Here is a 57,671-nt window from a genome sequence, read left to right on the forward strand (position 1 = left end):
ACGTCTTTTATGTTGAATACATACAAGACGTTTTTTAATTATAATTAAGGTTATTTTGTTAAAATAATTCAACTTGATTTGTATCATTTAAATTATCTAGTATACCTAGTTTTTTTAGTTCGGAACAAATCTTAGAATTTACTTTTCCTCTCTGGCAAAGATCTTCGATAGATAAAAATTCTTGCTGATTTCGAGCATTAACTATTTGTTCTGCAACGGTATCACCTAGTCCATCAACAACAATAAATGGCGGTATTAAGGATTTGGTTTTTTCATCAACAATTCAATCTTTGGAATGAGATATTGATAAAGAAACGTTTTGAATTTTAAACCCTCGAGCATACATTTCCTTTGTTATTTCAAATGTGGTAATTAATGCTGACTCTTTTGTTGAAAGCGCATTACTTATATCGTTCTTTCTCTTTTTTAAATTCATTAGTTTTATATCAACGCTAGTATACCCTTTTGACATTGTTTCAATATCAATTGCATCTGGTCTTATTGAAAAATATGAAGCGTAAAATTGTAGAGGATAATAAAGTTTATACCAAGCAATTCTTCAGGCCATAATAACATAAGCCGTTGCATGAGCCTTAGGAAACATATATTCAATTTTTTTCAGTGAATTAATGTATCAGTCTGGAACATTATTTTTTATTAATAGTTCCTCTTGCTCTGCGGATAAGCCCTTACCCTTACGGACTTTTTCCATTATTTCAAAGGCTTTTAATGGCTCGATATTTTTTCTTATTAATTCTTGCATAATATCATCACGACAACATACACAATCTTTTAATTTAAACCCTTTTTTGACTAACTCTTCAGCATTTCCGGCCCACACATTAGTTCCGTGACTTAGACCACTTAATAAGATTAAATCATTAAATGTGCGTGGTTGCGCTTCTCTTAACATGTTTCTAACAAAACCCGTTCCAAACTCTGGCAAACCATAAGCACCTGTAGTTTCACCATCAATCATTTTTGGATCGATTTTTAGCGATTCAGTTGTATAGAATAACTTCATAACTTCTGGATCAGATTTTGGTATGTCTTTTGCATTTGTTTTTGTTAAATCTTCAAGCATTTTTATTGTTGTTGGATCATCGTGACCTAGTAAATCAAGTTTTAAAACATTATCATGAATGGATTCAAAATTAAGGTGTGTAGTTTTTCATGAACTATTAACATCATTTGCGGGATAATTAACAGGTGTAAAGTCCTCAACATCAAATTCCTTGGGAATAATAATAATTCCTCCCGGGTGTTGCCCTGTTGTTCTTTTAACCCCGGCCGATTTATTTGCTAAGAAATCAAGAAAAGTTCTTGATCACGGCGCTTCACTTAAGCGCACTTCTTCCATATATTTTCGGCAAAAACCATATGCGGTTTTTAAGGCAATTTTAGATATAGTTCCGGCCCTGAATGAATGATTTTCACCAAATAATTCCTTAACTAAATTGTGAATTTTTGGTTGATAATCACCACTGAAATTTAAATCAATGTCCGGAACTTTGTTAGCTTCAAAACCTAAAAAGGTTTCGAAAGGTATATTATGCCCATCTTTTGAGAGTTTTTTATTGCAATTTGGACAATTCTTATTAGGGAGATCCCATCCTGAATATATATTAGGATCATTATTTCATTCAAAATATTTGCATTCCAAACATAAATAATGTGGTTCAAGTGGATTAACTTCTGATATTTCTGATAGGTTAGCTACTATCGAGGAACCTACTGAGCCACGACTACCCACTTGATAACCATCTTCATTTGAACGTTTAACTAATTTATGGCTAATTCAATAAATTACTGAGTAACCATACTTAATAATAGGGTTTAACTCTTTTTCTATTCTTTCAATGATTATTGGATCAGGACTTTTTCCATATTTTTTATAAAGATTTTCATATACTAAATTACGCAATTTAGTTGGTGAATCATCAAAGGTTGGAACATATAATTTATCTTTAATAACTTGTATGTTCTCAATTTGATTAGCAATTTTTTTTGGGTTATAAATAACAATATCTTTAATTAATTTTTCATCGCCTAAAAAAGCGAACTCATCTAACATTTGTCTAGTTGTTAGATATTGCAACCTTGGTTGTGTTTTTCTTTTTAATCAATGTACCCCACCGCCAAGCGAAGGAGCGTTAATGTAAATGGCATGAATAGTTTTTTGAAAATCATAAACATATCTTGAGTCAGATGTTGCAACGCACATTTTGTTAAGCTTTTTGCATTTTTCGATTAAGTCATGATATGCGAATTTAAGATTTTCTCATGAGATAAGTTCCTCACCCTCTACTAAATACACAAAAGATGAAATCGGTGGCAATTCAATATAATCAAAGTTAACAATTTCTTTTTCTATTGATTCATTTGTACCCAGGATTATTTTGTCCCATAATTTTGAGCGATGTGTCCCCGAACCAAACAAAATATTATTGTATTTTATTTTATCCTCAATGTAAAACTTTGGACCGTCATTATAATTTTTTGTTAGTGATGAAGATAGAATATTGAATAATTCTTTAAGCCCTCTTTGGTTTTTTGCTAATACTCTTATTTCGGAAGACATTATTCTGTTTGATCATTGTGTAGCATCAACATTTAACAGCTCGGATGCACTAAAGATGTTTTTTTCAATGGCTAATCTTGTAATCATTTTTAATCAGACTTGAGCCAAAGCATGAGCATCATAATCAGCCCTATGGGCATCGCTAAATGTATAAATAACATTATGTCTCTTACATACATAATTCATTTTATGCCTTGCTTCACTTTTATCTAAAAAATATGAAACCCACAAGGAGTCAACACAAATTAGATTGCTTGTATCAAGACCTAATTGTCTAAATTTTTCCATACACATATTTATATCAAACGCAGCATTGTGCGCTACACCAATGCGCCCGTTTAAAATAGAATGGATTTTTTTAATTCCCTCTTCAGGGGATAGCCCCCCTTCTAAAAGTTGTTCATTTATTTTGGTTAGTTCTTTGATTTTTTGGCTTAGTGTCTTTTTTGTTTTGATAAAAAACTGAATTTTTTCTACTATTATGCCATTTTTAATTATTGTAGCTCCAAACTCAATAATATCGTCAAAGCGGCATGATAGTCCTGTAGTTTCGAGGTCAAAAACAACGTACTCAGCTTCTTTTAAATCAAAATCCTTAAATTTTTCATATCCTTTAAAAATTAAATTTTTCTTTGAAATTGTAGATAGTGTTGCTCCGTATATAGGTTTAATTCTTTTTTCTTTTTTTAAGGCATTATAGAAAGATGGGAAACTCTGCACATTATCTAAATCCGTAATTGCGATAAATTCATGGCCATATTTTATGGCAGCTTTTATATATTCATTAGGGGAAGAAATTCCGTCTTGAACACTCATGTGTGTTCTTGTAGCTAAATCTATTCTTTTTTCAACCTCATTATCTTCGGCTAATGAAGTTATTGGCTCTGTTTTGGTAAACGCTTGCGCACCGTATGCCATTATAACCTTAGCTTGTGTAAATTTGTCATCAGTTAGCATACCTGTTACATAAATAGTATCACCTTCATTGATAGAAGGTTTTTCTTCTGATTCGTTTTGAATAAAATTGACAGAAATAGCTTCGTTATAATCTGAAATTTTTAATGTTAAAAGGCGTTTGTTATTTTTTAACGATTTCCATTCTAAAAAATAAATTTCCCCCTTTACAATAACTCTTAGTTCTTCAAATGTTGTTAAGGCGGTAGCAATATCCATTTCAACTAATTTAGCCTTAGGTTTTGCGTAATATTTTTGACCGCTACTATTTGCTATATTTTTATCTGGATTTTTTTGCGAAAAACTTAATTCCTCTTTTTGTTGAATTGAGTAGGAGTTTATTAAATTGTTTATGGTTTTTTTCTTACTATTATTTGAATTATCAGCTAATTTATAAATAGGTTTAAGAAATTCAAATCCTATTTTTTCTAGTCCTTGAACAATTAGGTTATTATTTTGTTTGAATTTCTCATATGCAGTTTTTAATGGAATAAGAAAATCTATTTCATTGTCGGTCACTTCTATATGAGCCGAATTTATAAAACCAGAAATGTCATTCAATGATGGAAAACTTTTATCAATAACATATTTTAGATAGTCAGCAATGTTTTTTTTATCTAAAATAACATTTTGAATAATTAAATTAATGCGGCATTTTGGAAATCGAGACTCGACAGCTTTATGAAATTTCTTATATTCATTGATGTTAATATGTTGATCAAATTGTACATCAAAAACTCAGTTTTCAAATCCCTCTTTAATAGCGGGATGTACTAATAAAAGTTTAGCACCATCAAATTCATTAGATGGCTCAAATTTTACCTCTTTACATAGTTGTTTAAAATATTCATCCATCATATGAATTACCTCCAAATCTAATTAATAAATAATATTATTGAAGTCATGATTACAACAAATGAAGTTGAATCAAAACGATCCATAAAACCACCATGCCCTGGTATTAAATTTGAAAAATCCTTTATTCTATATAATCTTTTGATTAGCGAAAAAACAAGATCGCCTAGAATAGATATAAATGGTAAAAGGAATATGCCAGCTATTAATTGTTTTCAATTAGTAAAAATAGAAAATGTTTTGTTTTGTGTTATATGGCCTAAATACATTGTTATAAATACAAAAATTGATCCAAATATAAAACCTACAAAAGCGCCTTCTCATGACTTCTTTGGACTTATTTTAGGAGCCATTCCTCGTTTAATTAATTTTTTTCCAAATAAAGAACCGCCGACATAGGCCATCGTATCAGTGATAACTGGTATTATAATAATGGCGAAGACAAAATATAAATTTGCAGCATTATATATAAACAAGCTTTTAAAAGCAAGTGGGATAAATCATGTTGAAAAAATAGCAATAAAATAAGAAAAAATAAAGTCTCTTTTTATGGTTTTAGTAATGAAAAGATTTACTAGAAATATGCAAGTTATAAAGAGAATTATTAGCAATAGCTGTAATGCTCTAAATTTAGATAGACTATCATATCCAAAAAAAATTGATTTTTTTATCTGTTTTGTCACTATCAATATATTTGAACCAGTTGTTTTTGCAAGACCTATAAAATTACTATGTTCTGGTTGCGCTGAGAACCAATCCAACGGAAAAGCCCAAACTAATACTGTTAAAATAGCTATAAGAATATTTTCCCATCTTTTTAAAATGTTATGAGAAAGAACCTCATAAGTTGCTCATGCAGAAATGATAGCAAAGAAGGAGAAGCCAATAACTTTTCCTGGTATTTTTCCAAAATATGTTATAAATAAAAAAGGCAACAAAATTAATGCTAAAATCATTGCTGACTTTATTCTTAGCTTAATATTTTTCATATTTAATAATTATAGACACTAACAGTTTATTAATGATGTAAAAAAAGTTTTATATTTATATTTTTTTATAGTAGATTTTGCAATAGGGGATATTAAAGTTACAAATATATTTAATTACAAAATTAAAACACACTTTTTTAGTCCTAAAGATGAAATACAAGAAATCTATAGCAAAATTTAAATAGACTTTATCTTTAAATACTTTAAGAATTTGGATTATAGTTTTTAAGAAAGATAATTTTTTATAAATTATTTTGTAAATATCATAATTTTATTCCAATGTAGCTTATCAATAAAAATTTCAATAATTATATGTTAATTATTAAACCCCTTCTTTAAAAAATATATCGCTATACCGGACGATTATTTGAATTTTTATATGATATAATTTTTCTATGCGACAAAAAACTATCAATAAATTATTTTGTATAGATAATATATATATATATATATATTATAGTTAAGAAGTTTCCATTTTTAAAGTATTCTCCTATTATTAATAGCAAACCTTGACATTCTTAAAGAAATTTAAGAATTTTTTTGTATTTTTGATGAGTAAAACAATAAACGTTTTGGAAACTTTTTCAGGTATAGGAGCACAAAATAAAGCAATTACAAACATAAACAAATTAAGAAATAAGGATGTGTTTAAGATAGTGGCCACCGCCGATTGAGATGCACGTGCCAACATATCATATGCCACAATGCATCATAATTTACATGATAATTATCTAAAAATATTGGCAAATAATAATTTAACCACTGAGTTACAAGTGAACGAATTTTTGAAGCAGTTTTGTTTATCTCTTAACTCAAAAACACCTGCAAAGATTAAATTTAAAAGCCTTAAATTCAAAAAATATCTTGCTGCATCAATACTATTAAGTAATAATCAAGTAGATATTCGTAAGTTAGATCCAAATATATTAAAAAAACACAACATTGATTTAGTTACTTATTCTTTTCCTTGTCAAGGACTTTCAGTTGCAAATATGGGTAGAGCAAAAGGAATCAACAATGATGAATCTACTTCATCACTTGTTTGACAAATCTATCGAATTTTGTCCAATTCCTATCATAAACCAAAGTACTTAATAATGGAAAATGTTAAGAATTTATTGTCTCAAAAATTTATGACTGAGTATCAAAAATGAGTTGCGTTTCTTGATGAATTGGGTTATAAAACATTCACAACAGTAATTAATGGTTTAGATGCAGGTTCGATACAAAAAAGAGAACGTGTGTTTGCATTAAGTGTGTTAAAAAACATATATACTCCATTTAGTAATGATTTTGAGTTTCGTGATTTTATTAACAAAATAAATCAAGCAAAAAAATTAAGTCTCGAACAACGAAAAGAACGTTTTAAGAATATCTTTGATTTTAGAAGCAACACAAAAGAAAATATTGATATGTTGATTAATAACACACCTTCTCGACTAAGAATGGTTAATACACAAAAAATAATTAATGATTCTAAAAACTACATCATTAATACATTGACTACTAAACAAGATAGGATACCATGCACTGGAATTATTAAGTGCAAAAACAATAATAAAGCAAAACTTCAATATAGGTTTATAAGTCCACGTGAAGCATTTATGTTAATGGGCTTTGGAAAAGAAGATTATGACAAAATAAAACTTTTTTATGATGAAGGAATATTAACAAAAGAGTCATTACTTAAACAAGCAGGAAACTCTATTGTTGTTGAAGCAATTACGTCAGTGTTTAACGCTGTTGAAGAAATAGAAAAAATAAATGGAGATTTAAATGAGTAAAATAAGTAAGAAAGAGTGAAAAAAATTTTTTAGTAATAATGGATATATAAATTGAAAAATTGACACAAGTATTACAACATATATTGATAATTCTGTTGGTAATTGAATTCCAAATATCAATGATACAAATAAAAAAATATATATTTTTAATAGAAACAACAAAAAATACCAAGCTTTTTTAGGTGAGGAAAGACAAGGCATTTTATTCTATAGATCTAAAGATAATTTATACGCTCATTCAGTATATAGACAAATTATTGATGTTCTTTATAGTACAAGAATAGTTTCCAAAAAGAGTGATGATTATTACGTGAGCGATCAATTTATTACATTTTTAAATAGCAAAACTAGTAAAGATAATTCTTGATTAATATATCAATTCATAAGAGAAAATCTTGGTTCACTTTTAGAAGAATATATAATTAAACCTTTAGAATCTTTTGAGAACTATCAGCCCGATAGTGATGCAGATTACAAAAAAAATGAGGATTTACAAGTAACTAAATATTGGTTTAATGTTTTGCTAAGAGTTGATAAAAAGTATTTAAGCCGCTATTTTATTAAATGTTGAGACATTGAACCTAAAGGGGCTGATTTTGATAAGTTCGTATCTAATATTGTGGGTGAAGACGGTTCACAAGAAAGCAATCAAGTATTAGAAATGTTTAGAAACATCATTGATAAAATAGTAAATATTACAAATGTTGCAAATATTATGTGGGAGCTTCAAGAGATAAATGATTTAGTTGATTTTAAGATACCAAACCTTAACAGTGAATATAGTAATCCATTTTTAGATAAACTGGACAATGCAACAACAACCATTAAGGAACTTTCGGAAATATTATCTTTTAAAGATATTATTCAATCGCAAACAGAATTAAGATACCAAATACCTATATTTCAAAGATCATACTCATGAGATGAATATATCATTAATGGACTTTTTCAAAATATTTTAATTGATTCCAAAAACGCACGTCAAGGACACGATCAGACAACATTTTTGAATACTATAATTTTAATGAGTATTAATTGTAAATACAATATTATTGATGGACAACAAAGAATAGTTTCGCTATTACTAATTTATTTAATGTTATTGAGAAAAGCTATGTCTCTCAATCAGGAAGAAGCTAAGAAAATTTTATTGTCTGATAACGGGCATAACAACATTAAAATTATCAAGAAAATGCTAGAAGATTTTAAGTCTCAATGTCCTGAACACTACACTCAACTATACAATCTATTTTTTAACGCTAAAGAAGTCGACCGTTCAACAAGATTTTATGAAAATTACAATGAAATAGTGCGCAATTTCGATAAAGAAATAACAAAGGATAACATCAAATCAATATGTAAATACTTTTTGAATAATGTAAAAATTAATATTGTTTCTATACAAGAGTACAATAGAGGAGACCTAACTAAAATATTTCAAAATATAAATCAATATAGCAAGCGTCTTGGAGTTTTAGACTTATTAAGAAATTTAATTTTTCAGCACACAACAAACCGCGTAAATATTAATGAGTTTAATAAGACAGTTAATATTTATTTTAGAAAATCAAATAAATTAGATAATGATGAAGACATTAAAAAAATAGTGACATTTATTGATGCTTGACTTGTTAAGGAAGGTAAAGCAGATAAAATAGAAGAAATAAATTCAAACTACTACGATATTACAACTAGAACATTTGAAAAATTTAAAATTTTCACCTCTCATAATTCAAATGCGCGAAACATAATTTATGAATTATGAAAAGAGTTTGTATATTACGAATACGCATTTACTGGGTGCGTTGAAAAAATAGATAATATTATAGATTCTAATTTAACCGTGTTTAAACATGAATGTGTAGAGTTTAAAAATTTTGTTGATGACTTTAATAAAAAAATTAAATATATTAATTTTATTAATTTGCAAATCAATAATATAACATCGGGTGGTTCTAAATCTATTTATGTTCCTTTAATCATATCAATTCTAAACAAATTAAACTTTTTTCCAAATGTTGATTTAAATGAAGAAAATCTTATTATTTTGTCTAAAGTACTATACAAAATTGAAAAGTTTGACACATTATGGGAACTTGATTTTAAAGGACAATCTCTAGGTACATCAATAATTAATAAAACAAATAAATTGTTATTCAAAGATAATAAACCTGTAGATGTTGAATTTGCTAATCAAATTTATAAAGAACTTATTAAGATGCTATCGTTAAATGATGAAGACGATAAAAATATTAAGTTATTGCGCGAACATCTTAATAATAAATTTAATTATGAAATAACTGATGAGAATTCATCATTTAAACCAGTGTCAAATAAACTGTATAAATTAATTATTGCACGTGTATTTAGCGGTTTCAAAAATAAGCGCGAACAGCCTTTTTGATATGAAAAGTTTAGAAGTGAAGATGAACGTCAAAATGATTTAAGCTATTTAAATTTAAGTTATGAACACATATTGCCGCAAAAACCTTCACCAGAAGATCGCAAAGATTTAAAAAATATGAATATTGATTTTAATACAGACTATATGACACTAGTTTACAAGATTGGTAATGGTGATTTAATGTTTAAGCCGGATAACTCAAGATTAAGTAATGAAATGGTTAAAGATTCAAGTAAATATAATATGGTATCAAAAACAAATTTTGCATTAAACACACCAATAATGTCCTTGCTACCAGATAAAGATGGTAATTTTACTGAAATATCTTTTAGCCCAATAGTTGAAGAACCTATTAAATGTCTTGAGGATTTTAAAAATCAAAAGAAATCTATTGATGAACGTACAAATCAAATTATTGAAGCTTATATTTATATTATGTTTAGCGATAAAGCAAATAAATTAAAGTAACATTAATAGAAAATGCACTATATAAAACATTAATTGTAAATAAAACAAAAATATCTATAGTCCCTAAGGTGAAGTATCTAGATTCCTAGATATTTTCAAAGAAAAATGAGATTATAAGTATCACTATGTGCTTAAAAGTTGACAAAAAAACACCGATGAACTAATTGCTTTTTTAATTTTCTAACCGAAATTAGAAATCTTATTTATACAACAAATGTCATCGAAAATTTAAATAGAAATATTAGAAAAATATCAAGAAACAAAACTTCATTTCCTACTGATGACTCTTTAATAAAGATAGTTTATTTTGCAATCCAAAATCAGTTAGAAAAATGAAATAAAGTTGTTTTTAATTGAGGACCTGTTTTTGTGTAATAAATTTACATTTGTGTAATTGCTATTCTCAAATCTCTTACTCAAAAGTAAGCTAGAGATTAACTTACACATTTTTTACACTACCTTTAGAATTTTGCACAACGGTTTTTTATTAAAAGAGACAGTTTGTTAAAAACCGTTTGTGAATTTATTAATAATTTAGGTTTAATTATTTCTTTTTTTATTTTTTATAATTAAAAGACCCTTCCTAATAAAATTTCTTAAGAAAGGTCTAATAGATTTGCACAAAACTTTTTTAGTTTTAATGAGATGCATTAATCTTTTATTATAGTTTTGCCTTTTTGCACAAGTATATTTCTTATAAATTTACTTATTTTTTTATTCTCAGTAATTCCGATGAACTATTTTGATTTTATTAAATTGTCATTAAATCTTTTTCTTTTATTTTAGTTAGTGAATTTATGTTTTCAATTGATTTGTCTATCTCTTTTTGGATTTGGTCCAAATAATTCTTTTGTAGATCTTCTGACAGTTCTTTATCTGCTTTGATGTGTTTATTAATATCCTGGCGGATTTGTCTTATCCCCACCTTTGCTTGTTCAGCGATTTGATTTAATAACTTAGTCATTTCCATACGTTTTTCTGTTGTCATTTGCGGATAAATTAATCTTAATTGATGTCCCATATTAATAATAGTAATATTTAGTTTTTGGTCTATAAGAGTTTTTTCAACTATTTTTAGAATTGCCATATCATAAGGTTTAACTAATAATTCTAATGGTCCATTTGAACTTATTGAAGCTAATTCATCTAAATTCATTCACGATTCATAGTAATTAATTTTAATTTTATTAATCAAAGCGGGGTTTGCTTTTCCGACAGCAACTTTTAATGATTGCACTTCAAAATTGTCGATTGTTTTTTTAATATTCTTTTTTAAATCTTCTATATAAAAACTTAACTCCATAATTCCTCTATTTTTTATTAGCAATGATTGTATTTGGTATCTTATTTTCAATAGCTCTTAATAATGCTTCATTTTCATTAATATCAAAAACTATTATATCAATATTATTTTCTTTTGCCATTGATGCAGCGGTTTGATCAATAACCTTAAGGTCTTTTTCAAGCAATTCATCATAAGTTAATGTATTGAATTTAATTGCATTTTTATTGAATTTAGGGTCACTATCATACACACCATCAATATTGTTTTTACCCATTAATATTGCATCAGCTTCTATTTCGGAAGCATATAATGTTGAAGCGGTGTCTGTTGTAAAAAAAGGTCTACCAGTTCCGCCAGCAAAAATTACTACCTCGCCACTTTTTAGGTATTTTTTAGCCTTTTCATTTATATAAACCTCGCAAACCTTGGGATCTAGTGTTAATGAAGATAATACTCTAGTTTGTAATCCGTTATGTTCGAAACCTGATTGTAAGGCAAGTGCATTCATAGTCGTTGCTAGCATACCAATGTAATCAGCTCTAACTCTTTGAATACCATTTTTCGCAGCGCTTGTTCCCCTTCAAAAATTACCGCCGCCAACAACAATTGCAACCTCGACATTATTGGCAATAATAACTTTAAGTTGTTTAGCAAATTTTTCAACTAGCTCATAGTCAATAGCTAAATGTTTTTCTTTATTTGCTAATCCTTCTCCTGAAAGTTTTATTAAAACCCTTTTATATTTATAAGACATTAAATAACTCCTCTAAAAAGTTTTACTATTTTTAAAATTATATATTTTTTAAAATTAATATAACTATTTTAACTCAACAAAATAAGTACTTTTAACCCAGTTTCTTATCAAGCAATATAAGTTTTTGCCTTGCTTTTTTAACAGCATCAAATGCGCCCGGTCTTGACATTGCTAACTCATCAGCAATTTCAGCAAAAGATAAATCTTCAATTAAATGGAGATATAGGGCTTGCTTTTGTGATTGTGGTAATAATTGCCCATATTTATCAAACAATTTAATAATTTTTTCTCTTTCTTCAATATCTTCCATTATTCATTTATATCTTTCATTAAACCATAAATATATGAATCAAGATCAAATTCGGCTAAATCGTCTATCCCTTCCCCTAAGCCTATGAATTTTACGGCTAGATTAATTTCATCTTTAATTGTTAATACAATCCCTCCCTTTGAGGTTCCGTCCATTTTTGTTAAAATAATTCCAGTTAGATTTGTCGCTTCGCCAAAAGCTTTTGCTTGTGAAATACCGTTTTGGCCAGTTGTAGCATCCAAAACTAATAAACTTTCATGAGGAGCGCCTGGTATTTTGGATTGAAGTACTTTATTAATTTTAGCTAATTCATGCATAAGGTTAATTTTGTTTTGCAATCTTCCTGCAGTATCAATTATTAGAACATCATAATTATCGTTTTTAACTTTATCAATTGCGCGATAAACAACTGCCGCAGGATCTGTTTCATTGTTAAGCGGTTTTACTATATCTGCCCCAACTTTATTAGCCCATATCTCTAACTGTTCAACGGCTGCAGCTCTAAATGTATCCGCAGCAGCAATTAAAACTTTTTTTTGTTCTTGAATTAACTTGTGAGCGATTTTAGATATTGAAGTAGTTTTACCAGAGCCATTAACACCAACAACCAAAATTACATTAATTCGGTTGTCTTGAACATTAAGACTTGTATCAATAATTGAATTAGAGGCATAGAAAGTAAATAATTTGTCTGCAATAATTTCATTAATCAATTTAGGGTCTTGAATGTTTTCGTTTTTAACTTCTTTTTTACATTCATTAATTATTATTTGAACTAATTTTATTGAAATGTCTGACATAATAAGTAATTCTTCGAGTTCATCAAAGAAATTATCATCAATTTTATTATGCCTATTTTGTATTTGTTTAATGCTTTCAATGAATGAGGAATTTGATTTAGATAAACCTGCTATGTAATTTTCTAATTTATTTTTTTTGTTTAATTCTTTTGCAAGATTTTTCTTTTCCTTACTTTCTATTTTAGCTTGTTTTTTTGCAATTCTTTCCTCTTTTGTTCCAAAAAGTTTATCTTTTAGTTTTGACCAGAAACCCATAATTTCTCCTATATGTTTTGATATGATTTTATCTATATATTTTATTATAAAAATTATAATTATGTTTTTAGTAAAATTAATAGATAAACTATGAATATTAAAGCAATTGAAAACGACAAGTATTTTAAACAAAAATATAACTTCAAATATCTTTTAAGGTTATCTTTTCCCATTTTTATTCAGACATTATTTTTTGCCACAGTCACCATTGCAGGATCATTAGCTGTCAGTTTTTATAATCGTGTTTATCATGCTGATGGGTCTTACAATGGCTATTATTTTTATACTTTTGCAAAGATATTTGTTGTATATAAAATAATAACTTTCTTACCATTATTATTCCAACTTGGTGTTTTAGTTGTAGCATCCAATCTTTATGGTCAAGGAAAGCAAAAAGAAATTGCAAAACTTCTTTGATCAGCTTTTTATTTATCACTAATTTTGAATGGCGCAATATATTTAATTGTATTTTTTAGTGCTCCTAAACTTTTATCACTTTCAGGCGCTAAAAATACTTTTATTATTGGTTGAAAAAAGGAAGTTGACTATAACAATTTTATAAGTAATTTAAAGAAATCTAACTTAAAATTAGAGCAGGTTTATCAACTGGATTTAAATCATAAAATATTTGTTGGTGGATTTGCTGATGGGATCAATTATATTCCAACTAATGTTGAAGTAGAAGTTAAAAATGAACATAGTTTTGCTATAAAATTTTTAAGAATTGGTACTATTGATATTTTTATAACTTCCATTGCCTTTATAATGAATTCTTCATTGCAAGCAATAAAGAAAAATAAACTTGCTATAATTGGCGTAATTGTTGGAACAATTGTTAGAACAATTTGAATTTTTATCATTCTATTTGTAATAAAAAATGCATTCCTGGCCTCACTTGAAATTATCATAGGTTCATTAATTAATATTGTGATATCTAGTATCTTAGTGAAAAAATATGTTGTCAAGAACCATAAAATTAAGTTTAAAGAAACATGGAATAATAAATATATTAAGGAAATTCTTAAAATCGGTTTCCCGATCTCACTAGAAACAGGGATTTGATTTGTTTCGCAATATTTATTATCAAAGGCTATTCCGGACGCTAAATTAAATGATAGGTTTATTGGCCTTTGAAGGGCTTTGAATAATATCTATGATTTATTTGCTGCTTATTTGCTAGCATTAAGTTATGTTACCTCATCTGTTGTGGCAACACAAATCGGAAAAAATAAACTTGATAAGGCTAAAAAAATTGGTAATTTGGCTTATAAAACTGGTTTTATAGTTCAGCTATTATTCGGCATTTTGGGAATTATTTTAACTTATCCCTTGTTTAAAATATATTCAATAGAGACAAAATTAATAAACCAATATTGTTACATTTTAATGAGCATTTTTGCAATTAAATCATTGATGGATGTAGGGCCATTAACAACATTAAGATCTTTGTGGGGAGCCAATGATGTTTGAATGCCTAATTTAATTTCTATATTCACAATGATTGGATTACAAACTAGTTTTGTATATATTCTAATTCTTTTTGGAAGCAATAATATAAGTCAAGAAATATTTTTAATAAGTTTAAGTTCTATTGCAATAATTGATCCACTATTTAGGACTTTATTATATTTGTTACGCTGAAATACAGAAGCTTGGAAGAAATTTGCAAAAAAACTTTAAAGCAGCAAATATCTAAAATTAAATTATTGATTTTTTAAAAAAAGAATTATTATGTTATGTCATAGTATAAAATAGGCGTTAATATAATGGCAATGCACTATTTTTTTAAAAATATATAATGTGCAAATGTTATTTTTCGTGGATATTTCCTCACCTTTTTTGGGGGGGCAGCATAATATAAGCACCTTCTTTGTTATGCAATAGATAATAAAGATTAATGAATAATTTTTAAGAATTAATAGGCAAATAAAGCAAGGATATTTTTATATTGTTTCTTAATATTTAATTACGAAATCATATCGTTTAATAAAACAATCTTTAAGATTAAAATTTTAATGCTTATGATCAAATAAATCAAATATTTAATAAAGTTATCCCTAATTAATTTTGGATAGTTAGGTTTTAGCTTAAAGTCAGAATAATTAAATAGTTTTTAATCCGAAAAACAAAAAAAATAAATAAAAAAATCAGCCATTTAGCTGATCAAAAATTATTTGATTGAATAGTGAAGATCATTGTTTTCTTTAAGCGCGTTAGTTAGTTGTTTTTTAACAGTATCATTTTCAATGGTTAATTCTACGCTATGAGCATCATTATTTTTTCCAAAGAAGAAAAACATTTTTTCTGAAACACGAGTAACATTTTTTGGTAAGTTAAGCATTGTAAATTCATTTAGCGCCAATGCCGAGTCTTCAATAGTGTTAATGTTCTTTAAATTTATTTGAGTTAATTTATTTTTAGCGAGAACACCAAAACTTAGTTTTTTTAGTCTTGCCGCGGCTTCGATATTGATTGAAGTTATTTGATTGTTATAGAATGCTTTTTCATTTATTTCTGCAATTGATGATGGTAGTTCTACTTTAGTTAATCTGTTGTTTGCAAAAGCTTCATCTTCAATTTTTGTTAGGTTATTTGAAGAAATATCAAATTGAATTTCTTTTAATCCTAAATTGGCAAAAGCGCCTTTTTCAATAATTTCTAAACTGCTAGGAAGAATAATTTTTTCTATATTAATCTCATTTTTTTTAATATCAAAGATTCCTGGTGCAGCAAGAAATTCAGGAGCTGCATGCGATTGTTCATTAGTGTTTAAAAACAAACCATGTAATGAATTTCCTGAGAAGGCTCCAGCTGGAATAACCTTTAGATTAGTTTTGCTTAAATCTAGTGTTTTAGTATCTTTTTTGTAGTTTTCTCTACCAGCCGTTCCTAAAACGAAGGCTTTCGCAAAATCATTCAATGATTCGCCTCTCGAACACGAAACAACTAGGGCAGTAGAGATGCAAGGAACAGAAATACTTGTTAATGTTAATAATATTTTTTTTGCTATCTTCATAATTAACTAATTGTATCATAATTTTATATAGAAGGGATGTTTCTGATAGATAAATATGCTTAGTATATAATTTAAATTATGAAGAATTTTAAACTTGTTTCTGACTATAAGCCATCTGGCGACCAACCCCAAGCAATTAATAAATTAATTCAGGGGTTAAAAGAGGGCAAAAAACATCAAGTTTTATTAGGCGTTACAGGGTCTGGTAAAACATTCACCTTGGCCAATGTTATTCAAAATAGCAATAGACCCGCTTTAGTGATTAGTCATAATAAAACTTTAGCTAGCCAATTATATAACGAACTTAAAGAACTATTTCCCGAAAATAAAGTTGAGTACTTTGTTTCATATTTTGATTATTATCGTCCTGAATCTTATTTGCCTAAAGATAATTTGTTTATTGAAAAGTCATCTACAATTAATAAGGAAATTGAATCAATGAGAATTTCAGCTTTTAATTCATTACTCAATAGAAGGGACACTATTGTTGTCGCATCTGTTGCAGCAATTTATGGTGCTTTTAATCCACATGAGTACAAGAAATATTTACTAAATATTTATGTCGGAATGGGCATAAGCATCAAGGAAATAAAATATTCATTAGTACAAATGGGTTATCAAAATAAAAAGATCTATCCTGATATTGAATTTGGTGAATTTTCTGCATATGGTTCTGTCTTAACAATATGCCCTGGTTATAAGCATAATGGCCAAATAAGAATAGAAGTTAATGAAAATAATATAATTGAGAGCATTAAAATAATTAATTCTATAACTAAGGATGTTATTGAAATTATTAGCAGTACTACCATTTTTCCATGTACCACTTATATCATGAATAAAGATTGAATTCAAATGATATCTGCGGAGATTAAAGATGAATTATCTAGCCAGCTAGATTTTTTCAAATCGAATAACAAACTCCTTGAGTATGAAAGGCTAAATGAGCGCATTAATGCTGACATTGCTTCTATTGAAGATTTTGGTTATACAAAAGGCATGGAAAATTATTCAAGATATCTTGATCGTAGACTGCCGGGCCAAAAACCTTATACAATGTTTGATTATTTACCAAAGGATGCTGTGATTTACATCGATGAAAGTCACTTATTATTACCGCAATTGGAAGGAATGTATCTCGGTGATAAATCGAGAAAAGATACTCTTGTTGAATATGGTTACCGTTTACCATCTGCTCTTGATAATAGGCCATTAAAATATGAAGAATTTTTTGAGTATGATTTTCCTCGCATTTATATGTCTGCAACACCAAGCAAAAAAAGAGAAATTGAATATGCTAATGGTGAGGTTATTACACAGATTATTAGGCCAACTGGGCTGTTGGATCCAGAAATCGAGATTATGCTTAAAGAGAATCAACAAGCCAAAATATATGATTTACTAAAATTGCAGATTCAAAGAAACGAAAGAACATTAATATTAACCTTGACAAAAGAAAGCGCAGAAGAATTTTCGGATTTTTTAAAAGAAAAAAAATTTAAATCAGCTTACATTCATCATGAATTAGAAATTTTTGAAAGAAATGCTATTCTAGCGGGCCTTCGCATGGGAAAGTTTGACGTTGTAATAGGAATTAATTTATTGAAAGAGGGCATTGATTTACCTGAAGTTAGTTTAATTATTGTTTTGGATGCTGATTTAAACGGATTTTCAAGAGATACATCTTCGCTTATTCAAATTGTTGGTAGAGCCGCAAGAAACGACCATGGAAAAGTAGTTTTCTTTGCTGATAAAGTTTCTGAAGCAATGAAAGAAACTATAGATGATAATTTAAAAAAGAGAGAAATTCAAATAAAGTTTAACAAAGAACACAATATTATTCCAAAAACAGTTATTAAACCGATTCCCAAAATTAATGTTGATCTTATTTTAAATTCTAAATTTGGTAATGATTATAAATTAAAGGCTAAAAAGTCATACATTAATGAATTAATTAGAGAGATGCAGCTAGCTTCAAAGAAATGAGATTTTGCAAAAGCTCAGGAAATAAAGGATTTGTTATTTGAATTAGGTTATGATTTTGATAAAAAATAGCTTAAATTAAAAACAAAAATTTATAATTTTATTTTTTTAAAATTTTATAGTAAATATTGTAAATTTAAAAGAGGATAAACCTAAACTATATATCTCCTAGATGATATTTTTTATAAAGTAGTAAAATTTATATTATGAAAAATAAAAGCAAAAAGATGAAAATATTATTATCACTATGTGCATCACCACTTGTGTTGTTGCCATTGATTGCTGCAAGTTGCGGTAATAAAAATAATAATGATGTTGATCATAGCAAAAAGCCAGAAGAAAAGGAAAGCCAAGAAAAAGATAATGGAAATAATGACCAGGACTTAAAACAAAATCCTGAAAAAGAAAAAAAAGAAGAAGGAAATAAGGATACAAAGGACCCTGGCCAAGATAAGGGCAACGATAGTAAAGAACAAAATAATGGATCAAGTGATTCTTCATCTACTCCACTACCAAAGAATCCTGGTGAAACTGAGCATAATAAAGATGATGAAAAGAAAGACAAAGAACCTTTGCAACCTGATCCAAGTGGCGACAATAAGGTTAAATATGGACATTGAAATATTTTAAATTTCACGGGTGATTTAACAAAACAAGAAAAGAAAACCAAAAGAATTGCTTATCTAGCAAAACAAGAAAATTTTGATGTTTTGGGCCTAACTGAGGTTGATAATGCCGATGGTGTTAAAAATATTGTTGATGAAATGAATAAATTATCAAGTTCAAATATGTATGCATACATAGCTTCGGAGAAATTGAAAGGCGATAAATTTGGACCTAATGTTGCAGAGCATGTAGCAGTTATATATAACACAAAAGAAATGGAACCAGAAGCATTCTCAAATGGCAAAATTGGCTATAGTTATACACAAGAATTTACTATTAGTCCTAGCAGTGAAAAGGCTCAATATGCAAGACCTCCCTATGGTATAAAATTTAAATATAAATTAAAACCAGATGTTAAACTAACTTTTGTATTCGATCATTTTGACGCTCCAGGAGCTTCTAAGTCAAATAGGGCAATCGGTGAAAAAACAAATAAAGGGGTTGGAACATTCGAATATAGAGAGGGCCAACAACTAGTTAATGTATTAGATTATTTTGATTCAATAGATGGACCTCAAAGCAATATTTTCTTTGGTGGAGACACTAATATAAAACACGGAAAACAATCATTTGTTTTTAGTACACTTGAAGGAAAATATAAGTCTGTGTTTGGTGACACCGACAAATTTAGCACATCACTTGGTACAAGCAAAAGATTCTCAGAACCATATGATAAACTTTTTTATAAAACCGATTATAAACTTGAAGAATCTGGCATCTTTGATATTTATAAAACAAAAGAGGATAGCAAACTTGTTGAAGAATTAACAAAATTGGGAATTGAAATTGGTCAAGATGAAAAAATTCGAAACGGTTCTGTGCTTTCGGATCATACTTATGTGTGGGCTGAGTTCCTAATTAAATAAAGCGTAGACCGCTTTATTTTTTTTAATTTCTTATAGAAATAAAAAAAGTTGCTAAAATTATTTTAATTAAATTCTTATAAGATTTCAATGAATAATTTTGATATGGGGGAATATGAACAAAATAAATTTTTTTGCACTAGGTGGATTGGATGAAAATGGTAAAAACTCTTATGTTTTGGAGATTAATGAAAAACTTTTTATTATTAATTCAGGAACTAAGGTGCCAATAAATTCGCATAACGGGATTGATACTTTAATTTGCAATTATGATTACCTTGTAAAGAGAGAGAAAGATATTGTCGGAGTGTTTATAACCGACGTTAAAAATGAATCATTTTCTGCTATTCCTTGATTATTAATGAGAATTCCCAACCTAAAAATTTATACAAGTCCATTTAATCGTATTGTTATTATGGATAGAATTTCAAAATATAATATCAATAATCATAGTTATGATGTAAAAACAATTAGCATGCCTATTGAATTTAATGATGTAGTTGTTACTCCTTTTGATCTAGCTGGTGGATTGATTGGACAAATAGGTTTTAACTTCGAATATAAGGATGGAAATATTCTCTTTATGGCAAATTTTGTTGATGGAGACTTGGGCCCTTATGGGAAAACTGATGTTCCTAAAATTAGACAAATTATCAATAATGGAAAGAAATTGCAGTTATTAATCTTAGATTCCGGGCATTCGAATTACCCTGGAAGAAGTATAGATAAACTTTGAATTTCAAAAAAAATTGAATATAAATTCAAGGAAACCCCTAATAACAAGAGAATAGTAGTTGGTTTGTATGATGAAGATATGATAACAGCACACGAAGTTTTAGTTCTAGCCAAAAGATATAATCGTCCTGTTGTTACATATGGAAGAAATTATTCGCAATTTATTAATTTAGTATCAAAAATTAATCCAGATCTTCAATTACCAGAATTCATTGATTATCGTGTTGCTAATGAAACAAAGAATGCAGTAATTCTTGTTACTGGCGCTATTGAAAGGCTATATTTAAGATTTATTAGAATCGCATCAAATAATGACGTTTATTTAAAACTTAGATCTGATGATGCAGTAATAATAATTGCGCCTCCTGTAAATGGCCTTGAAGTTAATTACGCATTGACATTAGATGAAATAGCAAGAAACACACCAAATTTAATTGAATTAAGCTCAGATCAGTATTATTCATGTAATCCTGCTAAAGAAGATATATATAATATAATCAAAACATTAAAACCAAAATATTTTATTCCTATACAAGGACTTTATCGTTATTTAGTGGTTGCATCTCATGTAGCGCGTGATGCAGGAATGAATTTTGGCAATTGTATAATTTTGCAAAATGGTAAAGTGGCAGAATTTTTAAACAATGAGCTTATATCCCAAAAACATTCTATTAAATCTGTTGGGGATACAATTATCGACGGTTTTGGCGTTGGCGATATTTCTCAGGAAGTAATTAATGAACGCGAAAATCTTTCGAGAGACGGAGTTATTGCAATAAGCACTTTAGTTGATTATAAAACCAAACAACCAATTGGCCAACTTCATATTTCTTCTTATGGTATAATCACTAAAGACAATAAAGAAACTATTACCTTAATTGTTAATGACATGGTTTCCAAAGAATTTAAGGATAAAAAGGCTAATGATATTGATTTAAAAGAAATACAGGAAAAATTACGGAAAAGTATAAAAAGAAAAATATTTAAGGTGCTATCAAAAGAACCAATGATTGTTATAACTTTATATGAAATTTAGAGGATAATATGGCATCAGAAGCAAATATTGAAAATGATACAAAACAAGAGCAAATTCCTAAAAAAATAAAAAGAAAAAAGACATATTTTTGATCCAAAGACAAACCTTTTATTTGGACTATGATATGTTTTATAGTTGTGTTTTTTACTGTTGTATCTTTTTTAAATGTTAAGGGCTTGACGACAATACATACATACACTTTTGGAATGTTTTTTGGTTTATTTTCTCCTATTTTTTTTCTATATTTGTTTTTTTTAGCAATTAAGAATATCTTTAAAATGAAAAACACATATTCTGTTGGTGTTTTCCATTTTAGCTTATGGCGGCTTTTGTTTATTTTTATTGCGCTAATTTTATTGGGCACATCAATTTATTATGCTAAATTGAAGCCGGCACCATATAATTCTAAAAATGCTTTTTTAGCAATATTTGATAAATGATATTCTGATTTTAAGAATGAACAAAATTTATGATTGCCAAATAAATGAAATGCAGGTTTAATTAATTCATTTATATATGTGGCGATGGCTTTTCCTGGTAATAAGATTGGAATTGTTTTATCGTTTATCATTCCTATCATTATTTTGGTAATTAGCTTATGTTTCTTTTTTATTAGTGATTTAAAATTGAAGAAAATATCACTAAGAAATAAAAAGCTAAAAAGAGATATGGAAGTAAATAATCTTAATGTTAACTTAGATAAGAAAGATATTTTTTCTGAAGATAATGCCACCAGGGAGACAATACTGATTGATGATACATCAATAGTACAAAGTCAAGAAGTATACATTCTTGATGATAGTGCCTTAAGTGATTCGAGAGAGGTAACTGCTGATAGTATATGTATAATTCCAGATGAACCTGATTTTAGCACGCAGGAATTTGAAGCATCAATGTATGATGATCAGAATCGAGAAAATATTACTAATGGCTTAATTGATGAGCAAAACATTAGTACTCTAAATTCTGGTGATTTGGATATTAATCCGGCGGGCCTAAAAAAAATTGATGAGCAACAAAAAATATTGATTGATAAACAAGAAGAATCTGTTGTTTTAAAAAATGAGGAAGTTAATAAAAAAGAAAATATTTTTGATCAGGATGATCTAGGCATTGAAAAAAAGAAAGATTTTAAAATTAATAGTGCTATTAATAATAAGAAGCAATATGAAAAGCCAAAACAAAACTTTACTTTGATAAAAGATAAAGAAGATCTATTTTAAGGAATAATTAAGATATGAATGAAAGTACTTTGGAACAAAACAAATTCAAGAAAATAGACTGAAATAAAATTTTTTCCAACCAAATTAATACTTTATACGAACCATTAGCATTTAATATTAAGCCAGCTCTTGATAAAATTTTTGAGGAAGAAGTCTATAAGAATAATGAAAACGAAATTAAAATTGTTGATGAAAATATTAATAAAATAAAAGAACTAGAGCAAGAAATTATCAAGAACAAGAAGGAAAACAAAATTAATTCTAGGAAATTCGTTAATGGTTTGATAATTTTTCTTTTCTTTTTAATAATAGGTTTATTTTTTATCCCTATTTTTAATAATAATAAAAAAACTATTAAAGATTTCAAAGAATTCAAAAGTAAAAAGCTATCTATTATTCAAACAAAAATAAATGAAAATAATAGTATACTAGCAACAATTTTTAATAAGTATTCAATGTTGGAATGAAAAAATAAAGTTTTAGCACTAATGGATATTAAAAAAATATATGGAATTTTTGAAAAGGAATTTAGTCCTATTTTTAATAGAGATGACTTTTACGGTTTTAGTGCGATTGAAAAATATAAAGTTAGAAATTCTTATTTTTATGATGTTTTATATAACATTGAGGAATGACGAGATGTTGTAACGCGAGGCGTTGGATATATTACTGTTAGGACTAAGGACTCGTGAGTAGAAGAAGCTGTTTATGCCTATCATACAGAGCCTACACCATTTATAGTACCCATGCATGCCTTAAATATTCCAACAAATTATCGTCCTGATCTAAGCTTTATTGAAACTCGAGAATATTTAAACGAGAAAGAATATAATAAGCTTTTTAGAAAAGGAGAATTTTTACTCGAAAGACCGGATTTTTATCAAAATTACAATTTTAATTATGATAATCAAATTGGTTTTATAGACTATTTTAAGGTTAAAACGCAAGAAAATTTTATTAACTATGCGCAATATTTTGGTTATCCAGGACCACTATTTAGTAAGTATAAAAATAATATATTGCTTTCAAGAGTTTATAATGAGGAAAAAATCGGTTATTCCTCATTGCATAATTGGATGGGATTTTTATTTGATTTAAATAATTTGATTACTATTGGCGACATATATTCAAGAATGCTTTTAATCATTGCAAATAATTTAATACCTGTATTTAAGGCAATAACTAAGGCATACTTAAATCCAAATATTGCATCAGAAAAATATGAAAAACGGGGCGAGAGATATTTATCCGATTATGTTTATGAAGATGCTAGTGTTAGTGAGGATAAAACAGACTTTTTTAATTATTTTGATGTAATTAATAAAGCAATTACTGGAAATAAGTTTTCAATGAAAACAAAAGATAATGCTCGTGAATTATATGTTAAATATGTAGAACAAATTATTGATAGAGAATATAAGAAAGATACTGGAATAAAGCGCTCAAATGCCCTTATTTTAAAGATTAGTATTGATTCATATTGAAAAGAGCAACTTATTGATGAAGTATATAAAAGTGGGATTATTATTAAGGTGCCATTTGAAAGGTTTCATTTATTTACAGAAGAAAAATTTATTATTTGAATTCCTTCTGTTTCCTTAAACGAAGATAATGATTTTGTATCATATGGTGATCTGTTTCGAGAAAATTCAATTTCAAATTCATTTATGGATGCAGCGAAATATACAGATAAATATTTAGCCTTTAATAAGAGCTTGCATAATAATAGAAGTGATGAACTAGATGATTGCCTTTTGTTTGTTAACAGAATAAAAAAATCGCTTATTGCTAATAAAGATTATAAAATATCAATTGATAGCAACGGTACATATATTTATATAAATGAAAAAATTAGTGAAGATGAGATAAATAAAATTTTTGCTATGTTTAGATAGTATAATTATTTAATCATAAAGGAGGCAATATGCTATTTGATTCAAGAACACCTCAATCAAATGAAGGGTTTAAGCCTAATGTTGATAATTCAATCAAAATTCCACAACCAACTAAAGGTGAAAGAACGTTATTTATAATTTTATGTATTATAACAATCGGAATAATACTATTAGTTGCCATTCGCAAAAGAAATGAACTACTTGAAAGAATGAATAGAATTCAAGAGGCATCTTCTCTTATTCAAGCGGCTGAAAAGAAAAGAAGAGCAACATTGATTAAACAACTTGATGTTGTTAAAGGATATGCCGAATATGAACAATCAACTCAGAAAGAAATAATTAAACTACGTTCACAATTAGTTGACATAGAGGGAGAAAAGGACGTTGCAAAAGTATCAGATACGTTAAATTCAGTTCAAAGAGCAATTAATATTCAAATTGAACAATATCCAAATCTAAAAGCTGATAGATCATATCTTCAATTTCAAACCGAAATTGCTATTCAAGAAGATGAAATTTATGCAACTATTAGAAACTATAATGCTCAAGCAAGAAGTTTTAATGCTGAAATTTATAAATTTTGAACAAACATTGTTGCTAATAAGAACAATATTTATAACCAACCACTATTTCAAGCCAGTGAAGTAGAAAGACAAGATGTTGATACTAGCAGTTTAACAGGCGCGTTTAAATAATAAAAATATCAAAACAAATCAAACACGGTCAAAAAATCCAGGCACACTTGTGCCCGGATTTTTTAAAATTAAATTTAATCATGTGCGATAGTCAAATATAAAAGAACAGATTAGATCTTTTTAAACAAATAAGGGATTGCGCCCATGGCATTTAAAAGCAGTATTTAAAAGAAGCTAGCAGCTTTAAAATATAAAAAAATATGTAAAAAATATATATTTTAGCAAAAGGTAATTTAATATAAAAAGTGGCAAAGTCCTAAAAAAGGAACTGGTTTCAAAAAGGCCAAGAACTAAAAAATAATAACAATTTACGAAAAGTAGGAGAAGAAAAGGATTTAAATTTTGCACTTGTTGATTATGTAAAGATAGAGATATGTTAAAAATTGTAGTTACTGATGTTTTTGTATATTAGAATACTAAAAAATATATTAATAAAGTTGTGTTTATTTGCATTTTATTCCTTAAAATGAAAAGAAAAATATCACTTGTTAGGCAGAACAACATATTAATTAGAAAATTTTACATTTATTAATATTAACCATGCTTACATAAAACTATTTTTTCATGACTTTTTGATATAATTTATTTATTATAATTGCAAAGCAATTATATTGTAAGGAGAAAAAATGCCTGAGGAAAAAAAATATGTTGCTAGTGATATTCAAGTTCTTGAAGGGTTAGATCCTGTACGTGTTAGACCAGGAATGTATATTGGCTCAACCGGCTATAGAGGAATTCATCATCTCATTTGGGAAATTTTAGATAACTCGGTTGATGAGGCAATGGCTGGTTATGCTACTGAGATAAGCGTTACCTTGCATAAGGATAATTTTATTGAGATTGAGGATAATGGACGTGGCATGCCTGTCGACATCCATCCTTCAACACAAAAATCTGCTGTTGAAACAATCTTAACAGTTTTGCATGCTGGCGGAAAGTTTGACTCAAGCAACTATAAAGTTAGTGGTGGGTTACACGGTGTTGGAGCCTCTGTGGTTAATGCCTTAAGTGATTCTTTTGAAGTTTGAGTAAAAAGAGCAGGTAAATTACATTATCAAAAATATGAAAATGGCGGAAAACCCATTGATGATTTAAGAGTTATTGGTGAAGTTCCTATCGGTGAAACTGGCACAAGAATTAAATTCCATCCTGATTATACAGTTATGGATAAAATAGATTTTGATTTTAGTACTATTAGCGATCATATTAAGCAGGTGGCTTATTTGAATAAGAGCCTTATGTTTAACCTAATTGATTTAACAAAAGATACTAAAAAAACTTTTTGTTTTGATGGGGGTATTGTTGACTACGTCAAAGAACTTAATAAAGGTAAAAAGACTATAAACCCAGAAGTTATTTATGCCTTAGGCACATTTAGTGATGTTGACAAACCAACTGAGGAGCAGATTGCTAATAACAAACCGCCTAAGCAAGTTGAAATTTTAGTAGAGGTTGCTTTTCAATATAATGAAGCCTATCAATCAACAGTTATTTCATATGCTAATAATATTCAAACTACTGAGGGCGGGACACATGAAAATGGGTTCTATGATTCTATAGTAAGAATCTTTAATAAATATGCTGAGGAAAATAGATTGTTTAAGGGAAATGAAAAAATAAGCAAAGAGGATTCTAAAGAAGGACTTATTGCAGTTATTTCTATTAAGCATAGTGATCCTGTTTTTGATGGTCAAACAAAATCAAAATTTGGCTCAGCAAATGCACGTTATGCAACGAACAAAGTCGTTTCAGAGTCTTTAGAAAGATATTTAGCTGAAAATCCTAATATTGCTAAAAATATTATTAACAAATGTTTGCAATCGCAACGTGCTAGATTAGCTGCTAATGCTGCCAAGGAAGCTTCAAGAAAAAAAGATGGGTTGGAATTTAGCGGTCTTCCTGGAAAACTTGCCGACTGTTCATCTAAGAATGCGGAAATAAGAGAATTATTTATTGTCGAAGGGAATTCTGCTGGTGGCTCAGCGAAAGGCGGAAGGGATAGATCTATTCAAGCTATACTGCCTTTAAGAGGAAAGGTAATAAATGCTGAAAAAAATGATAAGGTTAAATTTTTATCAAATCAAGAAATTCAGACCATTATTCATGCTTTAGGTACTGGTATTGGACATGATTTTAATATTAATAAACTAAAATATCACAAAATTATTATTATGACTGACGCTGACGTTGATGGTGCTCATATTTCAACATTGCTATTAACCTTCTTTTATCGTTATTTAAAACCGCTGATTGAATATGGTTTTGTATATATAGCCTTACCTCCACTATATAAAATAGTTGCAGGAAAGAGAGTTGAATACGCCTACAACGATGCTCAAAAAGAAGAAATATTAAGCAAATTTGATGATAGAAAAGCTATCTCTATACAACGCTATAAAGGGCTTGGAGAAATGGATGCTGAACAGTTGTGAGAAACCACTATGAATCCTGATGCTAGAAAAATGCTTCAGGTACAAATTAATGATGTAGCTGTTTGCGACCGCGTATTTACAACACTAATGGGTGAAGAAGTTGAACCAAGACATGACTTTATTGAAGAAAATGCTAAATATGTATCTAATATTGATTTTTAAGGAATAAGAATGAAGTTAGTTAAAAATCAAGGATATACCAACACCACATATTTTGATGAAGAAAATAAACAATTCATTAAAATAAAAAAGTTTGATTCTTTCAATCATAAGACACCTAATAGTATTTTAAATTGTTTTAGTTTCGTTCCTAAAACAATATCCGAAGATGAAACCATGGTTATTAATGAATGAATTCCAGGAGATATCCTAAATCCAAATACATTAACAAATGAACAATTAAAAGAGATAGGTAATAAATTGATTACTCTTCATAATTCGAAATTAAAGTTTTATAAGGAAAATCAAATAGCTAGAAGGTTTAAGGTTTATCGCGAAACAATATCTAAGTTAGGACGTAAAATTCCAATTTTAGACAAACATTACAAAAAAATTAACTTATTTTTAAAAAATATTGATAATTCAGCTCCTGTTCATAATGATTTATGATTATTTAACTTTATCGACAATGAAAAAGGGATATTTATAACAGATTGAGAGTATGCAACAATGGGCGATGTACATTTTGATTTAGCATATTTTATTGAATCATCAAATCTTAGCAAGGAACAGGAAAAAATATTTTTGGATGCTTATGGAGATGATTTTGAACATAAATATTTACTTGCTCATAAAATTATAGTTAATGCATTAATTGTTTTATGAATAAATAAACATGCAATAAAACCATTTGATGACAAACTTTATCTAGATAGGGTTGATAAGTTAATAGTTGAATATGATAAAGAATATAAGGCAAATTTATAAAGAAGATCTATGTATTTAGAAGAAAAAAACAATCATATTATTGATAATTCGCATTTGTTTGAAATTGAAAGAATGTTTGAAATGATTAGAACTACTTTTGATGAAGAAGTTGCAAAGAGAATTTCTCATGTCCGTTTTTATCGTCATGAATTAAATAAGACATATTTTATTGCTAAGTATAATAATCTTTGAGTACAAATAAGAATACCTAAACATAAATTTGATGCTGAATGTGAGAATGAATTTATTGTTATTAAACATTTTAAGGATTATATTTTTGCTAAAGACGGAATATATATAAAAAAATGATTTCCAGGTGAAGATTTATTTCATATAAAATTTAAAAAGGTCACTATTTATTCAATATTTAATTGTGTAAAGAGTTTTCATGAGTGTAATATTGAGGTGCAAAAATTTAATTGAAATAAGTTTATTATTCAAGACAAAAAATATCATGAATTGCTTCATAAGTACAAAAATGAAGAACAGGTTTTGAGCCACAATAATATCCAAAAACATAATATTATAGTTAACAAGTATAACTTTGTTAAGTTGGTGGATATGGATAGCGTATCTCTTAACTCCCCATATTTTGATTTTGTACTACTGCACATTAACATTGGAATTGATAAAAAAATGATTATTGACTATTTTAATTTAGACAAGGATGTTTTTGATGATTACATATATTTGGTTAATACATACCGCGAGGCAGAATATAAGAGTGATTATCGTTATTTAACAATTAATAAGGATATAATTCCTGAGTCCCTAAATGTATATAAAACTAGAACCTCAATAATTAACAACAAATTTATTGTGCATAAGCACCACAATCAATTTGATAACCGTCTTAAAATTAAGACAATTGAAGATTTTTATTTTGTTCCAACTTTTATTTATGAAGATGAGAATAAAATTATTTGAAGATGGCTAACTAGAAAGGATAAATTTCAATTAACTCATAGAACTATTAAGATATTGGCTAAAATTATGAGAACCTATCACGATTCAAATGTTCAATTCCCTAACTACATATTGTATGAAAAAATAAAGTGATATTTGGATAATGTAAATAAAAAAGATTTAGTTATTGAAATTGGTAGTAATGATCTCATCTCTCAGATTGTAAACTGAATAAAAGAAATTGAGATTGATGCAAATTGTCATAATAATCTTAATTTTGAAAATATTTTATGAGATGATAATCAAGGTATTTATGTGATTGACTGATCAATTGCTTATCGCAGTTCTAGATATTTAGATATTGCATTTATGTTTGAAAATTTAAAAGTTAATAAAAATATTGAGGAACAATTTTGACGATCATATAATAAACATAAACCACTAGATTTTTATAGATATCGTATTATGGCATTATTTGTTCATTATTTGCAAAATAAGGTTTTAAATAATGATGATAAATTAGTTAGAAATATAGCTAATAGAATTAAAGAAATTTTAATTGAAGATAAGAGCTAAAACATATATAGGAGTAGTTAATGAGAAAGAATAACAAAAAAATCGAGTCTAAAGGTGATATGAATAATTCTTTATCGGCAAAACCTAAAAAGAATATTAAAAAACTATTGACAACTATTTTTATGTATTCTGGAATAATTGCATCAATTGGTGTAATTTCTGGTGTTTCGATATTTTATTCAACAAATCAGTCGAGAAGTGTAAATTACTTATATGATAGCGAACGTGATGTTAAATTCGAAAAGAGCGAAAAATCTGAAAACAACACAATTTCAACATTTGTGCTTGAAAAGGAAATACCAGCAAGCGAATTGTTTGATTTGGACAAGAAAGTTGAAATATCGAATCAAAATGGAGAATATGGAGTTCATCTTTTGACAAACTACTCGTTTTATAAGACTGGCTATAATTTAGATAGTTATTTTGATAATAAGAAATTTGTGTTTGCTTTAGATAAAAATTCCGATAAGGAAATTGCAGTGGTAAAGCTGCAAGATGAGTTTAAAAAATTTAAAGATAAAAATAAATATGACATTGATTTTAAATATTTTATTCAACAATTAACTAGTTTAAAGCTAGCTATTTCATATTATTTTACTATGAACAATAAAACATTTTTTATTGAAAATAAGAAGAATGTTACTGGTTTTGAAATAAAGACATTATTTTCTAAAATACACGAATACTTTAGAAATGTTGTGGCAAAAAAAGAAATTAAGAATGAAGACTTTATTTTCAAAATAAATGTTATCAATAAAAACGGAATAATAGATAAGGTGAAATTTTTAGTGAAATTTTCATTTGAAACAATAGAATCTAAAAGCGATTCGAAGCAAGAAAAAAAGAATTAAAAAGCAAGGCAAATATACCAAAACAATCTTAGCATGTAAACAAAAACCTCTTAATTAAGATGGTTTTTTGTTTTTCATTTCTAAAATTTTATTTTTTTATAAATGAAAATATAGTGCTTATTTTTTTATGTCTATGCTATATAAATAATAAAATGTTCATAAAAAGAATAAAAACCAAAAAATGTGTTTTTTGTTGTTTTTGCTGATTTTTATCATAAAAAAGTTTTTATCTAAGCAATATATATATATATATATATAATACTTAGTATATTATAGAGGTGATATATGGCTAAAAATTTGAATAAAAAGAGACGTAATGTATTATATACAATGGCTGGATCGGCAACATTAATGACTGCTGGGACGTGAACATATATTCTTTTGGATTCGCATTTAAAAAATCAATTGGATTTAAAACAAAACTATTTTTACTTAAAGGATATATTAAAAAAACAATCCGATTCTTTATATAATGATAGCTCTCTTAAAATTGAAGTGCAAGCATTTCTAAAAAATGCTTATTTCAATAAGTATACAAAACAAAATCAAGAAAAGATCGCTTTACTGATTAATAAGGTAATAGCAGAAAACAAAAAGGATATAGAAGAAATAAAAAATCTTGCTGATAACATAGTTTCAAAATCTCTTAAAAATATTGAAAAAAATAAAGCAGATGTAATTAATTCATTAGAACAAAAAATCTACACAAAGAAAGAAGTTGTGGACTTTATAGAATATGAAAATGAAATTATTTTGTTAATTAAAAAGGTTGTTCTAATCGATAAAAATAAAGCTAAAGAATTTTATATAGAACTAGATAAAGTAGCAAATAATGAAGATTTAGCTAGACTAAAATCTAATATTTTGTTATATCTTGCTAAACGTGGTGAGCGGGGAACGTTTGAAAAAATTAAGGAGGATTTAATTGAAGAAATAACGAAAAATTCTAATTTTAGTAGTGAAGAAAAGGCGGACTTAATTAATAAAATCAAGGATACAAAATCATTAAATTACATCGAACTTATTAAACAAAAAATAGCCACACTGGATACTCTTTCAGCCCTATCTTTCGGATTAGAAAGAAATAATTTGGTTAAAAAAGCAAAGGATTCAACGACAATTGAACAGCTTAACGATATCAATAAAAAGATTGAAAAAATATTGAATGATAAAAAGAAAAAACTTTTGGACCTTGTATCAAAATTGATTGTCACAAGAACGAAAAACTATTTTTATAACAAGCAAAATAAGGCAATAAATCAAAATGAAATTGAAGCCTTAATTAAGACCGTAGAAAATGAAATATTTTTTGAAAAAGTGTTTAATACATTTGATAGAGCAAAGAAAATTAATAAAAATGAAGCTCAATTTTTGTTATCAAGAGTATCCGATCAATATATAAAAAAAATGTATGAAGCCTTGTTAAAAAGCGATAATTTTGATCTTAAGCAAATAACTGATATTAAAGATAAATTCTTTCAGGCTTTAGAGTTTGAAAATAAAGCTGATTTTATCAAAATAATTAATAGTTCCTTGATACAGAAAATTAATGATAGTTCAATTTTATCTCCTATGATCGAAGAATTAGTTAATAAGGTAAACAATTTAGATAATAAAAATTTAGATGAAGTTATGGTTGTAGTAAACGATACAATAGCTCTTTCTATTTTGCAAGCAGAAGCTAAGGATTTGATTAAAAGACTAAATATTTCAAATTTCAAGACTGCTATAGAACAAAAATTAAATACCGAAATTCATAATCCTTCACAAATTTTTGATGTTATTAATCAAATAAATACTTATATTAAGGATTTTAAGGATCGTGTTCAACATAAGGCCGATAAAATAGAAAATTCAACAACAAGGGATAAATTTAATAGTGAATTAATTAAAGCAGAAACAGAGAATGAAATCAAAAAGATAGAAAAAGATATTGATGCATTATTAGCAAATACAGAAGATTTGAGAAAAGTTGCTTCAGAAATAGTTATGCGTCTTGCACAAAGTGACAAAAAGTCTAATTTCGAATCCATAATTGCTAATAAATCAAGCACTGAAAATGACCTACGTAACATTATAACCGAGGCCCAATCTATATTAGAAAAGGCAAAGAATGAAGCATTAATGAATGTTTCAAAATCATATAATTCTTCACAATATCATGTTTTTAAAGAGAAAATTAATGCTGAAAATACTACGCAGGATGAGTATAAAAATATCGAAATTGAAGCATTGAAATTATTTAATGATATGAAAAAGCATCTAATAAATGAACTTGGCTCATTAAGTTTTAGTATGCAATTAAGCGACTCGATAAATGATGAAATAAATGAAGCCACGAATATTTATCAGCTAAATGTTATACTAGAAAAAATCAAAGCATATTTGATTAACAATAAAATTAAAGATGTTGGCCAACGCGAAAAACAAAATGATTTAGTTAAGAAAATTAATAAAGCCTTAGATATCGCATTGGATGAAATAAAGAAAATTATTGTTGACTCAGAGCTTATTATTGCTTTGGAAGCAGGGGACGAGATTGAAATTATTAAATCTGAGATTAATAGGCTTCCTTATCCTTCTGGTAAAGATGCTCCTGCAATAAAAGAAATGATTAATGAGATAAATAATATTGAAAATGATTCTACATTAGGTCAAAATCAAAAATTAGAAAAAATTAAAAATATAGCTTCAATAATTAATAGTTTAGCTGATAAAATAAATCGCTATAAGGATGATATTAAAAAAGTAAATCCGCAAAAACAGGCACGTTTAAACAATAAACTTGATAACTCTAATTTTTTACCTCCAAATAATAATGAATTTGATGAACTTAAAAGAATAATTCAAGATGCTAAAAATGAGGATAAAAATGAGGCAATTGCCGAAATAGAAAAACTTAATTTATTGACATCTGATCAATCTAAAGAGTATAAAGAAAAAATAAATGATAGTACTTTTAAAACATATGATGAAATTCAAAAAGTAGTAATAAACGCTAAGTTGCAAAATCAAAAAAATAAATTAATTAACGAGGTCAAGAAATTTGAATATCCGCATAAGGATAAAGCCCCAGCAGTTCTTGAAATAATTTCTCAAATTGAAGCCTTACAAGATTCGCAACAAGTAACCAATTACCAATCTATAATCGAAAAAATAAAAAGAAATATTGCTATTGTTAATACAAAACTATCTAATTTGCTAGTAATTTCTAATGAAATAAAAGAAAAATTTGATGAAGCAAATACAGATGAAGAATTTGATAATTTAAATACTTTGGTTCAAAATGCACTTGATAACCAATCAAATAAATTAGCGCTTGATAATAAGGTAGAATCTCTCCCATATCCAAAAAGTGATGGCGTTTTTAACATTGGAAGCAATGATGCCCCAGCTATTTCCAAGATTAAAAGTTATTATACTGATTCGAATGGTGTTGGAATTTCTGAAAAAATTACTGAAATAGATAACAAAATTATTAATATAACAATTAACATTGAATCAAGTAAACAAGCTATTAATAAAATATCAAAAAAGAATCAATTAGAACTTTGAAACAAATTAAGAGATTCTTACACCGATCAAGAATTTAATGAATTAATTAAAAAGATTGCTAATGCACATGCTAGCGATGTGGTCGAGGCGAAGACAGAAATAACTAAGTTAACCAATTTAAGCCAAGAATTAGTTAGTGCATTTAATGCTAGAATAGAGGCTAATGACGACTATGAAAATATAAAAAAGATAGTCAATGAGGCAAGGTTAAAAGATAAAAAAGAAGAAATTAAGAAACTAATTTCAATGAGCGACTATGTTAATGATAGTAATTCAGATGTATCGATTAAAAATAATTTTAATACAACAAAAGCTCAATTCGATAATGTTATTGATCAAATAGTTATTGATGATAATTCTTATAATCAAATTAAGGAGCAAACTAAAGATTTTGTTGCCGAACTTCATAAGGTTAGAGACTTAATTGATTCTTTAAGTTTGCAAGATGTTATTGATGTAAATAATGTTAAATTTGAACTTAAAAAGTTAATTACCACAATAATTAATAAAAGTGATCTTGAAAAAGTTGAAGTCGAGATTGCTAAATATAAATTAAAAAAACAAATTTTAGAACTTGATTATTATAAGGATACTCCTCAGCCAGCCCCTGCAACTATCATATTGAATTCGAAGATTGATTTAGCTAAAAATAGTAATGAAATTGAAGTACTAGAAAATCTAATTAAATCAATTCCAGAAAAAATTAAAAAGGCAAAGGAAGCAATTGATAGTTTAGATAAAAGTCCATTAAAAAATAATATAGCGCAAAGAAAACAAGCTTTAAAGGAGGAATTAAATAGATCTGTTGATGGAAATAACTTTGATAATTTGTTGAAAAACATTAATGCAGCAAAAAATGAAAATGAGTCTCAATATCGTCAATCTCGGAAACAAAATTTAATTGAAAAAGCTAAAGGATTAGAATACCCATCAGTTAAATCAGAACAATCTGAAGCAATTACTTCAATTATTAAAAAGATTGAAGTTGATTTTAGTACTATGTCTAATGATACAAATTTATTAAATAATAAATGAGCACGAGAACTGGAAGATATTGAGAAAAATATTTTTAATTCTAAAGGAATTTTGGAAAAAATAAATCCTAAGCATTTAGATAATTTAAATATAGAATTTAATAAGGCTGATGAATCAAATAAATTTGAAATATTTAACAAAAAAATTAATCAAGCATTACAAGAAGATAAACAAGAAATAATACAAAAAATCAAAGCTTTATCTAATCTTGACAAGACAACAAAATCTTCTGAATTAATCAAAAAATTAGATAACAAATCATACAATGAAATGGTTGCGGTTTTAAATGAAGCCTACATAATTGATCTTGTTGCTAAGATTGACAAATTACCTTATCCTTTAAGTAACGCCAAAGCTAAAATTATTTTAAAATCACAACTAAGCAATATAATAAATGAAAATAGTTATTACTTAAAACTAAAGGAACTTAGCGAACTAGAAGTAGCCATTAATAACGCTAAAAATAGAATAAATTCTCTTTCTTACCCAATGGAACCTAGTTTGGCTAAGAAGAAATTAAATGATAAATTAGATGAGTCAATTAATAAGGACCAAATAAATAAATTAGCTAATAACGATTTAAAAAGCAAGATAGAAAAATATAAGGAATTAATTGAAGGCATTAAGTATCCTATTTCAGTTGAAAATCAGGCAAAATTACTTGATGAATTGAGTTCTCTAACCAATGAGCAAGAAGAAGAGGTTTTAAAACTAAATATATATAATGCAAAACGTGAAACCGCCTATAAATTAATTGATGGATTAACTGATTTAGATAATCTAGTTAAAGAAACTAAAAAACAAGAAATAACCCAAAAAATATCTGGAAATAGTTTGGATTTACAACAAGAGTTAACTGATATTAATGCAAAAATATTTGAAGCTCAAAAACAAAATTCCAAGCAAAAGATTCAAAAAATACCTTATCCTATTAATGATGTGACTTCACAGAATTCAAGAAATTTATTTAATACAAAAATTGATTCTGTTCAGAGCGAAGAGGGCTTGTATCCTATTAACAATATTTTAGATTTATTAAAAAATGAAATAACCACAATAAATAATGAGGTTTCACTGATTGTAGATGCCTTTCGGAAAGATAAAATAAATAAGTTAATTAATGGTGTTACTGACATAAAAAATCTTGAGAATATTAGATTAGAATTACTTAGAGCCAAAGCAGCTGATGTAATTGATAATTTAGTTGATTTATCTACCAAACAAAAAGAAGACTATAAAAGCGAAATAGATAAAAAAACTAATGATATTGGCATTAATTTAGTAGTTGAATCTGCAAAGTTACAAAATAAAAAAGAAGAAACATTTAAGTTAATTGATCGGGTTTCTTATCCTAAGAAAAATAATGATTTTGTTGCTAAGTCAATTAAAAAAATTAAGGATGAAGTTCAAGCTTTAAATAACAATAGTGAAGTTACAATAAAGAAGCAAGAGATACAAACATTTGATACTAAGCTCAAAGAATTGATAGAATTAGCAAAAACCATTGAATATAGCGAAAGCAATTCGCATGCACTAGTTAAAATTTTGGAAGGTTTTGATTCTGCAACCTCAGTTGCCGAATTAGAACAAATTCTTCCTAAAAGTTGACCTCAGCATATTAAAACACTCAAGAAATTGGCTGAGAAGTACTTTGGTATTAATTCTTATTTTGTAACTAACAAATTAGGTCATACATATCCTCAAAAGAGCGCAAGTGATAGCGAAGGTTTGAGTTTGCAAGAATTTTGTCAACTATTAATAACCGAATTTAAAAAACAAGCAAAGATTAAAATTGATAGTTTATTAGTAGCCGATGAAGGCAAAAAACAACAATTGCATAAGCAAATTAATGATATCTTAGTTGATGGTATAATTTTTGCTATAGATCAAGATATTTTTGAAAAACCGCATCAAATTATTAATAAAGCTATTGCTGATGATGCGATTGAATTTATTCAAAATCTTGCTTATCCACAAGATAGTAATTCCGCCCAATCAAAAGCAACAATTAAAACTCAATTAGTTGATTCGTTTAAGATAAATCAAGTTATTTTGGTCAATGAAGAAGTCACAATTTTGCATGATAAATTAAAGAAATATAAAGAGCAGGTTGATGACTTAAATAGCCTGATAAATTTGATAACAGATATTACTAAAAAAATGTTCTACAATGATTTGTTTTCAAGAGCAGATAACTTAGAAAAACTAAAGGAACTTAAAAATAAGATCAAGCGGTATGTTGAGCTACAAAGAGATATTTTATCCATTATTGATCTCGAAAAAAATGAATTTGACATTAGTTATGGTAGCAAGGCGGAAGATGTTTTAGATGTAAATCAAAACATAGTAGGTTTAAGAGAAAAATTATTAAACTACATTTTTAGCGCTAATAATCAATCTGAAATAATGCAGTTAAAATCTATTGTTAGTGAAGTAAAGGCCGCATATGATAAGTTAAAAATGTTATTTGTAAAAAGAGATACATTAATGATGTCAGTATTTTTAAAGCAAATCAAAGAGGCTATTGGCGTAGGTTCAATTAAGACCATAATGAATAATGCATCTGAAGTTAAAAATAAAATGGATGTATTTTGAAAAAAGACATCCCCTTATATCGGTTTTTATATTTTTGATCATAGAGACAAACTTTTAGAAAACGCTGCCAAGCCCGATAATGAAAGAATAATTGACGGCACAAAGTTCAAAACATTTGATGAATTCATTAAACATATAAGAACTCAAACTAATCCAAATGAATTGCAGAGCATAATTGAACAGGTGGTTCCTTTATATCATGGTGTTATTGATTATTTATTGATTGCCAAAGATAATCTAACTCAGGCTGCTCATAAGTATTATAGGGATGAAATTCTTAAAGCAACTACGAAGCAACAAATTGAGCTCCAAGTTAATGATGCTAAAATATTTAATCAAAAAGTACTTGAATCAAGAAATAAACTAGCCCAAATTGGAAAGGTTGGGAATAGAGCTAAATTAATGATGGAAATTGAAAATGCAAACAATGCAAGCAATATTCAAAATGTGTTGAATAAGATAGAACAATTTAGAAATCAATTTAGCAATGCTACTTTAAAACTTAACGAATATAAGTCACTAAATGAGAAAGAAGAAATTAAGCTTAGAGATTTTGAAACGAGATTAGATAAATTGCAAGAAGCAGATACTTCGTCGCAACTGGCAAATGAAATTGAAGTTGAAATTGCAAGAGCAAAAGCAATTGCACAAGTAAAGCAATTGATTTTTCTAAATATCAATCAACAAAATAAATATATAATCTTACTTAGACAAGCAGGAATAAATTATTTAAATTATCATAGTGAAATAACTAGGATAACAAATGAAGCTAAGCAATTTAATGAAAAAGTGAAAACTGCCAAAGACATTCTTTCTTTATTTGCTAAGGATAGTAACAAAACGACATTTAATAAAACAATTTCAAATGCTTTAGATATCCAAACAATGCAAAACATAATAGTTCAAATTAATGATTTTAAAATTAAGTATAACGAATCTAAGGAGTTAGTTGAAGCCTATAAAAATCTTAATAACAAAGATGCTACAAGGTTTGATCAATATAATAAAAAACTTGACGCTATCCAAGATGGTGATGAAGCTAACTCTTTGATAAATGAAATTAAATCTGAATTTAAGAGTAAATTAAAATTAATTATTAATAATATTCCTTATCCAAATAAGAATAGTAGTGAGGCGCAACATTCAATTAATGTATTAAGTGTAGGTGTTGATAATTTAAATACAATTGATCAATTTATAAATAAAGCAATTGAATTAAGCGAACTTAATGATGAGATTAACAAAAAGGCTCCGCAAGTTGATTTACTGCAATATAGTGAAAATAATGCATTTGCAAAACAAGCAATCAAAACTGAATTAAATAAAGCAACAACTATACTCCAAGTAAAGACTGCTTTTCCAGATGATTGAAGTCAAAAAGTTGCTTATTATAAGCAAGTGTTAGAAAAATATTTTGAAGCACAAAATAAAACGAATCTTGCAGCAAGATTTAATAGAACCCACCCTAAATCTTCTGACCATACGGTTAGTGAATTGGAAAAACAATTATTGCTAACAATGAAAGTATTAGCTAAAAATCATATCAACACTTTCAAACATTTAGGTGATTCCAAAAAAGTGTTTATAGCAAGAATCGATGCTATAAATGGCTTTCCAGACGAAAATAGGATGCAACAAGTTGCTTTAATTTATATTGAAGCAGTTAAGGCGAATTACAATAATTTCATTGATAAATTAGCTTTACCTAATGATAACCATAATCAAGCAAACTCTTTGAATTCAAAGAATAACTTAAAGAATATTTTGGTTAATAGTTTTACAAAAATAAGTACTAAAATTAATAATCATCAAGAAGTGCAAGCATTGGAAAGCAAACTAAATAATCTCAATGAATTGGTTAATAATATTAAGACTAAAATTCAAAATATTGATGTAGCATCCAAAGCATCCGTTTGAAATGAAGAATTTTCAAAAGCTGATACATCAGAAAAATTAAGATTATTACTTGCTAAAATAAATAAATTTGACCAGGTTTTAGAAAAGATTAATAGAATTACGGATTTACAATCATCTGATGTTGGAAGCGGTAATGAACTAGTTCATAGTCAACAAGTTAATGAAGAATTGTCTAAGCTTCGTGAATCTTATAAGGATAAGTTGGGTATAACAAAAGAAAATGATATTGATAAATTAAATCAATTTGTAGAAAAGGCAAATGAAGTGGTTAGATTGCTAAAAGATTCATTTAAAACCGATTTATTAGTAGAAAAAGCTTATATTAAAAAGATTGCATCTGCAGGTGATGTAACACAGCTAGAAGAAATTAGAAATGATCTTCTAGAGTACAAAAGAGAGTTGACGAGATTTTGAAGTAGTTCTGAGAATCTTGAAAAATATATAAGAGACAACAAGGGCTTACTAAGCAAAAATGTTCTTAATGGAATTAAACGATATGAAGAGTTAGTTAATGATGCAAGAACATTTAATAGTGCAGCGGAGTTAAAGAAATTTAATGATTATACAATTCCTTTATATCATGGATATATTGATTATTTAATAATTGATAAAAGCGGAATACCTAAATCAGTATTAAATATCTTTAACCAAAGAGTTCAATTAGCTCCTGATAAAAATACAATTGAAAATGTTATTATTCCTGAGCTAAGATCATATCAAAGAAAACTAAGTGATTTAAAAACAATGATTAGTAAACTAAAAAGTAATGATTCAAAATCAAAATATAACGGTATGTTAGATGATGCTGATTCCTTAACTAAATTAGAAAATATTATATCAAATGCTAGAAAAGAATTAATTGTACAAAGGGTTGAAACTAGATTAAAACAGTTAAAAACAAGCAATTCTGATCCAGAAAAAAATAAGAAGCAAATTCTTAATGCTCCTGAAGAACAATATATAAAGGAATTTAAACAAAAGATTGAAAGAGCTTCTAACGTACAACAAGAAGAACAAATTGAACGTGAATTTATTTTTAGCAGATACTATGAATCAAAGCGTCTTTACAGTGTACTCAATTCGCTTGAGTTCATAGGCGAAATTCTTATTAGCAAAGCAAAAAAATCTTTAAATCCTAAATATATTAATTTAATTAATAAATTTAAAGAAAAGGATTTTATTAAAGGATTTAAAAATAACGGCGAAACAAAGTATCAAAATAATTATACATATACAGAATCAAATAGTTCGGATAGAACACTAGCGCAATTTGCACATATGTGAGTGCAAATTAGCAACGATCAAACTGGATATTTTAATCAGCAGGACACTAATGATATATTCAGCGCCGCTACGCAATGAAGGCCAATATATAATGACAGTTATGTTAAAAATCATAAATGAAATCAATTTCCGCTAGACAATTACCATAATTTAATTGATCAGGCAATTAGTTTAGCTAAAAAAGATAAAAAACTTACAAGTATAGAGGATTTATATGCAACTGTAGATACTATTGCAGGATTTGGCTTTGCAAAATTTAAGGAAAATCCAAATAAAGATGGAATTTTTTCCGTTGCTGCTTTATTAGATAATGCAAGAACTCATCAAGAAGTTAAAGGAAATGAATACCTTGTAGCCGCCTTTGTAGGTGGAGCAACAACATACGATTATTTCCGTAGACAGAATAAAAATAGTAATTTATTGACGCATTACGATTTAGGTTGGAAAATATAAAAAAATTGATTTATGTTTTTTAAAAAAGAATAAGAATAATTCAAAATATTAATAAGTTTGTAAGTTATTTTAGTAGTGCAAGCAAATTCAAAAACTAAAAAATCAAGAAGTTTTTAGCCTTATCATTGATTTATTTTTATAGATAATCAATATATTAGTGGAGGTTAATGATAAAAATTGAGCTTTGTTATTGCTCAAAATAATTTTAAAAAATGGCATAAACAATTGTTTTAATGGAAAAAAATATTATATTTGGGTTGTGATTACCTATTTTATTGATCGGGATTGTATTTATTGCAAGATGGATATGCATAATGAGACGCTTTTATGTTGCCCTTATTTATATTACCGCTTTTTGCAATTGCTAGGATTCTTTTATTTGTGATAGAACATTACTATTGGTATAAAAAGAAATATTGGTATAAAAAAATGCTAGTGCAAAAAATGTAGAAGAAAATAATGATGTGTAGTATGAACGTGGATTTTTAAATAAGACATTATAATTTTTGCTGCTTTAAATAGTTTTTTTAGTAAAAATGTTTTTTGCAATAACTTTGATATTAATTTTTTTATAAAAAATAAACCTATACTGATATATAAAGTTTAAAAATCTAGGCAAATTAATGTCTAGATTTTTGTTATTAAAAGGAATTAATTATGAAAAAATCGAATTTTTTAAAAATCCAAAAGAATTTTACACAAGAGAAAAATTATAAAAATGCAAAAAACAAGAATTAAATTTTTAAAAAGTTTAAAAGCATAGTTTTGGTGTTTAAAAATTTTATTTTTTATATTTTCGCTATTTTTTTTTTTTTCAAAAAGCATAAAAAATAATTTAAAATTTTCGTGTATCTATCGGTAAAAACTAGATAGAAAAATCCATTAGTAAATAAAAGAATAAATTTGTAGATTCGTTTAAAAAATAAGCGTTATTTTATTTTCGAATATCAAATATTAATATAAATTGCTAATAAAAAATGAAAAGGAGAATATATATGCAAGATGGAAATGTTTCGCAAGAAGAAAGAAAAAATAGAAAAAGGAAAGCATTAGCTATTGCACTTCCGCTTATTTTTGGAACGGGCGTTGTTGTTGGCGCTTTGCTAGGCGGAATTAGGATAGGTCAATCCTATCAAATGAAGAAAGAAACTGTGCTACCAGCGAAAGAAACTAAACCTTCAATGGATAGACAAAATAGTGTGGTTTTAAAAGAAGAAGTTCCATTTCAACCAGAATTATTTAAAGATTTAAAAGATAATACTAAGGTTTTAAAAATAACAAATAAGGATGAGTTAGAATATAACGAGATCAAGGTTGTTGATAAAAATTTCATTAAACAATTAACAAATGAAAAATATATTATTAACGATCCTAGTGCTGAATTATACATTCTACTAAAATATAAGTACAAAGGCGAGGATAAACCAACCTTAAAATTTTTTGCTCTTAATTACGATGTTAAGGAACTTAATGAACAATATAATTACTTTAAGGAAAAATATAAAGATTACTACCAAAGTGACTATAGATTTAGCAAGTTTCTTAATGATAATTCAGAATTTAATGATGAAAAATTCAAAATCTCAGACGGCTATTATAAGGCAGAATACTTAAATAATATTTTTAAGAATCAAATATTGCCAATTTATCTAAAAGATGTTGAAGAAGTTAAAAAAGCGGGATTGAGACATTATTATAATACCGAAGCATTTATAGAAAGATATGAGCAAGGTGTCAGACAGCAAATCAGCCAGCACTTTTATAATCCTAATGACCCATCCCTACTTTATCCTAACGAACTTAAAAATGTTTTTGTTTTTAATGATAAATTAAAAAAAGTTCTAGAAAAGGATTATAACGACAAAGGACTTTATTGAAATTATGAAAAATTTATTATTAATAGACAATTAGTCAAAAATCTTGATACACCTTTATTAAAAAGATTTTTAACACTTTTATATACCTATTTTAATAGAAACAATTATGTTTATAACTTTACTAATCCTTTAACTTCTCAAGAAAATATCGAAGAAAAATATCAAAAACCATATACACCTCAAACAATGTTTTTTGATGAACTAGAAAAAGCGTTTTTAGATTTACAACTAGAGTTAAGAATACAAAGATACGGTTTATATGATGATAATTTAAATATTGATATGCCTAAATTGCAAAAATTTTATGATTTACATGATTTGTGATGGCAAAAAAGGGAAACATTTAATAAACAATTGATTGACTTTTTATTATCTGCCAATAAATTAATAGACGTTTATATGAACAAGGTTCAAAACGGTAGCCTTGGTAAAGAATATTATGAAAAGTTTTTATTATATCCAATCGAAATAAATTCATATCATGATGTTGTTAATATTTTATTAGATAAATTCCTTTCGACTGATGCTAATTATCAAACCGTAAAAACTAGAATTGATTTGCTTGGAAAAATTGATGAATTAGTGAATAATTTTAAAAATGATTTGGCTAATGCATTTAAGGATTTAAATATTGAAACTAAAACAAAAGAAATAACGAATTATTATCTTCAAACATTTATAAAAGATATCGATACAGATAAAACCCTTCTTGAATCACAAAACAGTCTTGAAATTTATTTTGAAGATAAAATTTTAGATTTAACAAATCATTACAATTTAGATTTTGAGGACTTTATTAAAAATATTGCTTAAAATTATGGGATTTAATATTACCATTGTATTAGTTTGCTAGAAACAATCAAAAAAATAAGGTACAACCCATTAAAAAAGGTTGTGCCTTATTTTTGTTTTTATTAATAAATATAAAATTAGTTATTATTACCTTCAATCTTTTTTACAGCCTTAGCAACCCCAGATTTTTTATAAGAGCCAGCTACTCATTTGGCTTGAATTTTAATGTTTTTTAATGCATTATTCATAGCGATAAATGCCCCTACATAAGGGATTGTTGAAGTGTCATTACCTGAGTCTCCAAAATGTACAGTTTCAATTGGATTAATATCAAGAAGTCTGCAGACATAATCTATTGCTTTTCCTTTTCCTGCGTTTATGTCATTAATTTCAATCGCATAACCCTTTGAAACAATATGAAGTGAAAGGTTTCTGAATTTCTTGGCTAATTCTTCCGCTAACATTCTTATATATTTTCTGCTTCCGCCAAAGGTAATGATTTTTGTGGCATTAGTAATATGAGGAATATCATCATAAGTTTTTTGAATTAAATTTTTAATTCAAGGTCTGAATAACTTTAGTTTAGAGGATGTACCGTAGATTGTGTTACCACTATTGAAAATGAAAAATAATTTTTTTTCTTTTAGAATTTCAACAATAGACATTACAGTGTCTTTTTGAATTTCGTTTTTTAATATGGTTTCACCATTTGAATCAACAATCAAACCACCATTTTGACATATTACATATGGCGAATTTGTTTGTTTAGCTAAATTAAGAACAAAATCTGATGCGTAACGTCCAGTGGCAATGATGAAAGGTATTCCCGAGTCGTTTTTGCTTTTAACTATTTCAAAATTTTCTTTACTTAGTCCTTCTTTTGTTTTAGGTAAATCTAATAATGTACCATCTAAGTCTGTAAAATAGGCTTTTGGTTTAAAATTAATCATATTTTATTTAGTTGTTAAATTTTTTAATTAATTCTTCAGCAGGCATATATCCTTGTGAAGTATTAATTAATTTTCCATCAACATAGAAGAACAATGAAGGTATGCTTGATACGTTCATTTCACGTGCAAAATCACGATTTTGATCAATATCAAAGTCAAAAACATTAATTCCTTCATTTTCTGTGCCTAAACGTTGGATTTCTGGGCCTATCATTTGGCATGGTGGACATCAAACCGCTCTAAAAGCCAAAATCGCTTTGCCTGTCAAGTGATCGTCGTTTAATTCGTTTTGTAGTAATTTCTTGTACATATTTAATCTCCGTTCATTTAGTATGCTCTAGCAAAAATAACAACTTTATCAGTTTTTTTGTTTGTATAGAAACAATTTTCATACTCTGGCAATATATTGACATTAAAAGGTATGCACCGTGTTGAAGCTCCGGTTTCTTCCTTGATTTTATCTTCATCATCGCCGTTGCCATTAAATTTAGTTATAACTCAATACCCATCTTCAATCAGTTTCTTGAATTCTGTATAGTTTGAAGCTACTCTTATATTGTTAGTTAATCTCTTTTTCGCTTCACTTAATAGGTTATTTTGTATATCAACCAATAACATTTGAGTTTTATTTATTGCCTCATCAATAAAGACACTAATCTTTTCGAGTGTATCTCTTCTGACAAGTGTAACCTTATTTTCGTTTAGATCTCGAGGACCTATTTCAATCCTTAAAGGTGTACCATGAATTTCGGAATTGGCAGCCTTATACCCTGCACTTTTATTAGTTTTATCTATTTTTGATTCTATATTTAATTCATTTAGTTTTTTATGAATTTGTTCAGCAACTCGTGCCACTCTTGGATCTTTCGAGGCAAATAATTCAAGAATGTCGACTTTTATTTGAGCAATTTTAGGTGGAATAATAATTCCTCTATCATCGCCATGAGTCATTATTAACGCGCCTAGCAATCTTGTCGAAACACCTCATGATGTTCCATAAGCATTTTCGAGTTTGTTTTCCTTATTTTTGAATGTGATATCAAATGCTTTTGTGAAATTTTGGCCCAAATAATGACTTGTTCCGGCTTGTAATGCTTTGCCATCCTTCATCATTGCTTCAACAGTAAAAGTATAATTGGCGCCGGCAAATTTTTCATGTTCGGTTTTTTGCCCCTTAACAACAGGTATTGCTAGATATTCTTCAATAAAGTTGGTGTATACATCTAACATTTTCTTAGTTAGTTCCTGTGCTTCTTGTGAATTAGAGTGTAGTGTATGACCTTCCTGTCATAAAAATTCTCTTGTTCTTAAAAAAGGATTTGTTGTTTTTTCCCATCTAAGGACATTTACTCATTGATTGTAAATTAAAGGTAAATCATTGTATGATTCAACTTCGTTTTTAAAGAAATCGCCGAATAAAACTTCACTTGTTGGTCTTATATAGAATTTTTCATTAAGTTTTTTTCCACCGACTTCAGTGATTGTTGCTAATTCTGGATTGAAACCTGCAATATGATTTTTTTCCTTCGCTAATAAACTTTCTGGAATCAAAAGAGGTAGATTGACATTTTGAACACCCAAGGTCTTAAATTTTTTGTCAAGGATAAGGCGAATATTATCTCAAATTCCAAATGATAATGGTTTGAATATAATCGAACCTTTCGAAGAGCCATAAGCCATTAAGTCGCCATTTTGTATGACATCGGTATACCACTTTGCAAAATTCTCTTTTTGAGTTGTAATTTTTTCTAGTTTTTTCACAACTTATAATTTTATAGTTTTTTTTGTTTTTGTATTTTTATTTATAAATAAAAACAGCCAGATAGGCCGTTATATTAAATCATCAAAAATATCATCGCCGGTTGCTACAGTAGGAATATCAAAGTTTCTAGCAACAATATTACCAGCTGTTCCTAATCCTCTTAGCGACCCCAAAACTTTCGGATGCATGAATGATTTTGAATAAACTGTTAAAGGTAGAGCTTCTCTAGTATGGTCTGGTCCAAAGGTTGGGTCATTACCATGATCAGAAGTCATAATTAATAAGTCATCTTTTTTCATAGCATTAATTAGTTTTGCTAGTTTAATATCTAATCTTGAAACATTTTGACTATATCCAATCGGATCTTCTCGGTGCCCATAGTGGCTATCAAATTGGACTAAGTTCACAAAAATAAATTGATTCTTTGATGAAGATGCAGCGATATTGATAGCAATGTCCATATTTTCATCATCAGAAGCAGGGCCGTACACTTTATCAATACCAACACCACTAAAAATGTCGTTAATTTTTCCGATTGCAATAACCTCAATACCCTTTTTTTGTAAGTCCTCAAGAATAATGTGTCTTGTTGGTTTGTTTGCAAAGTCGTGTCTGTTGAATGTTCTTGTAAATTTTCCGTTTTCATAAACGAATGGTCTTGATATAACTCTTGCTACATTCCATTCTGGTTTTGAGGAACAAATTTTTCTTGCTCTTTTTGCATATTCGGTAAGTTTTTCAACACCTAATGTTTTTTCATCGCCAATGATTTGCAAAGTCGAGTCAGGAGAAGTATAAATAATCATATCTCCTTTTTCCATATGTTGATGACCAAGTTCAGCTAAAATAACTGTACCAGAAGCGTTTCTATTACCAATAATTTTTCTTCCATCAAATGCTTTTGATAGTTCAGCTACCAAATCATCAGGGAAGCCTTTTTGAGTAAATTGAGGGTTTGGAACTTCTGTATAAATTCCCATCATTTCTCAGTGCCCGGTTAGAGTATCTTTTCCATTTGATATTTCATGTATTTTTGCAACATATGCAAGTGGTTTTTTTACTTTTTGATTATGTCCTGCAATTTTGGCTACTTCGGTAACACCTAATGATTTTCATGTTGGAATTTCTAGTGGTAAGGCTTCAGAGGCATGCAATAAGCTATTTGCACCTTTGTCACCAAATTCTTCTTGACGAGGCTCAGGTCCAATTCCTAAACCATCTGTTACAATAAAAAATATACGATTAAATTTCATAATTTCTCCTTAATGTTTTATTACTTCAACTTGTTCGGTTAAATATATATCCATACTTTTTAAAATTTCTTTATCAGATTCGCTTGATATTGTGGTCCTATGTAAATATAAACCAGCAAGTTTATTAATTTGATCATATGCTTTTTTAGCTATTTTAGATGTTAGCGCACTAATTGAAAGGGCCATAAGCGTTTCTTTAACATCAAGTGATAGATGATTGTAATGTAAGTTTTGTTTTAAATCCTTAACTAATTCTATGACATCAGGATTTAGAACGTCAATTGTTGAATCAATTTTTGCAAAGTACTTTAAGGCATTTAGAACTACAGCACTATTAGAATTTAATAACTTAGATTCTTTCCCTAACAAAACATGACCAGAATTTATTTCAATAGCTGAGCAAACTAAATTATTTTTGTTGGTGTATTCATTTGCAAATTTTATTGATCCTATAATATTAGGGTCAATATTGTTATTTTTGATTATTTTATTTAATCTATTTAGATAGACTTTTGGACATTTATCTTGTTGGTAATTTACTTTGGTTTGATAATACCTACATACTATTTCTTTTTGAGAGGCTATGGTAACTGCTTGATCGTTGGTAATACAAAATCCTGCCATATTAACACCCATATCTGTTGGCGATTTGTACAGTGATGTATTGTATATTTTTGTTAATAAATTATTTAATATTGGAAATGCTTCAAGATCTCGATTGTAATTTGTCGCCTTGATTTTATATGCGTTCCAATGAAATGAGTCGACCATATTTATATCATTTAAATCTACTGTAGCTGCTTCATATGCTAGGTTGGTTGGATGATTTACTTGTAGATTTCAAATGGGAAAAGTTTCAAACTTAGCATAGCCAGATTTTATATTATTCTTATTGTCGTGATATAGTTGTGAAAGTATTGCACTTAATTTCCCAGATCCCGGTCCTGGCGCCGTTACGACAATGATTCTTTTTTTAGTAATAGCGTAGTCATTTTTGCCAAAACCGCTTTCAGATACAATATGTTCAATGTCGTGGGGATAGTTTTTTATATGATATTGCTTAACAACATTAATCCTTCGTTTAGTTAGCCTATGAATAAAGGACTTGATTTGAATAGAATCTTCATATTGTGTTATTACAACATTTTTAACCTCAAGGTCATATTTTTTAAATTTATTAATAATTCTAAAAATATCCTCTTCATATGTAATATTAATGTCAGACCTTATTTTTCTGTTTTTTATATCCTGGGCAGCAATCACTAACATTATTTCAACTTCGTCTTTAAGTTTTAACAGCATTTGTAATTTTGCATCATGTTTAAATCCTGGCAAAACTCTTGTGGCATGAAAGTCATTGAATAGTTTTCCACCAAATTCAACATATAATTTATTGCCAAACTTATCAATTCTCTTCCTAATTTCATCAGATTGAAGATTAATATATTTGTTATTATCAAAACCAATTTCCATAAATTTTTCCTAAAATATAAATTTATTTTAATTCTTAAATAATTTTATAACAATTTAATATTATGATATTAAGAAATTACAAATAGTCATCTTTTAAAAGGAAAACAACGCAACGCTTCATAAACTATATAATGATAATTAGTTTTAAAGTTTAGATGAGTTTTTAAAAATTATGATTACAAAAAATTAATAAAGGGGAATTTTGACAATTAAATTGCTTCTTTACATTGAACTATGTCATATAAAAATGATTTTCATTTTGCAATTAACCGTGTTGAATGCTTATTTTTAATTGCATTATCAAAGGCGCCAAGACTATAAATCCTCATACATTTTTGATTTTTAGGTAGTAAATAAACTTTTAAAGAATGCTACATCATCAGTGAAACTACTAAGATCAAATGATAGACGTTACTATTTATAGTGCAAAAAATTTTTGATGCTTCTTAAAGATAGATTTATTTATTTTAATTTTAAATAATATAAAGTAAAAAAGAACCTAATATGTTATTACTAATTTTTTAAATTTTGTTTTTTAAATATTTTTTCAAACTATAGTTGTATTTATAAAATTAAAATATATTGTTTTTTTAGTGCAATTTTTATTGTAAAAATATGTTTTTGGCAAAGAAAGATTCTTTAGATATAGAAACAAAATTGATTTTAGCATATAAGTTTTTGGTGTTTTAAAAAGTTAATAATTGAATCTTATTTGTTTGTTCCCATCTTTGTGTAGATTTTTATCTACCTTGTATATTTTGTCCCTTAAAATTAGTAGAAAAATAATTTTTTATCTTGCTAATTTATTATTGCAGTCAAATCTTAACTAATGTAAAATTAAAAAATCTTTAAAGGAAAGTAATTTTGGTATTTTTATCATTATTTAAAAAAACAAGTTTTAAATAAAGAGTAAAATTTTATTATATAAAAAATTTCGAAAGGCATAACATGAAATTTAATGAACTAAGAACTAAGATAGTCGCTACAGTCGGACCTTCAAGTGAAAGTTATGAAACAATGAAAGCTTTAATTGAAGCTGGTGTTACAACCATTAGAGCAAATTTTTCACATGGTACAATTGACGATCATAAAAGAAAGTTTGACATTGCTAGACAAATATCAAAAGAAATAGATAGACCAATTTCATTGATGTTGGATACAAAAGGGCCAGAAATCAGAATTGGTAAGATGCAAGATGGCGTTTGCTTAATTCCTGCTAAACATAAATTAACTATTAGAACAGATAAAAAATCATATGAAAATTTAATTGGAGATGAGAATACTATTACCGTTTCATATCGTATGGACCTAGATGTTAATGAAGGTAATAAGGTATTGATTGATGATGGTAAATTGGTAACTATTGTTAAAGAAGTAAAACCTAATGAAGTTATTGTTGAAACTATAAATTCTCATAAATTAAAAACAAATAAAAGAGTTAATATTCCGGGCGTTAATTTCTCTCTACCATTTTTATCAGAAAAAGATATTAATGATATTATTTGAGGAACTCAATATAAAGTTGACTATATAGCAGCATCATTTGTTAATAATGCAGCGCAGGTTAATCAAATAAGAAAAATTCTTGATGAGCATAACGGACAACATATTCAAATAATTTCAAAGATTGAATCTCAAATGGCAATTAACAATATTGACGAAATAATTAGAGCATCTGATGGAATTATGATTGCTAGAGGTGATTTAGGTTTAGAAATACCTTATTATGATGTTCCATATTGAGAAAAGAAAATTATTCGTGCAGCAAGAATTCAAGGAAAGAATGTTATCGTTGCAACACAAATGCTTGACTCAATGGAAAATAATCCTTTACCAACAAGAGCAGAAGTTACTGATGTTTATTACGCTGTTGAATTAGGTGCTGATGCAACTATGCTTTCTGGTGAATCGGCATCTGGAAAATATCCAGTTGAAGCTGTTAAAACAATGGCCAAAATAGCGAAGAGAGCTGAAAAAGAATATTTTACTGAATTGTTCTATGAGAAACAAATTCAAAAGGTTGCTAATGATCAAAATTCAAGAATGCTAATTGCTTATGAAGTAGCATCAATATTGCAACCTGGCGATTATAAGTTTGCTATTGTTTTATCACATAGTGGTAAATTATTAAAAGAGGTAGCTAAGTATCGTCCTAATGCTCATATTATTGGTGTTGTAAGTGACGACAAACTTGTATGGAGTTATGGAGTAACTGCGGGCGTATTTTGCGAAAAACATTCAGAAGCTGTAAGATCTTTAATAAAATATAATCACGATGCCGGACGTCAAGTTTTAGAGGAATATGGTGCTAAAAAAGGTGATAAATTTATTGTTGTAGATAGTTTAAATATTACTTCACATGAGTTCTAAAAGTTATTTTTATTAATAAAAAACCGCAGCGTTAGGCATGCGGTTTTAATTTAAACAATTTTAATTTATTTATTTAGATCATATTTTTTTGTCGAGTTTATATGTACTTCTCAACTTTTTTAGTTGCTTAGAAATTTCTTGATTTATGATGTATGAAAAAGGGTTAAATGTAATTCTTTCATTTGTTTCAAAATATTTATCCAAAAAACCAAATGTTGTTTCACCATACATTGAGTATAGAATTTCGCCTATTTTGGTGTCTAGTCAAATATATTTATTAGCAAGAATTTTTCTATCCAAAAAAAGAATCATATTTGGCAATTTGTCAAGAATTTCTAAGGTAGTTAAACTATATAATTTTTCTTCTGATTCTGACTTTGTTAGGAAGAAATCTCTTTTTATTGAGTCAATAATTTTATGTTTACTAAGATAGTAGTAATAGCAGAAAAATGTGTGGCCTCATTCTTGGTTATATTCTTCTTCCCCGTCATATAGTTTGCAAAAATCGTCATGTTGTTTCTTACTTATTTCCTCAATCGAGAAAATTTTAGTGAAATCTTCATAGGAATTTAACGGCTCATTAAGTTTTTTTAACAAATTTTTTGATTCCTCATATAACACATTTTCATTTTGAATATTTTCGTTTTTCTCTGGTTGCATATTTATTCTTCCCCGTTTTTAGGATAATAAAGAATTTATAATTTGATTTCTTAATAACATTTAATTGTTTAAAATATTAAACGTTATTTATCTTATTATTTCTTTATTCATATATGGAACTAAAACTTTTGGAACAGTTATCGAACCGTCTTCATTTTGATAATTTTCTAAGATAGCAGCAACAACTCTATCAATGGCCAAACCAGAACCATTTATTGTGTATGCATATTTAGTTTTTCCCTCTTTAGTTCTATATCTAATTTTTGCTCTAATCGCTTGAAAATCCTTATAAATTGAAATTGAACTAGTTTCGCGATATCTCTGCTCAGAAGGAATTCACAACTCAAGGTCAATTGTTTTAGCTGACCCAAAACCCGTATCACCTGTTGATAATATAAGCTCTCTAAAAGGTATTTCTAGTAATTCTAAAATGCTTTTTGCATCATTGACCGTTTTTTGTCATTCCAATAAGCCATCTTCTTGTTTAACGAATTTAACTAGTTCAACTTTGTGAAATTCGTGTTGTCTAATTAAGCCTTTTGTATCTTTACCACCACTCCCAGCTTCAGATCTAAAGCATTTAGTATATGCGACATATTTGATAGGATTTTCAAGATTTAATATTTCATCGTAATGCAAATTGGTGACTGGAACCTCGGCAGTTGGTATCAGTCATAAGTCACTATTTTCGACCTTAAAAAGATCTTCGCCAAATTTTGGGAGTTGTCCTGTGCCATAAAGCATATTTGAATTAACTAGGTGCATTGGCATAATTTCTTTATATCCATTTTTTATATGTGTATCTAACATGAAATTTTCAAGCGCCCTAATTAATCTAGCCCCATCGTTTTTATAAAGTGCAAAGCGTGATTTTGAAAGTTTAACGGCTCTTTGGAAATCCACAATATCAAGCTTAGTTGCGATTTCATAATGCGGCAAGACATTTTTAACTAATCCACGTCCAAGGTTAGCATATTCGCCAATGCAAACATTATCCTCATCGCTTAAACCTATTGGCACGTCATCATAGGGGATATTAGGTATTTGTAATAATAACTCATTTACTTCTTTGACAATTTGATTTGTTTCAGATTCGATTGATTCAATTTGTTTTTTGGCTTCATTTACTTCTAGCATTAGCAAGTTATAATCTTGGTTATTTCTTTTTTTGATTCCTATTTCTTCGCTTAGTTTATTTCTTTTGGCCTGAAGACCTTCTAAATTATGAATCAATGAATTTCTTTTGTCACCAAGTTCATAAATTTTATCAAGTGCTAAATGGTCAAAATTTCTGTTAGCAAGTTTTTTAATTACTTCTTCCTTATTTTTTAAAAGATATTTTAGATCAATCATATTTTAAACTCCCTGAATTAAACTATCAATAATTTTATACTTTTTTAATAAAGTATGGTTGTTATTAACTTTAATTTGCATATCCTTAAATAGGTCATAAAAAAGTATGATTGTGCTACAATTAAAAAGATATGCTTAAACAGAATTTTATAGTAACTGGAACATTTGAAAAAGTGTTATGGAGATCAAGAGATCAGCGTACAGCAATTGTGGCTTTTAAAGTTTTAGAAAATGATAAAAAAAATCCCATAATCTTAAATTCCTATAATTCAATAACCATAACTTTTTATGATCATTTATTTGACGAATTAAAAATTGAAATTCACGAAAAAAAATATGAAATAAGCGTAATTAAAAATAACCTTTCAAAATATAATGATAGTTATTTGATCGATTCCCAAATCCCTTTTAAAAAAGTTACGTCTGAGCTTCTAATTGAGGAAAAAAATGAATATTTAAGTCAAGTTTTTAAATTAGAGCTATTTAATGAATTAAAAAATGTTAAGTTTAATACATTAATAAGAGATTTAGGAGAAGATGTTTTTCAAAAAATTTATGACGATAAAAAGCTTTATGGCCAAACATTTGGTATTATTGCGGAAGATTGAAAAAGACTTGTGGAAATAATAAAAAATAACTTTCAATATTTAATTGATATATCACACCTTTTTAAGATTAATGTTTCAAAGGCAACAAGCAGGTTAATTTTAAAGAAATTTAGTAGCCTCAAAAGTTTTCTAGATGAGTATTTTGATAATTTATACGATTTTTATTTTGACCTTGAAGAATATGAAAATATTAAGATATCTGATATTGATAAGATTGTAATTGAATTTAATCCTACATCGCTAGTTCAAAAAAACGCAACTTATTTATATGCATTTGTGGAAGAATATTTTTTTAATTCTGGTAATACGCGAATTAAAGTAGATAAATTTTATAAAACCCTATGTAATATTTTTAATAATGAAATTTTTAATAGTATTAAGAAACATTTTGATGAGACAGTTGCCCAATTATTAGAAAAAAGATTGCTTATTTCTTTAAAATACATTGATGGTGAGTACTATACTACTCGCGATACAATCTATAAAGAAGAATATGTTGTAAAGCGTCTTTCATATATATTAAAGAAATCAAATTACGAAGAGCCTAATATTTTAAATATTCCATCGATTTTTGATGCACAACAAGTCACAGCTATTAGATCAGCTTTAACTGAGAATTTAGTATTAATTACTGGCAATCCTGGGACTGGTAAAACATTAATAACTAATGAAATTATTGACCAATTAGCTAAAAAATATGATCATAACGATATAGCAATTTTAACTCCGACTGGTCGAGCAACAATTAATATTAATATAAAGCAAGAAAATATGAAGGCCCAAACAATTCATAGTTTTTTGCGTTGAGATCAGGAAAGTAACAGATTTTTTACTAATGAAGATTCAACCTCTGATATTAGTATTTTAATTATTGATGAGTTTTCAATGGTGTCATTGGATTTGTTTTATAATCTTTTAAAAGGCATATCAAAATATACATTAACTAAAATTATCTTAGTTGGTGACAAGGATCAATTGCCGGCCATTGGCAGTGGCTACTTAATTAAAGATTTTATTGAGAATAATATTTTTAAAACTATTATTTTAACTAATATATATCGTCAATCTGGAAACTTTGATATTGTTAAAGATGCTTTAAAAATAAATGAAGGGGTATTTCCGGATTTTGAATCAAAAAATTCTGAATTTTATCCAACAAATCGCCTTGAACTTAAAAATAAATTAATTAAGAAGATTGAAGAATTATTAGCTCAAGGCTATACAAAAAAAGACATAGCTATTCTTAGCCCAATATATCGTTATGAAACTGGTATTGATGAAGTTAATGAGGCTCTTATTAGTTATTTTAGAAATAAAGAAAAACCTGAAGTCGCTAAATATCGTGAAAGAACATTAGCAATTAATGATAAAATTATCAACCTAGTTAATGATTCTAAATTGAAAGTTTTTAATGGTGAAATAGGTTATATTTCGAAATTTATATATGCTAAATCAACAACAAAAAAGGAACCTATTTTATCACACATTTCCATTGAATTTGATAGTGATGACAAAGTGGTTACCTTACCAAGATCCTATTTCTTTGAAAATACCTATTCAGCCTATTGTACAAGTGTTCACAAATATCAAGGTAGTGAGTGCAAGGCCGTGATTGTAATTTTATTCTCAGAAGCCAAAAAATTATTAAGTAAAAAATTAATATATACAGCAATAACAAGAGCAAAGCAATATAGTGTTATTATAGGCGAAAAAAGTGCGCTAGAATTTGGTATTGCAAATGATGATGATTCCAAAAGAATTACTAATATTCAATATCTATGAATGAAAAATCATAAATAACAAATATTTTGTTTTAATTTTTAATTATTAAGGAGAAATTATGAAATTAATTGTTGGATTGGGAAACCCAGGTGTTGAGTACGAGAGAACAAGACATAATGTAGGTTTTATGGTTATTGACAAACTTGCCGAGAAATTAGAATGTCCCCTAAAGGAAAAAAAGTTTAATGGAATTTTTTATAAGGATAGTGAAATAATTTTAGCTAAACCCTTGACATATATGAATAATAGTGGCGAATTTATTAAAGCAATTTGCGATTATTTTGAAATAATGATCGACGATATCATTGTCGTTTATGATGATATGGATACCGAACTTGGTAAAGTTACTATTAGACAATCAGGCTCTTCAGGAGGCCATAATGGCATTAAGAGCATTATAAACCATCTAGGCACCCCAGATTTTAAACGTTTAAAAGTGGGGATTGGTAGAAAGGAAAACGCTATTAACTTTGTTTTAGGAAAATTTAGTTATAGTGATTCATTGGTAATTGAAAAAGTTATTGATGCAGCATCTGATGCTTTAATTCAATTTATTAGTAATGATATTCGTTATGTTATGAATAACTATTCAGGTAAAATTTATGGAAAATAAGTTAATTGAATTAAGACAAAAATTTTTTAATGAATTTATTAATAACCTTGTTTCATTGGATGAAACCTTTATCCTTGGCATTAGTGGTGGACCTGA

At 27.6% G+C, this 57,671-nt stretch carries 34 protein-coding genes (1 of these 34 running past the window's edge); 20 read left to right on the forward strand and 14 right to left on the reverse strand.

What is annotated here, in order from left to right:
- Positions 1-58: 58 nt before the first annotated feature.
- The gene (locus ACWXVU_RS01585; RefSeq protein WP_456012032.1) at positions 59-4,393 is read right to left on the reverse strand and encodes a PolC-type DNA polymerase III; all 4,335 of its coding nucleotides are present in this window, start codon (positions 4,391-4,393) and stop codon (positions 59-61) included.
- A 17-nt stretch (positions 4,394-4,410) separates the two neighbouring features.
- Positions 4,411-5,379: a phosphatidate cytidylyltransferase gene (locus ACWXVU_RS01590; protein ID WP_438340507.1), complete on the reverse strand. Its 969-nt coding sequence runs from the start codon at positions 5,377-5,379 to the stop codon at positions 4,411-4,413.
- A gap of 551 nt (positions 5,380-5,930) precedes the next feature.
- Here ACWXVU_RS01590 and dcm point away from each other — a divergent pair.
- The 3 genes from dcm to ACWXVU_RS01605 all read left to right on the forward strand — a co-directional run bounded on the left by dcm (position 5,931) and on the right by ACWXVU_RS01605 (position 10,410).
- Positions 5,931-7,163: a DNA (cytosine-5-)-methyltransferase gene (dcm, locus tag ACWXVU_RS01595; protein WP_456012033.1), complete on the forward strand. Its 1,233-nt coding sequence runs from the start codon at positions 5,931-5,933 to the stop codon at positions 7,161-7,163.
- A complete protein-coding gene (locus ACWXVU_RS01600; RefSeq protein WP_456012034.1) occupies positions 7,156-10,035 on the forward strand; it encodes a DUF262 domain-containing protein in 2,880 nt (959 codons plus the stop codon). The genes dcm and ACWXVU_RS01600 overlap by 8 nt, the downstream gene beginning before the upstream one ends.
- 138 nt (positions 10,036-10,173) lie before the next feature.
- Positions 10,174-10,410, forward strand: a complete 237-nt coding sequence (locus ACWXVU_RS01605) for a transposase (protein ID WP_456012035.1) — start codon at positions 10,174-10,176, stop codon at positions 10,408-10,410.
- 376 nt (positions 10,411-10,786) lie between these two features.
- On the opposite strand, the gene ACWXVU_RS01610 is transcribed toward ACWXVU_RS01605, so the two are convergent.
- The 4 genes from ACWXVU_RS01610 to ftsY form a co-directional block, all read right to left on the reverse strand.
- Positions 10,787-11,338, reverse strand: coding sequence for a ribosome recycling factor (locus tag ACWXVU_RS01610; RefSeq protein WP_438340511.1), 552 nt, complete (start codon positions 11,336-11,338; stop codon positions 10,787-10,789).
- Positions 11,339-11,345: 7 nt separating this feature from the next.
- On the reverse strand, positions 11,346-12,074 hold the full coding sequence (gene pyrH, locus ACWXVU_RS01615; RefSeq protein WP_438340512.1) for a UMP kinase: 729 nt from the start codon (positions 12,072-12,074) through the stop codon (positions 11,346-11,348).
- A gap of 91 nt (positions 12,075-12,165) precedes the next feature.
- A complete protein-coding gene (locus tag ACWXVU_RS01620; protein ID WP_438340513.1) occupies positions 12,166-12,384 on the reverse strand; it encodes a sigma factor-like helix-turn-helix DNA-binding protein in 219 nt (72 codons plus the stop codon).
- On the reverse strand, positions 12,384-13,439 hold the full coding sequence (gene ftsY, locus ACWXVU_RS01625) for a signal recognition particle-docking protein FtsY (protein ID WP_456012036.1): 1,056 nt from the start codon (positions 13,437-13,439) through the stop codon (positions 12,384-12,386). The genes ACWXVU_RS01620 and ftsY overlap by 1 nt, the downstream gene beginning before the upstream one ends.
- Before the next feature lie 90 nt (positions 13,440-13,529).
- Between ftsY and ACWXVU_RS01630 the strand changes: the two genes are divergently transcribed.
- Positions 13,530-15,119: an MATE family efflux transporter gene (locus ACWXVU_RS01630; protein WP_456012037.1), complete on the forward strand. Its 1,590-nt coding sequence runs from the start codon at positions 13,530-13,532 to the stop codon at positions 15,117-15,119.
- A gap of 490 nt (positions 15,120-15,609) precedes the next feature.
- Here the strand turns inward: ACWXVU_RS01630 and ACWXVU_RS01635 are convergent, their stop codons facing one another.
- Positions 15,610-16,455, reverse strand: a complete 846-nt coding sequence (locus tag ACWXVU_RS01635; RefSeq protein WP_456012038.1) for a leucine-rich repeat protein — start codon at positions 16,453-16,455, stop codon at positions 15,610-15,612.
- 78 nt (positions 16,456-16,533) lie between these two features.
- On the opposite strand from ACWXVU_RS01635, the gene uvrB reads away from it, so the two are divergent.
- From uvrB to ACWXVU_RS01695, 12 genes are all read left to right on the forward strand, one after another.
- Positions 16,534-18,510, forward strand: a complete 1,977-nt coding sequence (gene uvrB / locus ACWXVU_RS01640) for an excinuclease ABC subunit UvrB (protein WP_456012039.1) — start codon at positions 16,534-16,536, stop codon at positions 18,508-18,510.
- A 134-nt stretch (positions 18,511-18,644) separates the two neighbouring features.
- The gene (locus ACWXVU_RS01645; RefSeq protein ID WP_456012040.1) at positions 18,645-19,970 is read left to right on the forward strand and encodes an MnuA family membrane nuclease; all 1,326 of its coding nucleotides are present in this window, start codon (positions 18,645-18,647) and stop codon (positions 19,968-19,970) included.
- 112 nt (positions 19,971-20,082) lie between these two features.
- Positions 20,083-21,738 (forward strand): ribonuclease J, encoded by a 1,656-nt coding sequence (locus ACWXVU_RS01650; protein WP_456012041.1) that lies wholly within the window; start codon positions 20,083-20,085, stop codon positions 21,736-21,738.
- Between the two features lie 278 nt (positions 21,739-22,016).
- Positions 22,017-22,961: a hypothetical protein gene (locus ACWXVU_RS01655; RefSeq protein ID WP_455965966.1), complete on the forward strand. Its 945-nt coding sequence runs from the start codon at positions 22,017-22,019 to the stop codon at positions 22,959-22,961.
- 14 nt (positions 22,962-22,975) lie between these two features.
- The gene (locus tag ACWXVU_RS01660; RefSeq protein ID WP_456012042.1) at positions 22,976-24,856 is read left to right on the forward strand and encodes a hypothetical protein; all 1,881 of its coding nucleotides are present in this window, start codon (positions 22,976-22,978) and stop codon (positions 24,854-24,856) included.
- A 29-nt stretch (positions 24,857-24,885) separates the two neighbouring features.
- Positions 24,886-25,551: a LemA family protein gene (locus tag ACWXVU_RS01665; protein ID WP_444704914.1), complete on the forward strand. Its 666-nt coding sequence runs from the start codon at positions 24,886-24,888 to the stop codon at positions 25,549-25,551.
- Positions 25,552-26,177: 626 nt separating this feature from the next.
- Positions 26,178-28,145: a DNA topoisomerase (ATP-hydrolyzing) subunit B gene (gene gyrB, locus ACWXVU_RS01670; RefSeq protein WP_438340523.1), complete on the forward strand. Its 1,968-nt coding sequence runs from the start codon at positions 26,178-26,180 to the stop codon at positions 28,143-28,145.
- Between the two features lie 9 nt (positions 28,146-28,154).
- Positions 28,155-28,910 (forward strand): phosphotransferase family protein, encoded by a 756-nt coding sequence (locus ACWXVU_RS01675; protein ID WP_444704915.1) that lies wholly within the window; start codon positions 28,155-28,157, stop codon positions 28,908-28,910.
- Between the two features lie 9 nt (positions 28,911-28,919).
- Positions 28,920-30,392, forward strand: coding sequence for a hypothetical protein (locus ACWXVU_RS01680; protein WP_456012043.1), 1,473 nt, complete (start codon positions 28,920-28,922; stop codon positions 30,390-30,392).
- Positions 30,393-30,412: 20 nt separating this feature from the next.
- The gene (locus ACWXVU_RS01685; RefSeq protein ID WP_455965976.1) at positions 30,413-31,243 is read left to right on the forward strand and encodes a hypothetical protein; all 831 of its coding nucleotides are present in this window, start codon (positions 30,413-30,415) and stop codon (positions 31,241-31,243) included.
- 285 nt (positions 31,244-31,528) lie between these two features.
- The gene (locus ACWXVU_RS01690) at positions 31,529-42,082 is read left to right on the forward strand and encodes a hypothetical protein (RefSeq protein WP_456012044.1); all 10,554 of its coding nucleotides are present in this window, start codon (positions 31,529-31,531) and stop codon (positions 42,080-42,082) included.
- A gap of 995 nt (positions 42,083-43,077) precedes the next feature.
- Positions 43,078-44,772, forward strand: a complete 1,695-nt coding sequence (locus ACWXVU_RS01695) for a hypothetical protein (RefSeq protein ID WP_456012045.1) — start codon at positions 43,078-43,080, stop codon at positions 44,770-44,772.
- A 116-nt stretch (positions 44,773-44,888) separates the two neighbouring features.
- On the opposite strand, the gene ACWXVU_RS01700 is transcribed toward ACWXVU_RS01695, so the two are convergent.
- The 5 genes from ACWXVU_RS01700 to ACWXVU_RS01720 form a co-directional block, all read right to left on the reverse strand.
- Positions 44,889-45,701, reverse strand: a complete 813-nt coding sequence (locus tag ACWXVU_RS01700; RefSeq protein ID WP_444704933.1) for an HAD family hydrolase — start codon at positions 45,699-45,701, stop codon at positions 44,889-44,891.
- A 7-nt stretch (positions 45,702-45,708) separates the two neighbouring features.
- On the reverse strand, positions 45,709-46,011 hold the full coding sequence (locus tag ACWXVU_RS01705; RefSeq protein ID WP_438340530.1) for a thioredoxin domain-containing protein: 303 nt from the start codon (positions 46,009-46,011) through the stop codon (positions 45,709-45,711).
- 17 nt (positions 46,012-46,028) lie between these two features.
- A complete protein-coding gene (gene proS / locus ACWXVU_RS01710; protein WP_456012047.1) occupies positions 46,029-47,462 on the reverse strand; it encodes a proline--tRNA ligase in 1,434 nt (477 codons plus the stop codon).
- A 69-nt stretch (positions 47,463-47,531) separates the two neighbouring features.
- Positions 47,532-48,716 (reverse strand): phosphopentomutase, encoded by a 1,185-nt coding sequence (locus ACWXVU_RS01715; RefSeq protein ID WP_456012048.1) that lies wholly within the window; start codon positions 48,714-48,716, stop codon positions 47,532-47,534.
- A 9-nt stretch (positions 48,717-48,725) separates the two neighbouring features.
- Entirely contained in the window at positions 48,726-50,189 is a 1,464-nt protein-coding gene (locus ACWXVU_RS01720; protein ID WP_438340533.1) for a DUF1846 domain-containing protein, read from the reverse strand.
- Positions 50,190-51,137: 948 nt separating this feature from the next.
- On the opposite strand from ACWXVU_RS01720, the gene pyk reads away from it, so the two are divergent.
- Positions 51,138-52,559 (forward strand): pyruvate kinase, encoded by a 1,422-nt coding sequence (gene pyk, locus ACWXVU_RS01725; protein WP_438340534.1) that lies wholly within the window; start codon positions 51,138-51,140, stop codon positions 52,557-52,559.
- Between the two features lie 69 nt (positions 52,560-52,628).
- Here the strand turns inward: pyk and ACWXVU_RS01730 are convergent, their stop codons facing one another.
- Both ACWXVU_RS01730 and serS read right to left on the reverse strand, forming a co-directional pair.
- Positions 52,629-53,219 (reverse strand): hypothetical protein, encoded by a 591-nt coding sequence (locus tag ACWXVU_RS01730; protein ID WP_456012049.1) that lies wholly within the window; start codon positions 53,217-53,219, stop codon positions 52,629-52,631.
- 87 nt (positions 53,220-53,306) lie between these two features.
- Entirely contained in the window at positions 53,307-54,572 is a 1,266-nt protein-coding gene (gene serS, locus ACWXVU_RS01735; protein ID WP_444704939.1) for a serine--tRNA ligase, read from the reverse strand.
- Between the two features lie 131 nt (positions 54,573-54,703).
- On the opposite strand from serS, the gene ACWXVU_RS01740 reads away from it, so the two are divergent.
- The 3 genes in view from ACWXVU_RS01740 to tilS are tightly spaced (at most 40 nt apart) and all read left to right on the forward strand, a layout consistent with a single transcriptional unit that may run on beyond the window.
- Positions 54,704-56,980, forward strand: coding sequence for an ATP-dependent DNA helicase (locus ACWXVU_RS01740; RefSeq protein ID WP_456012050.1), 2,277 nt, complete (start codon positions 54,704-54,706; stop codon positions 56,978-56,980).
- Positions 56,981-57,020: 40 nt separating this feature from the next.
- Positions 57,021-57,575, forward strand: coding sequence for an aminoacyl-tRNA hydrolase (pth, locus tag ACWXVU_RS01745; protein ID WP_456012051.1), 555 nt, complete (start codon positions 57,021-57,023; stop codon positions 57,573-57,575).
- Positions 57,565-57,671, forward strand: partial view of a tRNA lysidine(34) synthetase TilS gene (gene tilS, locus ACWXVU_RS01750; RefSeq protein ID WP_456012052.1) — the 5' end (the start) only. It continues 835 nt past the right edge of the window; only the first 107 of its 942 coding nucleotides appear in the window; the start codon lies at positions 57,565-57,567; its stop codon lies off the right edge, out of view. Before pth ends, tilS begins: the two co-directional genes overlap by 11 nt.

Source organism: Mycoplasma sp. 2575, from assembly GCF_053851635.1.